Annotated in this window: 41 protein-coding genes and 3 pseudogenes (2 of these 44 cut by a window edge); 24 read left to right on the top strand and 20 right to left on the bottom strand. The window is 68.6% G+C overall.

Annotation, left to right across the window (positions count from 1 at the left end; all coding sequences use genetic code 11):
• The 3 genes from ABD208_RS18830 to ABD208_RS18820 all read right to left on the bottom strand — a co-directional run.
• On the bottom strand, nucleotides 1-1,131 hold the 5' portion of the coding sequence (locus tag ABD208_RS18830) for a ricin-type beta-trefoil lectin domain protein (RefSeq protein ID WP_344105989.1). Its footprint begins 180 nt before the window's first position; the window shows 1,131 of its 1,311 coding nt (coding positions 1-1,131); the start codon lies at nucleotides 1,129-1,131; its stop codon lies beyond the left edge, outside the window.
• A 331-nt stretch (nucleotides 1,132-1,462) separates the two neighbouring features.
• Complete coding sequence (locus ABD208_RS18825; protein WP_344105987.1) at nucleotides 1,463-1,801, bottom strand: YnfA family protein; 339 nt, start codon at nucleotides 1,799-1,801, stop codon at nucleotides 1,463-1,465.
• 168 nt (nucleotides 1,802-1,969) lie between these two features.
• Nucleotides 1,970-3,079: an RICIN domain-containing protein gene (locus ABD208_RS18820; protein ID WP_344105985.1), complete on the bottom strand. Its 1,110-nt coding sequence runs from the start codon at nucleotides 3,077-3,079 to the stop codon at nucleotides 1,970-1,972.
• 667 nt (nucleotides 3,080-3,746) lie between these two features.
• Between ABD208_RS18820 and ABD208_RS18815 the strand changes: the two genes are divergently transcribed.
• Both ABD208_RS18815 and ABD208_RS18810 read left to right on the top strand, forming a co-directional pair.
• Entirely contained in the window at nucleotides 3,747-4,262 is a 516-nt protein-coding gene (locus ABD208_RS18815) for a hypothetical protein (protein ID WP_344105983.1), read from the top strand.
• 280 nt (nucleotides 4,263-4,542) lie between these two features.
• Nucleotides 4,543-5,064 (top strand): annotated as a pseudogene (locus tag ABD208_RS18810) (transposase); the annotation flags it as partial.
• Nucleotides 5,065-5,076: 12 nt separating this feature from the next.
• Here ABD208_RS18810 and ABD208_RS18805 read toward each other — a convergent pair.
• Together ABD208_RS18805 and ABD208_RS18800 are read right to left on the bottom strand one after the other, a co-directional pair.
• Entirely contained in the window at nucleotides 5,077-5,694 is a 618-nt protein-coding gene (locus ABD208_RS18805; RefSeq protein ID WP_344106034.1) for an IS30 family transposase, read from the bottom strand.
• Nucleotides 5,695-5,739: 45 nt separating this feature from the next.
• Nucleotides 5,740-6,282, bottom strand: coding sequence for a helix-turn-helix domain-containing protein (locus tag ABD208_RS18800; protein WP_344105981.1), 543 nt, complete (start codon nucleotides 6,280-6,282; stop codon nucleotides 5,740-5,742).
• Nucleotides 6,283-6,330: 48 nt separating this feature from the next.
• Here ABD208_RS18800 and ABD208_RS18795 point away from each other — a divergent pair.
• Nucleotides 6,331-6,892: pseudogene (locus tag ABD208_RS18795) on the top strand (IS256 family transposase); the annotation flags it as partial.
• Here the strand turns inward: ABD208_RS18795 and ABD208_RS18790 are convergent.
• The 5 genes from ABD208_RS18790 to ABD208_RS18770 all read right to left on the bottom strand — a co-directional run bounded on the left by ABD208_RS18790 (nucleotide 6,805) and on the right by ABD208_RS18770 (nucleotide 16,964).
• The gene (locus tag ABD208_RS18790; RefSeq protein ID WP_344105979.1) at nucleotides 6,805-7,536 is read right to left on the bottom strand and encodes a hypothetical protein; all 732 of its coding nucleotides are present in this window, start codon (nucleotides 7,534-7,536) and stop codon (nucleotides 6,805-6,807) included. The pseudogene ABD208_RS18795 and the gene ABD208_RS18790 overlap by 88 nt on opposite strands.
• Nucleotides 7,537-8,177: 641 nt before the next feature.
• Nucleotides 8,178-11,015: a pPIWI_RE module domain-containing protein gene (locus ABD208_RS18785; protein WP_344105977.1), complete on the bottom strand. Its 2,838-nt coding sequence runs from the start codon at nucleotides 11,013-11,015 to the stop codon at nucleotides 8,178-8,180.
• 4 nt (nucleotides 11,016-11,019) lie between these two features.
• Nucleotides 11,020-14,427, bottom strand: coding sequence for a pPIWI_RE_Z domain-containing protein (locus ABD208_RS18780; RefSeq protein ID WP_344105975.1), 3,408 nt, complete (start codon nucleotides 14,425-14,427; stop codon nucleotides 11,020-11,022).
• Complete coding sequence (locus tag ABD208_RS18775; protein WP_344105973.1) at nucleotides 14,420-15,541, bottom strand: restriction endonuclease-related protein; 1,122 nt, start codon at nucleotides 15,539-15,541, stop codon at nucleotides 14,420-14,422. Before ABD208_RS18775 ends, ABD208_RS18780 begins: the two co-directional genes overlap by 8 nt.
• Entirely contained in the window at nucleotides 15,534-16,964 is a 1,431-nt protein-coding gene (locus tag ABD208_RS18770) for a PD-(D/E)XK nuclease family protein (RefSeq protein ID WP_344105971.1), read from the bottom strand. The genes ABD208_RS18775 and ABD208_RS18770 overlap by 8 nt, the downstream gene beginning before the upstream one ends.
• A gap of 592 nt (nucleotides 16,965-17,556) precedes the next feature.
• Between ABD208_RS18770 and ABD208_RS18765 the strand changes: the two genes are divergently transcribed.
• Nucleotides 17,557-19,413, top strand: a complete 1,857-nt coding sequence (locus tag ABD208_RS18765) for a DUF262 domain-containing protein (RefSeq protein ID WP_344105969.1) — start codon at nucleotides 17,557-17,559, stop codon at nucleotides 19,411-19,413.
• Here the strand turns inward: ABD208_RS18765 and ABD208_RS18760 are convergent.
• The 5 genes from ABD208_RS18760 to ABD208_RS18740 form a co-directional block, all read right to left on the bottom strand.
• Nucleotides 19,322-19,909, bottom strand: coding sequence for a hypothetical protein (locus ABD208_RS18760; protein WP_344105967.1), 588 nt, complete (start codon nucleotides 19,907-19,909; stop codon nucleotides 19,322-19,324). The two genes, ABD208_RS18765 and ABD208_RS18760, sit on opposite strands and share 92 nt — an antisense overlap.
• A 387-nt stretch (nucleotides 19,910-20,296) precedes the next feature.
• Entirely contained in the window at nucleotides 20,297-21,544 is a 1,248-nt protein-coding gene (locus ABD208_RS18755) for a restriction endonuclease subunit S (RefSeq protein WP_344105965.1), read from the bottom strand.
• Nucleotides 21,537-23,102 carry a class I SAM-dependent DNA methyltransferase gene (locus ABD208_RS18750; protein WP_344105963.1) on the bottom strand — a complete coding sequence of 522 codons (1,566 nt, stop codon included), beginning with the start codon at nucleotides 23,100-23,102 and terminating at the stop codon, nucleotides 21,537-21,539. The genes ABD208_RS18755 and ABD208_RS18750 overlap by 8 nt, the downstream gene beginning before the upstream one ends.
• A 65-nt stretch (nucleotides 23,103-23,167) precedes the next feature.
• Nucleotides 23,168-25,270 (bottom strand): DNA methyltransferase family protein, encoded by a 2,103-nt coding sequence (locus ABD208_RS18745; RefSeq protein WP_344105961.1) that lies wholly within the window; start codon nucleotides 25,268-25,270, stop codon nucleotides 23,168-23,170.
• Nucleotides 25,267-28,575, bottom strand: coding sequence for a type I restriction endonuclease subunit R (locus tag ABD208_RS18740; protein ID WP_344105958.1), 3,309 nt, complete (start codon nucleotides 28,573-28,575; stop codon nucleotides 25,267-25,269). The genes ABD208_RS18745 and ABD208_RS18740 overlap by 4 nt, the downstream gene beginning before the upstream one ends.
• Nucleotides 28,576-29,002: 427 nt before the next feature.
• Here ABD208_RS18740 and ABD208_RS18735 point away from each other — a divergent pair, with 427 nt between their 5' ends.
• From ABD208_RS18735 to ABD208_RS18720, 4 genes are read left to right on the top strand one after another with little or no spacing between them, the layout of a single operon-like run.
• A complete protein-coding gene (locus ABD208_RS18735) occupies nucleotides 29,003-31,417 on the top strand; it encodes an AAA family ATPase (RefSeq protein ID WP_344105955.1) in 2,415 nt (804 codons plus the stop codon).
• On the top strand, nucleotides 31,414-31,854 hold the full coding sequence (locus ABD208_RS18730) for a hypothetical protein (protein WP_344105953.1): 441 nt from the start codon (nucleotides 31,414-31,416) through the stop codon (nucleotides 31,852-31,854). Before ABD208_RS18735 ends, ABD208_RS18730 begins: the two co-directional genes overlap by 4 nt.
• The gene (locus ABD208_RS18725; protein ID WP_344105951.1) at nucleotides 31,854-32,654 is read left to right on the top strand and encodes a DUF5710 domain-containing protein; all 801 of its coding nucleotides are present in this window, start codon (nucleotides 31,854-31,856) and stop codon (nucleotides 32,652-32,654) included. Before ABD208_RS18730 ends, ABD208_RS18725 begins: the two co-directional genes overlap by 1 nt.
• A gap of 50 nt (nucleotides 32,655-32,704) precedes the next feature.
• Nucleotides 32,705-33,427, top strand: a complete 723-nt coding sequence (locus tag ABD208_RS18720) for an HAD family hydrolase (protein ID WP_344105949.1) — start codon at nucleotides 32,705-32,707, stop codon at nucleotides 33,425-33,427.
• A gap of 548 nt (nucleotides 33,428-33,975) precedes the next feature.
• Here the strand turns inward: ABD208_RS18720 and ABD208_RS18715 are convergent.
• Nucleotides 33,976-34,113: pseudogene (locus ABD208_RS18715) on the bottom strand (helix-turn-helix transcriptional regulator); the annotation flags it as partial.
• A 191-nt stretch (nucleotides 34,114-34,304) separates the two neighbouring features.
• On the opposite strand from ABD208_RS18715, the gene ABD208_RS18710 reads away from it, so the two are divergent.
• The 6 genes from ABD208_RS18710 to fxlM all read left to right on the top strand — a co-directional run bounded on the left by ABD208_RS18710 (nucleotide 34,305) and on the right by fxlM (nucleotide 39,351).
• Nucleotides 34,305-34,439 carry a lasso RiPP family leader peptide-containing protein gene (locus tag ABD208_RS18710; RefSeq protein ID WP_344105947.1) on the top strand — a complete coding sequence of 45 codons (135 nt, stop codon included), beginning with the start codon at nucleotides 34,305-34,307 and terminating at the stop codon, nucleotides 34,437-34,439.
• A gap of 44 nt (nucleotides 34,440-34,483) precedes the next feature.
• Nucleotides 34,484-36,334: an asparagine synthase-related protein gene (locus tag ABD208_RS18705; RefSeq protein ID WP_344105944.1), complete on the top strand. Its 1,851-nt coding sequence runs from the start codon at nucleotides 34,484-34,486 to the stop codon at nucleotides 36,332-36,334.
• Nucleotides 36,282-36,554: an actinodefensin-associated protein B gene (adfB, locus tag ABD208_RS18700; protein ID WP_344105942.1), complete on the top strand. Its 273-nt coding sequence runs from the start codon at nucleotides 36,282-36,284 to the stop codon at nucleotides 36,552-36,554. Before ABD208_RS18705 ends, adfB begins: the two co-directional genes overlap by 53 nt.
• The gene (locus tag ABD208_RS18695) at nucleotides 36,551-36,991 is read left to right on the top strand and encodes a lasso peptide biosynthesis B2 protein (RefSeq protein ID WP_344105940.1); all 441 of its coding nucleotides are present in this window, start codon (nucleotides 36,551-36,553) and stop codon (nucleotides 36,989-36,991) included. The genes adfB and ABD208_RS18695 overlap by 4 nt, the downstream gene beginning before the upstream one ends.
• Nucleotides 36,988-38,001 carry a protein-L-isoaspartate O-methyltransferase family protein gene (locus ABD208_RS18690; RefSeq protein WP_344105938.1) on the top strand — a complete coding sequence of 338 codons (1,014 nt, stop codon included), beginning with the start codon at nucleotides 36,988-36,990 and terminating at the stop codon, nucleotides 37,999-38,001. Before ABD208_RS18695 ends, ABD208_RS18690 begins: the two co-directional genes overlap by 4 nt.
• Before the next feature lie 96 nt (nucleotides 38,002-38,097).
• Entirely contained in the window at nucleotides 38,098-39,351 is a 1,254-nt protein-coding gene (gene fxlM / locus ABD208_RS18685; protein ID WP_344105935.1) for a methyltransferase, FxLD system, read from the top strand.
• 117 nt (nucleotides 39,352-39,468) lie between these two features.
• Here fxlM and mobF read toward each other — a convergent pair whose 3' ends face one another.
• From mobF to ABD208_RS18665, 4 genes are all read right to left on the bottom strand, one after another.
• Complete coding sequence (gene mobF, locus ABD208_RS18680) at nucleotides 39,469-42,807, bottom strand: MobF family relaxase (protein WP_344105933.1); 3,339 nt, start codon at nucleotides 42,805-42,807, stop codon at nucleotides 39,469-39,471.
• Between the two features lie 388 nt (nucleotides 42,808-43,195).
• A complete protein-coding gene (locus tag ABD208_RS18675; protein WP_344105931.1) occupies nucleotides 43,196-44,674 on the bottom strand; it encodes a ParB/RepB/Spo0J family partition protein in 1,479 nt (492 codons plus the stop codon).
• A gap of 113 nt (nucleotides 44,675-44,787) precedes the next feature.
• A complete protein-coding gene (locus ABD208_RS18670; RefSeq protein ID WP_344105929.1) occupies nucleotides 44,788-45,225 on the bottom strand; it encodes a helix-turn-helix domain-containing protein in 438 nt (145 codons plus the stop codon).
• Nucleotides 45,222-45,668 (bottom strand): hypothetical protein, encoded by a 447-nt coding sequence (locus ABD208_RS18665; protein ID WP_344105927.1) that lies wholly within the window; start codon nucleotides 45,666-45,668, stop codon nucleotides 45,222-45,224. The genes ABD208_RS18670 and ABD208_RS18665 overlap by 4 nt, the downstream gene beginning before the upstream one ends.
• 754 nt (nucleotides 45,669-46,422) lie before the next feature.
• On the opposite strand from ABD208_RS18665, the gene ABD208_RS18660 reads away from it, so the two are divergent.
• The 10 genes from ABD208_RS18660 to ABD208_RS18615 all read left to right on the top strand — a co-directional run.
• The gene (locus ABD208_RS18660; RefSeq protein WP_344105925.1) at nucleotides 46,423-47,358 is read left to right on the top strand and encodes a hypothetical protein; all 936 of its coding nucleotides are present in this window, start codon (nucleotides 46,423-46,425) and stop codon (nucleotides 47,356-47,358) included.
• A gap of 183 nt (nucleotides 47,359-47,541) precedes the next feature.
• Nucleotides 47,542-49,035 carry a cytochrome P450 family protein gene (locus tag ABD208_RS18655; RefSeq protein ID WP_344105923.1) on the top strand — a complete coding sequence of 498 codons (1,494 nt, stop codon included), beginning with the start codon at nucleotides 47,542-47,544 and terminating at the stop codon, nucleotides 49,033-49,035.
• Between the two features lie 76 nt (nucleotides 49,036-49,111).
• Entirely contained in the window at nucleotides 49,112-50,359 is a 1,248-nt protein-coding gene (locus ABD208_RS18650) for a cytochrome P450 (protein WP_344105921.1), read from the top strand.
• 53 nt (nucleotides 50,360-50,412) lie between these two features.
• On the top strand, nucleotides 50,413-51,216 hold the full coding sequence (locus ABD208_RS18645) for a hypothetical protein (RefSeq protein WP_344105919.1): 804 nt from the start codon (nucleotides 50,413-50,415) through the stop codon (nucleotides 51,214-51,216).
• Between the two features lie 793 nt (nucleotides 51,217-52,009).
• Nucleotides 52,010-52,609 carry a hypothetical protein gene (locus ABD208_RS18640; RefSeq protein ID WP_344105917.1) on the top strand — a complete coding sequence of 200 codons (600 nt, stop codon included), beginning with the start codon at nucleotides 52,010-52,012 and terminating at the stop codon, nucleotides 52,607-52,609.
• Nucleotides 52,606-53,634 (top strand): hypothetical protein, encoded by a 1,029-nt coding sequence (locus ABD208_RS18635; RefSeq protein ID WP_344105914.1) that lies wholly within the window; start codon nucleotides 52,606-52,608, stop codon nucleotides 53,632-53,634. The genes ABD208_RS18640 and ABD208_RS18635 overlap by 4 nt, the downstream gene beginning before the upstream one ends.
• A complete protein-coding gene (locus ABD208_RS18630) occupies nucleotides 53,634-54,338 on the top strand; it encodes an SAF domain-containing protein (protein WP_344105912.1) in 705 nt (234 codons plus the stop codon). The genes ABD208_RS18635 and ABD208_RS18630 overlap by 1 nt, the downstream gene beginning before the upstream one ends.
• A 1-nt stretch (nucleotide 54,339) precedes the next feature.
• Entirely contained in the window at nucleotides 54,340-55,107 is a 768-nt protein-coding gene (locus ABD208_RS18625; RefSeq protein ID WP_344105910.1) for a P-loop NTPase family protein, read from the top strand.
• On the top strand, nucleotides 55,104-56,756 hold the full coding sequence (locus ABD208_RS18620) for a TadA family conjugal transfer-associated ATPase (RefSeq protein ID WP_344105907.1): 1,653 nt from the start codon (nucleotides 55,104-55,106) through the stop codon (nucleotides 56,754-56,756). The genes ABD208_RS18625 and ABD208_RS18620 overlap by 4 nt, the downstream gene beginning before the upstream one ends.
• Nucleotide 56,757: 1 nt before the next feature.
• Nucleotides 56,758-57,671 carry the 5' portion of a type II secretion system F family protein gene (locus tag ABD208_RS18615; protein WP_344105905.1) on the top strand. The gene runs 16 nt beyond the window's last position, so only the first 914 of its 930 coding nucleotides appear in the window; the start codon lies at nucleotides 56,758-56,760; the stop codon falls past the right edge of the window.

Below are 57,671 nucleotides of genomic sequence, written 5' to 3'. Positions count from 1 at the left end.
GGCCCTGGTCCCCGGTGAGGTCCCGGCGCTCTCGGCGTCGAGGCACTTGCCGCCGTAGACGGAGAGCTGCTTCGAAGCGGTGACGGACCACTGCTGGTTCGCGCCGCCGTGGCAGTCCCAGAGTTGCACCACCGCACCGTTCGACTGCGACTGCGCCGCCACGTCCAGGCAGCGGTTGGCGCCGCCGTTGCGCACCTCGCCGCTGTCGGCGGGCGGGGTGGAGGAGAACTGGCTGATGAAGCGCCACATCTCGCCCTTCACCCAGCTGCGCGCGCCGCTCTCGCAACCGCGGCAACCGTCGACCGGCCCCTGCTGGTGGCCGCCGTCGAACGGCGCCCACACGACCGGGAACCCGGCGCGGCAGGAGTACGTGGTGAGGGTGTGCGTCAGGCTGCCCGCCGCCGGCTCCGGCGCGTTCTGCGGGGCGCAGCCGTTGTTGGAGAGGAACCGGTCGCGCATGCCGCGCCCGGCGCCGATGTTGTCCGAGACACCGTGGATGCCCATGTATGCCACGGCCCCCGCGCCCCCGCTGCAGCCGCTGATCCCGCCGGGCGCGGCGATCGCGATGACCCCGCGGAACGCGCTCGGGCGGGCGCATGCCAGCGCGTAGCTCATCGCGCCGCCGTAGCTGAATCCCAGGGAGAACCGCTGCGACTGGTCGACGCAGAGGTCGGCTTCGACGGTCCGGATCATGTCGTCGAAGAACACGACGTCCTGGCCGTTGGAGTTGCCCCATCCGTTGTTCAGGCCCTGCGGCGCGACGAAGATCGCAGAGCCGTTGGACAGGGCGTCGAGCCCGTAGTGCGCGTAGACGGCGCCGTCGGATCCGCCGCCGGCGACCTGCTCGGCGGTGCCGCCCAGCCAGTGGTTGCCGAAGATCAGCTTGTGCGGCTTGTTGCGGTCGTAGTTCGCGGGGACCTTGAGGATGTAGCTGCGGTTCTGGCCGCTGCTCTGGATGGTGTGCTTGCCGCTGTTGAGGGTCGGGGCCTTCCCGCAGCCGGAGCTGGCGGCCGCGGTGACGTCGGAGGCGCCGGCCCGGGACGTCTCGGCGGCCTGCGCCGTCACACCCCCGGCCGTCGCTACGACGATCGCGGCCGTGAGGCACACGAGAGCGGATCTGAATCTCGACATGGGACGAAACTCCTTGTGGTCAGCATCGTTGAGACCTGTGGGGCGGCATCGCACGAGGGGTCCGTTGCTGCGGAGAACGCGGCCAGGGATCGCCTGGAACCGCTTCCAGTTGCTGGGGACTCCTGTCACGCGATGCCTGAGAATCAACGACAGCCTAAATAGGTTGGACCTAACTGGTCCATCTTGGGAGAAGATCTAACCGATTAGGGCACAATGTCGCTGCGGTGGCATGTCAGACATCGGATCTCTCCGTGGGCAGCAGCCAATGGCCTGAGCCGACCCTGCGCCCCCCATTCGCAGGACAGGCAAGGGGCGGGCCCGTGGATCCTGCTCAGGCGGGGCGGGGCGCGTACATGATCACGGCGACGCCTGCCAGGCAGATCAGGGCACCGATGACATCCCACCGGTCGGGCCGGAAGCCGTCCACGAGCATGCCCCAGGCCAGGGACCCGGCGACGAACACACCGCCGTAGGCAGCCAGGATGCGGCCGAAGTTCGCGTCGGGCTGCAGGCTGGCGAAGACGCCGTAGATGCCCAGCGCGATGACCCCGGCACCGATCCAGAGCCAGCCCCTGTGCTCCCGGAGGCCCTGCCAGACGAGCCAGGCGCCACCGATCTCGAAGACGGCCGCGGCGGCGAACAGCAGAACGGAGCGGACCAGGTCGTTCATGGTTCACCGATCTTCATCTCGTCCATGCTCCGACGGTAGACCTTCGAGCCTGACTCAAGGCCGGCACCGCCACCGGCGTGCGCCCGGGGGACGGCCACCCTGGGCCGAGCCGTCGACTCGGCCCAGGGAAGCACAAGAACCCCGCGTCAGGCAGTCAGCATGCCGTCGTCACCGCCTGGTCCACTGCTGGTTGGCCTGGCCGTTGCCGCAGGTCCAGAGCTGAACCCTCGTGCCGTTGCTCGTGCCGTAGCCGGAGGCGTCCAGACACAGGCCGGACTGCACCCCGGTGATGGTGCCGTTGGCGTTCACGTTCCACTGCTGATTGGGTTGTCCGTTGCAGTCCCAGATGACCACCCGCGTGCCGTTGGCCGTCCCCTGACCCGAGGCGTCCAGGCACTTGTTGCCGTACACCACGAGCTGCCTGCCGGCCGTGTAGGTCCACTTCTGGTTGGTGCCACCCCAGCAGTCCCACAGCTGCACGTCGGCACCGTTGACGGTGCTGCCCCCCGCGACCTCGGCACAGCGACCGGACTGAACACCCACGATCTCGGTACCCTGACTGCCGCTCAGGGTGCCGATGACACCGGGTACGGATTGCAGTGCGCTGTGCCAGACCGCGGCCATCTTGTCGTATCCGGCGGCTGTCGGGTGGATCCCGTCGATCAGGTCGGCGGTGCTCAGGGCGTTGTACATGTTGACCAGGTGCACCCTCTTGCCGGCGTTGACCTTGCCCTGCACGATGCCGGGGATCGCCGCGTTGAAGGTTCGCACGGCCGCATCCCGGCCGCTGCCCGACAGCGGAGTGAGCTGCGCGACGAACACATCGGTGTTCGGTGACGCCGCGGTGATGCGGTCGATCAGCGCGGACAGCCGGTTCGGCGCGGTGGAGACGTTGTAGTTCTGCAGGATGTCGTTGGTGCCGATGTGCAGCAGCACGGTGCGCGGCTGGTAGGTGTTGAGCCAGCCGACGACGCTCGCGTCGATCTGGTCGATACGCCAGCCGGGGTGGCCCTCGTGATCGTGGTCGCCGAGACTCCCCGGCCCGTTGAACTGCGACCCGACGAAGTCCACGGTGTACCTGCCGTTGGCGAGGCGCTGCCACAGGTTGATCCGGTACCCGCCCGGGACCTGCGTGCCCTCGGTGATGGAGTCGCCCAGCGGCATGACGCGGACCCCGCCGTTGGACTCCGCGCTGGCGGGACCGATCGGCGTCATCGCCATGGCTACCACCACGCCGAGCGCCGCGATCGATCCGAGCCACCTTGCTCTTCTGCGCATCATTTCACTCCTCTAACCTTGTGTGAGCGCTAACATTCCTGGACGCAGAACCCCGTCGCCGATGACGACAGTTCTTCGGCCACCCACGCGGCGCCGATGGCACCCGGCATCGAGTGCGGTCGGCGATCGCGCGGCGCTGAACCACCCGGCGGACAGGCAACCCCACCGACGCCGTTGCCGAAGTGGGATGTGCTCATATCCGCCAAGTTACGCAAATTTTTAACGATCAACACCGACAAGTCAACCCCCGTCGGCGCCGTCGCAGACCGCTCCCGATGCCGGAACGACAACGGAGCGCAGGTCAGAAACCTGCTCTGACCTGCGCTCCGGCTGGCGGAGCGGATGACGGGAATCGAACCCGCGTAATCAGTTTGGAAGCCAGACTGTGCGTCTTCGGACGGAGACGGCTGACCAGCCCGCGTGGGCGGCTGACCTGCGTCTAGTGTAATGCTTGAACTGGTTGTCGTGGGTTCAAGTTGGGCGTCGGACGGTTCCGTGACGGGGGTCGTGGGTGGGCGGTAGGGCAAATAAGGGCACGGGCGGGAGCTCTCGGCCGTTGTCGGATACTCCCACCGCAGCCGTTGCTGCCGAGCAAGGCCCGTCTCATGCCGACCACCTCGTCGGCGAACCGCATTCGCCGTGTCGACGCTCGTGCCAAGGTTGGTCAATGCGGTTGGAGCGAGCAGTGGCGATAGCGGGGATCGAACCAGACCTCGCGCGCAGCATCGCGCGCGCGTGCTTGCACGACTGGGCCTTCACCGAGCGCGTCGCCCACGTTGTCAAGATCGACCTCGCACAGGCCAATGAACTCCTCCGCAGGCTGCAGACCGAAGGGTATGTCACCAACGAGCCCTGCGAGTACGAGGGCGAACCCGATCTCCTCTGGAGCGTCACGCTTCGCGGCAGCGCCTTGGCAGGGGCTTCCTTCCTCAAGCCGATCACCCGGGCGAAGGCGGAGGCGCTCCTCGTCGGCGTCCTCGAACGCGCCGCCGCCTACAACGCCGACCTAGACAAGATCGTCTGGATCGAAGAGATCTCACTGTTCGGATCACTGCTTGTGAGGCATCTACGGATTTCGGCGACGTCGACCTGCACGTGGCGCTCAACTATCGCCGCAACGCCGACGGCGGCGAGGCGGCACTGGCCTACGCCCGTGCCTCGGGCAGAACGTTCTCGAACTTGATCCAGAGGCTCAGCTGGGCCAGGACCGAAGCGCGGCAGCTTCTCAAGAACCGCAGTCCCTACCTCAACATTCACACCGAGGACCTCAGCGACGTCACGGACCGAATGCGAGTCATCTACCGACGAGTGGACTGATCGCACCTTGAAACACGGCACGGCTCTGACATCCCGATCTACGGAGCCGTGCAGCACCCCGGCCCGCCCGTAGGGAGTGTCCGATGACTGGTGGGTGGGGTCTGGCCTGACACGCCGAGCTGGGTGCTTGGCGGGAAGGCAGGAGCATGGCCGAGAAGTTCGAGTCCATGGAGCTCAACGAGGAGCAGACGCAGGAGTTCGCCCAGCGGCTGGTGGAGCAGTCCCGTGCGGAGGGGATCGACCTGGTCGGGCCGGGTGGGGTGCTGTCGGGGTTGACCAAGCAGGTCCTGGAGACGGCGCTGGAGGCCGAGATGGCCGACCACCTGGGCTACGAGCACTCCGACCGGGAGGGCAAGCCGGACAGCGGGACGAACGAACGCAACGGGCGGCGGTCAAAGACGGTGGTCACGGAGATCGGTCCGGTCGAGATCGAGGTGCCCCGGGACCGGGACGGGACGTTCGACCCGAAGATCGTGCGCAAGCGGCAGCGGCGTCTGTCGGGGATCGACGAGATCGTGCTGTCCCTGACGGCGCGGGGGCTGACGACCGGGGAGATCAGCGCGCACTTCGCCGAGGTGTACGGGGCCGACATGTCCAAGAACACGGTCTCGCGCATCACGGACAAGGTCGTGGCGGAGATGGACGAGTGGCGCAACCGTCCCCTGGACCCTGGGCGGTTTCTAGCGAACGAAGCGAATCGGTGGTGACGTTCGTCGTCGGGTCCATGTTTGCATGAGCTGGGCCGGAGTGCGGTCGCCGAGGCAGGCGCGGGGCCTGTCGTTCAGTTCGGTGGTGACCTGGTCGAGGTCGTCCTGGGAGTGAAGGCTCAGGTCGGTGCCCTTGGGCAGGTACTGGCGCAGGAGCCCGTTGGTGTTCTCGTTGCTGGGCCGCTGCCAGGGCGAGTGGGGATCGGCGAAGTAGACCCGCAGGCCGGTGGCCTGCTCGATCTTCTCGTGCTGGAACATCTCGTTGCCCTGGTCCCAGGTCAGGGTCCGTCGCATGCCGGCCGGCAGGGCCGTGAAGACCGGTATCAGCGTGCCGGCAACCGCGTCGGCCGAGTGTCCATCGGGAAGGGTGACCGCGATCGTGAACCGGGTCTTGCGCTCCACGAGGGTCGCGACGGCAGAGCGCTGGCCTGCACCGATGATCAGATCTCCTTCCCAGTGCCCGTGCTGACGCCGCTCGTTCGCCGCTGCGGGCCGGTCGTGGATCGGGCGCATCAGGGTGCACTGCCGCAGTGCGCCGTCGCGGGATCGTCCCCGGCCGCGCTTGCGCCGGTAGAAGCGTCCGGTTCGCAGCGGTGAGCAGGACTGGCTGAGCGGGTCGGCCAGGTCGATCCGGCGCTAATAGACCGCCTCGTAGATCGTCTCGGGACACACGTGCCAACCGGTCCGGCGCGGGTAACGGCGGCGCAGCCACCGGCTGATCTGCGCCGGTGACCACTTCGCATCCAGCTTGCAGGCCACGATCCGGGCCAGCTTCTCGTCCGCGGCCAGCACCCGCGGCTTCGGACGTCGCCGGCGCGTCCAGGCCTGGTTGTGGGCGAACCACGGCTGGTAGCGGCCGTCGGCCTTCTTGTTGCGCGCGATCTCCTTGTAGACCGACTGGTACGACTTGCCGATCCGCGCGGCGATCTGCTTGACCCGCTCGCCGGCGGCCAGGCCGTCGGCGATCTCGATCCGGTCGTCCTGGGACAGGTAGCGCGAGCTGATCGGCTTCTCATCGACCACGGTCATGGAGCCAGCTTCGATGTACCAGTTCGATCCAGCCGACGCCGACACGCCGACCACCGCGGCGGCCTTCTGCCCTGATATTCCTGAGCGGATCAGCTCGAAATAGCGGCGCTTCGTCGCCGATGACGCCTTGTTCCACGCCCAGCGAGGCATCGCGGATCCTTCCAGTCAGGATTCGCTTCGTTCGCTAGAAACCGCCGAGCCCGCTACTGGCTGAGCGTGCTGACCGAGATCAAGAACCGCGGCGTGGCCGACGTGTGCATCGTGGTCTGTGACGGGCTCAAGGGCCTGCCCGAGGCGATCAACACGACCTGGGAACTCGCGCACGTCCAGACGTGCGTGATCCACCTGATCAGGAACACCTTCCGGTACGCAGCCCGGCAGGACGCAGGACTTGATGGCCCGCGACCTCAAGCCGGTCTACCACGCCATCAACGCCGACGAAGCCGCCACGAAGCTGGAGGCGTTCGCCGAGGCGTGGGAGGGCAAGTACCCCGCCGCCGTGGCCCTGTGGCGGTCCGCGTGGAGCGAGTTCATCCCGTTCCTGGACTACGACGTAGAGATCCGCAAGGTCATCTGCACCACCAACGCCATCGAGTCGCTGAACGCACGCTACCGGCGCGCGGTGCGCGCCCGCGGGCACTTCCCCAACGACGCAGCCGCGCTCAAGTGCCTCTACCTCGTCACCAGGTCACTGGACCCGACCGGCAAGGGCCAGGCACGATGGGTGCCCTGCAGGATCTCGTCCCCGAAGGCCCGGTAGTCCTCGACCCTCTCGGGCGTACCGGACACAAACTGCCGCGGCCCCTGATAGCCCACACGAGGGTCGTCCGGCCTCGCCTCCCCCGCCGGCGCGTCGGCGGTGGTTCGGAAGCTGACCAGTGATGCATGCGCGGCTGGTACCACCGGCTCGCCGCCACCCGAGCCCTCGGGCGCCGCTTGGGCGTCATCCCCGTCCGTCCCGCCGGTATCCGAAGTTCCGGTGCCGGTCAGATCTCCGCCCAAGGTCCGGTAGGTCCGCGCATACGGGTCCAGCGTGTCGGCGCTGATCGCGGGATCACTCTTCGCGGCGGCGTAGTCGAGCACGCCATCGGCGTCCACATGTCTGTCGATCGCGTCCAGCTCGCCCATCACCGAGGCAGCCGTCAGATCGCCGGGAACCTGATCCGGGTACTTCTGCCGCACCTGCGCGATCGCCTGCTCCAGGAACCGCTCGACCTCGGGCAGTTTCTCCAGTTCAGAACTGGCGTCGACAACTGCCGCACCGCCATCCGTCGACGCGGCCGTCGGGGACGGCGGCTCGGCATCCGCCGGCCTCGTGCATCCAGTCATGACCACAGCGACCGCCGCGACCGTGACCATCACGACCCCGCGCACCGACCAGGCGCGAGCCTTGCGAACAAACATGACGACCTTCCGCAGGAGGGCGCAGGAGTGCAAGAACGCACCGGCGCTATTCCCCCTGCTCAGACAGGCATCACCGTAACCAGGGACGATAAATCGGTCAATACTCCTGAGTCGTGACGGTGATCGGTGCTGTCTCGAGCAACACGGCTGCCGTCGGGCGGGATGAGTTCAACAGGTCTCCACGATGAGCCAGTCGATCGGCGAGGCTACATGCAGCATCAAGGCACGAGCCCTCGTAGCGACGCCAGCATCCACGTCGACGACAACGAGTTCTGCGTCCTGCGCTCGGAGGCGGAACTCGGCTGAGCCGCTACCAGCGAAAACCTGGTTCTAGCTGGTCAGAGCCGCGAGGGAATTCCCGGGGCTCTCCGTATCCAGACGGCGCTGGACGTACCTCAGCGTACCAAAACGCGGCATAAGCGCGGCAGGATCGGAGGGTTGGAGGGCTGCCGAGGATTTCCGTAAGCCTGGGTGGCGCTGACCTGCGATGACGGATATCGGCGTGACGCGAATACGTCTGGCGCAGCAGGTTCGCGGCTCGATCGTGTGGACGATGGTCTACGCGCCGATGTCGCCCTCGTCGCACGGCGTGGGGCACAGCATGACGTTCGCTGGCCCCACGCCGTCACCCGGTGGCGCGATCACCACTCGTCGTCGAAGAGCGTGCCCTGGATGCCAGGCTCGGGTGGTGCCAGCTCGTCGGCGGCTTCGCCGCGTCCGTCGTCGGGTAGACCGTCGGGTGAGGCGTAGTCGCCCGCGCGTTCGCAGAGGGTCAGGATGTACGGGAGCGCGCGTCCTTCCATGAATTCGGGGGTGAAACGTTGCTGGTGGACGAACATCGCCCAGTGCACGGGGTCGGGGTCTCCCGGGCCGAGTCCGGCGACGGTCAGTTCGAGCATCTTCGGGATCGGTGTGGCCCGGTGCGGCGCGGGGGCGTTCGTGCCGTCGCGGGTGAACTTGCGCAGCCGTCCCGGGTTCTTGATGTGGGGATTCTTGTCGGCGAGGCTGTAGAAGACCCGGTTCTCCTCATCCGCGTCGGTGAGCTGCCACAGGCCCTTGGACATGCCCGCGATCGCGTCCTTGTCCTCGGGCGCCGCCCACCACATGGGGGTTTCCAGGCGTCCTGCGTCCGTCCGCACTCGGACGGTTCGCAGTCCCTTGAACATGGTCGTGAGCTTGTGCGACTTCGGTTCGCCGAAAGAGATCCGGTCGAGTTCCAGGCCGTCGTCCAGGAGCCAGGTCCAGCGGGAGCGCATGTTGGTGGCGCTGGTCAGAAGCAGGGTCGGGAGACCCTTGAACTGGGACACGACGGTGCGCGCGAACCGCATCAGCTCTTCACGCTGCTTCCCCTTGTCGGCCATCTCCTTGGGCCGCGGCTCCGCACCGGCGAGCTGGCACAGGAGCTCGTGATACGGGATCCAGCCGTCCGTTTCCGGGGTCTTGGCCTGCACTCCCGCCTGACCCGGCTGGATCTTGACGGCGATGGGCATGTAGATCGGCGCGCTCGCGACCTGCGTGGTGTTCCGGCGGATCAGCCAGATCGCCACCTGGACGAGATCGTCGGGAGTCGTGACGTTCTTGGAGTGCCGCGGGGTGGGGGCGATGCCGATGCTTCGGATGCCGTCCTCCCACGCGGACTTGGCGCGCATGGCCAGGTCGCCCTTGCCGTCGGTGGTGATGAACTGCGTGACCCTGCCGGCGCGGGCCGCGCCCTGCCTGATCGCGATGTACGGGTCCGCGCGACGGTACCGGTACTTGAAGTTCTTGTCCGGCGATCCGATCTCGACGAACGCGAGCTTGGCGGCGCGTCCCAGGTTGCCGAAGAACTCCTGGACCTGCTTCTTGCGCTCGTCGACCGCCGCCTTGTGGGCCTTGCCGACGTCGGGCGGTTCGACGCCGTCGCCGAGCGGGCTGGTCAGCGTACCCGTGTCGTGGTGGACCAGGCGGACGGTGAGACCGTCTCGCTGGAAGAGCGTCTGTCCCTCGGGTGTACCTTCGCTGGTCGGCTCGAGGCCGAGTGCGTCCTGCGCGGCAGCCACGAGCGCGTCACGTACCGCGTCGGTGTCCGTGACGACGTCGATGCGGAGTTCCTCGCCGTCGAGGCTCCGGCTGAGCAGGTTGCGGTATCGCTGGGCGTTCTCCTCGGACTGGATGCTCCGCTTGGTCTCGGCCACCACCTTCTCGGCCTCGTACTCCACCATGGAGGTCAGGAACTGTTCGTACTCGTCGATCTCGTCGAGGCTGGCACCCGACTCGGGCTCGTCGATGACGTCGGGTGCGGTCGGCATGGACCTCAGCTTCTGGTACTCGCGCGGCTGCCTTGGCCGTCCGAGCAAGGTGGGGGCGAGGCCCAGCCCGGGTTCGAAGGCGTCTTCGACGGCTTCGGCGGCCCAGGACAGGATGCGACGCCGTTCCTCGGGCATGACGCCGGTGGCCACGATATGCGGCCCCATCTGGGAGTGGTGGGTGACGGCCGCACGGATCGGTGACCCGGGGCTCAGGTAGGCGGCAGGGTCGGTGCCGAGGCGTCCGGCCTCGGGGAACTTCTCCCCGATGGTCAGGCGGTCGAGCACTCCCTGCGGCCCGCTGCGGTACCACACGGTGCGCTTGCCGCCGTTGTACGACTTGAGGCTGGGGGTGGCGAGCCGTGTCCCCTGGAAGCCGGTGTCGGGGTCAGGCAGCGGTTGGACGAACACCGACGCGCTCTTCCGGGGCGGGATGAAGAGCTTGCCCTCGGAGACCCAGCGTCGCGTGTGGATGCCCAGGTGCAGGCGTGGCGTGGAGTCGAAGGGGGTGATGCGCAGGGCGATCTTGAGCACGGCGGAGTAGTAGCCGATCCGTGGTTCTCCGCGCTTGGTGGTGTCGGGGTGCTCCAGCGGCGGCCAGGAGACCAGTTCGACGCCGTCGTACGCCGCAGCCTGGACGAAGTGGAGCTCGCCGTCGAACGGCCCCTTGGCCAGGATCCGCTCGGCGATGGCCTCGGGTATCAGCCGGAACAGCACGGGGTTCACCCTCGCCGTGCCGGAGTCGTTGATGCCCACCCACGCGGGATCGATCGCCGCGGGCTTCCAGTCGGCGGCGTGATTCTCGACGTCGAGCTCGCTGATCACGCGGCGCAGCTTCGGAAAATCGGCGGCGTCGCCGAGCCATTCCTGCAGGTATGCCTGCATGAGGCGCTTCAGCAGGCGGGTCTCGACGGGTTTGCGGGCGTACAGCCAGGTGTTCGGCGACTCGGGGTCCATCTCGTACCCGGTGTAGAACACGTCGGGGATGAGCGCGTTGATCGACTGGTTCAGCCGGCTGACCGGCAGGTGCTTCTTCGCGTCGACCGGCTTGTCGCTGTTGGCCTCCCAGACCTCGCGGATGAGGCCGGGCCAGTGTTCCGGGACGGCGAACTCGTGCAGTTCGCCGAGCAGGCTCGGCAGGTCTGCGGGCTGTCGTAGCCGGTAGGCGGCCAGGTCGATGTGTTCGTAAGCCATGGGGTCACTCCTTTTCGTTGATGTTGATCAGTGCGTCCCAGAACGGCCCGAACAACGCCTGGGCGACCGTCCGGTCGGCTGCGGACACGCTCGTGTGGTGCGGGTCGAAGTAGGGGCGCAGGATGTACTCGAAGCGGGCGAGCAACCCGGTGTGCTCGGTGTCGAAGGCGCCGTCGGCCTGCGCGTCCAGCGGAGCGAACGCGGCGTCGCAGAAGTGCACGCGTGCACGCACGCCGCCGCGTACGAGCCGTCCGATGACCTGCCACATCACGACCATCTGGTCCCAGGCGAACGCGCTCTTCTCGTCGTGGCTCAGGCTGCTCCACGAGATCCTGCGGATCAGGTACCGGTACCAGTTCTTCCGCGCCTCGTTGCGGAACGCTCCGGCTGCGTCGTCGAGCGTGTCGTGCGCGCCGGGCAGGTCTCCGAATCCGCCGCCGGGTGCCGTGTAGCGCATCGCCCAGTCGTTGATGGCGTAGATGGCGAGGTTGATGTTGTCGGGCCGGTCGTGCGGGCGCGCGAGGAAGTAGACCGACCCGAGTGCAGCGGTGCCGTCCTCGAGCACGATGTTGTGCCCGCGTTCCACGGCCAGGAGCGGCGCGACGAGGATCTCGCTGTCCAGGCTCGCGTAGCCTGCCACATCTCCGCGACGCAGGGAGTACCAGGCGTCGTCACGATCTGCGTCGTCGGCGATGAGGTGGGTAACCTTCCCGCTCCAGCGTGGCCGGTCGTTGAGGTAGTTGGCCACCATCCGCGCCTCGTCGTAGGAACCGGTCAGCAGCAGGATGCGACGGCGCTCGGTCGGCAGTTCGTCGAGCTCCAGTTCGAGCGCGCTCTTGGCCGCCGGGCCGAGCGCGGGATCGGTGGTGGCGAGCTGCTTGAGCATCTCTTTGACCGCCGCCTCGCGGTTCTTGCCCGTCCCTGAGATCCGGATGGCCTCGTCCTTGCTGAACTGGAAGGCCGTGTACGCGGCGCTCTCGTGGAGCGCCGCGACCTTCTCCGGCGACGGACGCAGGATCGCCTTGACCGGGACACCCAGGTGGTACCGCGTCGACGTGCCCGCCCAGCTCGTCCCCGACATCAGCACGACGTGCGGCCCGGGGACCTCCTCGGACAGTCCGAGTCGGGGCAGCTTGCGCAGGAGGTCACGCCCGACGCCGTTGCAGTGGAAGAACCGCAACGCTCCGCTGTGGGCCGGCGGGCCGGGCTCCTCCTCGGTGAACTGATACCCCAGCACGTTCCCCATCGGGGACTCGACCATGACCGCTTCGAAGTCGCGCGGCGGCCGGTGGGTGAGGGCGTTGGCTGCGGCCTCCAGGTTGAGCGCGGCCTCCACGCCGGGCCACATGCTGATCAGCACCGTCAGCTGGTTGTCGAGCGCGGCGACCAGCATCGCGAACGCGAACCGCCTGCGGTTACGGCCCTGCTCCCGCGACGTCCTGGACGCGCCGCCGGTCAGCCTGGCAAGACAGTCGTCGAGGCGGCCGGCCGCGTCGTCGTCGCCGGACGACAGGAGCAGGTTGGTCAGGTCGACCAGCTCCGCGACCAGTGCTCCCTTGTCCGTCGTACGGTCACGTACCGCCTGAACCGGCCGGTCGCGGAACGCGTTGAGTACGTCGTCGAAGAACTTTTTCGCGGCGCGCTTCTCATCGTCGTCCGCGTCCGGGTCGATCCAGTCCTGGTAGAGCTCCTGGTGCAGGGTCATGGCGCTGAAGTACTTGGTGCCGACCCAGTCGCGCAGCGGTTTGTCGTTGTTCAGCATCGTGTAGATGCGGTCCGCAGCGTTGTGCACGACGTTGAGCGATCCGGTCCAGCGCGCGATCTGGCTGTCGGTCAGGTGCTTGCGGCCCTCGGCGGTGGCCCGGGTGATGGTGTGCCGCTGCAGCCAGTCGATCCACGAGTCGTCACCGCTGCCGCACAGTGTGGCGGCCGGCGCGAACGCATCGTCGAGCTGGGTCTGGACGCGGTCGGCCTCGTCGATGATGATCAGGTCGCTCCGGTCGGCGGCGGCCTCCAGGTAACGCACCCGCTCACCGGTCTGGTGGCGTGGCAACCGGGCGTGCAGGAGGCCGGCCATCGTCGCCACCCACACCGGCGCGTCCACGAGGTCACGCGCCGCACGGTGCCGCGGGCAACGAGTCCACAGCGGACAACCATGAGCAGTCCGCGAAGCCTTCGACGCCGGGACCGAAGCCGCGGCGTTCTTGTCCGAGCCCACCGCCAGAGGATCCCGCTCGACGACGACACCTGCGGGGTACAGCCGCTCGCACGGTGCCTCGTGAATGCGCAGCAGGTCGGCGCCCTCGTAGCCCCGCAGCGCGTCGATCGGGCAGGCGCTGGACAGGTAGTCGAACGCGGGGCTCGAGTGCTCCAGCATCGACGCCTTGCCCGCCGAGTGCTGGCGGCGGTGCAGCCGCAGGATGTGCCGCTCTCGCGTGGACCGGCCCACGATCGGGGCCGCGGAGATTCGTTCACTGCCCAGGGCATTGAAGGTGGCGACGGTCTTGAGGCTCTCGGCGACGTCGCCGACGACGACAGTCACCTTCAGCCCGAGTTCCACCACGCAGTGGTAGGTGAGCAGGTGCATGATCGTGCTCTTACCGGCGCCGACCATCCCGACCAGGTGGAACAGGCCGTCAACGGTCAGTTCCCAGTCCTTGGCGTGGACGAATCCGTCCCCCGCGAAGCTGGGCGCCGCCGCCAGGGACATCTCCACGTCCTCCAGGTCACGCACCCAGTCGCGCGGCCGGGGGACGTCGTTGGCGCGCTCCGCGGCCATCATGGCGCGGGCCGCGTTGAGCAGGTCTCGGTGCGACACGGTGATCGGCTTGCCCTGGCCCGCCTTGCCCGCGCGCAGCGGCATCGGTACCGGGACCGCGTCGGTCACCAGAGGCTCCGGGATGTTCACCGACAGGTCCCGGCGCCCGGCACTGAACCGCTGCTGACCGGCTCCTGCCAGGGGCAGGTCCTCGCCCGGTGCTACTGCGAGGCCATCGAGTGCCTGGTCGTAGATGTCGAACCGCCCGGGGGCGATCGAAGGATCGCGGCGCGCTGCAGCGGCGTCCATCGCGTCCAGGTCGTAGCCGCGGTACTGCTGGTCCACGGCCATGTACCGCTCCAGGCGCTGAAGCCAGATGTGACGGCGCCGCAGCCCGGCCAGGTAGTAGCGCGCCGTCTGGACGCGGCGGTCCTGCTCGGGTGTCAGCCGCGGGTTGAACGCGCGGGCGTATGGGTAGCCGCCGAGCAGCGGCCACACGTCGATCGCCCGGGCGTCCTCCTTGACCTCGGCCAGCAGGAACAGCGCGAGTTCCACCTCGGCGAGCTCTGCTGCTCCGAGTGGTTCCGGGTGAGTGCTGGTCATCGTGCGCAGGGCGCGAGTGATCGACGCGCTCCAGTTCTTCGTGCTACGCATCGGGGCCCTCCTTCCTGATCTGCCCGTTCGCCGGGCCGGGGACGTGCTTCTTGTCCACTTCCTGCAGCAGTTCCTTCTCGAATGTGAGGGCCATGGAGCTCTTGCCGGCGTTCTTGCGTGCGTTGCCGAATCGGAGCCGGTAGCGCTTCTTGTTCCGGTAGTCCGGGACCACGAGGAACTTCTTGTCCGCCGGTGGGTTGGACCTGAATCCCGGGAACCGGGCTCCGAGGATGCCGGGGTGGGCGTAGTCCTTGACGTCGATCGCCCAGCGGGTGCCGTCCGGGAAGGTGATCAGCAGGTCGTAGGCGTCGTATGCGGGCCACATCAGCACCTTCAGCCCCCGCTTGCGCAGTTTCCGTTCCAGGCCGACCTCGAAGATGCCCGGCCCCGTGACGAACACCCGCAGCGGGAACTCCAGGTGGTGCACCCCGCCGGGGGTGTCGGCATCGAGGTATCGCCGCACGCGGGTCCGTGACCCGCGGCAGCGGTCCAGGTCGCACTGCCATTCGTCCCGCTCGGCCGGCCTCAGGAGGCAGCCGCATCCGTCGCACTGGGCGTACCGGCCGTCCCTGCACAGCGAGGCCGGGGCCGTCGTGTAGCAGGCCTCCAGGATCTCGGCGACCGGCTGCAGGTCGATCTCGGTGAACCAGGCGGTCATCTCTTTCTTCGTCAGCGTCGGCTCGCTGATCAGCAGGCGCCGGAACGCCACGTACGACTCGGGCGACTCGGCGGCCTGACACGCCTGGAACACCCGCTTCATGATCGCGTTCTCGAACTTCTCACCCATGACGTCGCGGTTCGTGTTCACGATCCGTTCCATGCACTCCTGGGTGGGGCGCCGCGCATCCGACAGCAGGACCGCGTCCTCGTCATCGCCGAGGTCGCCGGGCAGCAGCTTGCACAGCGGCTGGCCGGCCATCATGTCGAGCATGCCCGGTACGCTCCCGGGCGTCTCGTACCCGTCCGCGATCAGCGTCCTGAGCACCACATGGTTGTAGACGCGCTGTACGTCGTCGTCGTACGCTGCCGGTCCCTCGGGCACCTCCTGCTTGGACAACTCGTAGATCGCCGTCGCCAGCGCGGCCACGACGCTTTGCGTGGAGACCTCATGCATCAGGAGTCCTTTCCGGTGCCGCATCCGGGCACCACCGAGTGAAGGAACACGAACCACACGCCGCACCCGGCGTGGCAGGGAAAGCGCCGTCTGCGCGCCAGCGCGCGGCTATGGGTTCGATGACGGCGCGGGCCGCCGCGACAGTCTCCGGGTCGGAGACATCAAGGAAGCGCAGGTCAGCACCCCGATCCGTGAGGTACTCCATCTCGACGCGGGCCACAGGCTCGCCCAGGGCGCCCGCATGGCACAGCAGCACCGCCAGGGCGAGCTGGATGCCCTTGCGCGTCTCGAACAAGTGCCTGCGGCTCGACGGTGGCGCCCAACTCGCCGTCGTCTCCCGCCACACCAGCTCGCCGTTCTCCCGGTACAGCAGATCGGGGTCGGCGTAGATCACCACGGAAGCGTTCGGATCGAACGCGGTGATCCGCGCCTGCGGCTGCTCATCGGTGATCTCACAACCGCCGTGCCGCGAGCATGTGTCCACGTGCCGCCGAAGCCGCCCCACCACCAGTTCCGCATCGCTCTCGTCGAGTCCTGCGACGTGATCGGTGAGCACGGAGTCCAGTTGCTCACGCGTGCACGGCTGCTCGTGCACCTGCCCGTGCAGCGTGTTCAGCGCCGCGTCGACGGCACGTCCGATACGGATGGGCTGCGGCTCGGTGTCTCCTGCCGGCATGTTGAGGCCACGCAGCCGCGCTTGTTGCGGACACGCGTCGTGATAGCGCAGCGTGGTGGCCGACACCGACCGCACCGGTGCCTCGGGGTCGGCGACGCCGAGAAGCCCAGGAACCCTCGGCACCACTATGCAGTCGTCGATCAGCTTGCACCCTGAGCAGCTGTTGCCCGGTGCAGGCTGACCGCCTGCCACTGCGCGCTTGACCGCGGCCCGGCCTTGCTGCTCATACCGTGCCATCGCCTCTTCGGGCGTTCCATCGAACAACTCGACGACTGAGCCGTCCAGCAACCCGACCTGTCGCACCGACACCAGGGTGGGAAGATCTGCGTCCGATCCGCGGATCGCGAACGGCTCGGACCACTTGCTCGGTTTCGGCCATGGCGCGGGCCTTCCCCACGCCGTAGTACACGCGGACACTGCGGTCTTCACGTCGCCCGCCGGCCGCCGTGTTGCCGTCGACATCGACGGAAGCACCAGGACCCGGGTCCGCCCGTCGGCGCTCTCGTAGCGGCGTCCCCACGCGTACAGCTCGCGGATGTCGGTCGCCGTCTCCGTCTGGATCACCCAGTGGTCCTGGACCGGACGCAACCCTTCGGCCAGCATGTCCGGGTACACGTGGACAGCGTTGGCAATCCAGTTCCGCTCCGGGCCACCCACGCCGTCAGGGAGAACTTCCAGCGCGGTGGTCACCGACTTTCCGTCCGCCTCGACTGCGTCCAGCACATCGAAGAACAGACCCAGAAGCATCTCGGGCCGGACCTCACGACGACGACCCGGCCTGCGGTGTGCAGGATCGGACTGAGCCCGCTTCGCGGCCGGACATCCGTCGGTATCGGAGGCCAACGTCGCGTTCGCCCGGACGATCGGCAGAGAACGCCGCCCCGGGCCCGCCCACCGCGTCGAGCCAGAACCGGGGCCAGCCGTCACGACCGGAGACACTACGGTGCTACCGCGGTGCGCATCATTGCAGGTGAGCATTGACACGGACGTCGGATACTCGCTCCCGGCGCCGGTGCCCGACGAGACGTTCCCACGGCCGCTACCGCGGCCGACTACTGGTGGTGCGTGGTGCGGTTCCATCGAACCCTCCCGACTGCGACGACACGACATCGCCCACCGCAGCCAGCAGCCACGACTACCGGCCTGCGCGAGGACACCACCAGCATCCCCGCAGGCCACAGCCCTGCCACATCGTCACGTGAGAACCCGGGTTATCAACCCTGGCCAGCCTCGCACCCGCCATAGTCACGACGGGTCCGCGAACACCAGTTCGGAACTCGCCTCCGTGACGTGATGGCTATCGTAGTACCAGGTCAGGCCCAGATGACGGGAGCATGCGGTGAAGGCAGACACGCTCACTCCGAGCGAGTTGTTCGGCAGCAAGGTCCACTACGAAGTCCCGCCGTACCAGCGACCGTACGTCTGGAACGAGGAAGATCAGTGGGCGCCGCTGTGGGACGACGTCGTGCGGGTCGCGACGAACGAGATCCTCGACCCGCCGTCGGACAAGGACGCGACATCCCTCGAACACGGACACTTCCTCGGCGCGGTCGTGTACGAATCCGTCCCGCCGATCGCCGGTGACGTCACACGGCACAAGGTCATCGACGGCCAGCAACGCACGACCACCCTGCAGCTGCTGCTCGATGCGATCCAGCAGGTCTTCGTCGAACGCGGCCACACGGATCTGGCTGAGGATCTCGAGGCCCTGGTCCTGAACTCGGGGAGCAAGTTCAAGGGGCGCCGCGAGCGGTTCAAGTTGTGGCCATCACGTACCGACCGAGAAGCATTCGCCCACGCGATGGATCCTCAACCCGTTGGGCCCGACGAACATCGCATCGTCGCGGCGCACAGGTTCTTCCGGCAGGAGGCCGCTACCTGGCTGGAGGGGAAGCCCGACCCTGATGGCAACGTCCCGCCGGGCGACGAACCGGAGCGAGCCCAGGCATTGTCGACCGTACTGCAGCTTCGGCTCGTTCTCGTCGCGATCAACCTCGCCTCAAGCGAGGAGTCCCAACTCATCTTCGAGACCCTGAACGACCGCGGCACACCGCTCCTCAAGGCCGACCTGATCAAGAACTGGGTGTTCCAGCAAGGCGACGCCGTCGGCGCGGACGTGGAAGCCTGGCCCGAGACACACTGGGCAGACTTCGACGACGAGTGGTGGCGCACGGAGATCGCTCAGGGTCGCCTGCTCCGCTCGCGCATCGACATCTTCCTGCAGTACTGGCTGACGATGCGCACCCGGGCCGAGGTCCCGACCGACGGCATCTTCCACAGGTTCACCGCCCATGCCCGGCCCCAAATGAAGTCAGCCGACGACGCCGAGGCGCTGCTCGCGGCGCTGCGCAAGGACGCCGACACCTTCCGTAGCTTCGCGCAGCTGACGGACGGCAGACCCGCAGCGAGCTTCTACCACCGGGTCATCGAGACCATGGAACTCGCGGCGGCAAGTCCGCTGTTGCTGTGGATGCTGTCGACCAACCACGTGATCCCCGCCGACCAGATCCGCATCGGCCTGGAAGCCTTCGAGAGCTGGGTCGTACGGCGGACGCTGTTGCGCTACACGATGAAGGACGTCAACAAGATGGTCGTCGCGATCCTCAAGGAGCTCGGCGCAGCGCCGGTTGAACAGGCTGGTGACACGGTTCGTCACTACCTCGCCCGGCAGACCGCGGACGCGCGCCTGTGGCCCACCGACGCCGAAGTCGTGAAAGTGTTGCCGACCGTGAAGCTCTACGGGAACGTTCGCCAGTCCAGGATCCGTGTCGTTCTCGAAGCCGTGGAACGATCGCTGTGGACGGGCAAGCACGACCTGCAATCGATCCCCGCAGGGCTCGAGATCGAGCACGTGATGCCTCGTGGATGGCGTACCCACTGGCAGCCGACGCCATTGTCGCCGGAGGCGGCCGCAGACCGCGACCAGCGCGTCAACCAGATCGGGAACCTCACACTGCTCGCCAAGAGCCTGAACGCGTCCCTCTCCAACCGCCCATGGACCGACGCCGAAGCGCAGGACGCCGGCACAGGAGCGACCGAGGCGGGTCTCGGCAAGCGCAGCCTGATCGAGAAGTATTCCCAGTTGGTGCTGTCCAAAAACCTGGTCACCGACCACGTCGACGTATGGACGGACGGCGACATCGAGGCTCGGTCCGTCTTCCTCGCGGAGACGATCTGCAAGGTCTGGCCCCGCTGACGGTCGACGGGACCAGAGGCGGTGCGGGACGCAGCCCGAGGTCGGCTGCGTCCCGCACCGTCGGAACCATGCCCGACGGCGTCACGGCAGCTCCCAGATAAACCCCGTTCCGGACGACCGCGCCGTCCGCGATGACCGCAGCAGCCACTCGGGAGAGCCGGGCGCGGGCCTTGGCCGCGAGCCGGAAGTAGCCGAACTCGCGCGCGACCTCGCGCAACGCGTCGTCTTCCGGGATGCCGTGCGCGGTGCTCACGATCCTGAGCAGGGCGTTGCGCAGTTCGTGGTACGGCACCTCGTCCAGGTCGCGCTGTCCGCCCGGTTCCGGAACGCGGTAGCCCTGGTAGGCGCCAGAGGCGGAGCCTTCCGGCCAGGCGATCGAGTCGCCGTTGGGCGCGGCCTGGGCAATGCCGCGCGGGATCATCCGCTGCCACGCCCGCTGCGACGTGTCGATCTCCGAGAACACGCCCCGCGCATGTCGCAGGATCCGCAACAGCACCCGCGGATCCGCCGTCTAGCGCTGCACCGCCGCTGCGACTCTTTCGCCTCATACAACGGCACCCATGGCTTACCACGGGCAGCAGCTGATATCCGCTCATCCACCAGCGGCGCCAGAGCCACACCCAAGGCATCCAAGCCCCCGGACCTGGCGCTCCTTGTCGGTCAACTGCTCTGTCGTCACTTCGCAATCCTGTGGGACGTCATGCGCGCGGACTTGGTTACCGTCGTGGATGCTCGTCGAGGACCGTCGACCCACCGGCCCAGGACATGCCGCACTCGGGACAGCGGATGTTCCAGTCATCCGAACCAGGGATCTCGACCATGCGGCCGACGTTCTGCCCGCTCGCCGGGCACACCTCACCAGGCTGTCGAAAGTTCTCCGTCATTACACAAGTTCCTTGCTGCTGCCTGCGTTGATCTGAGTGGGCCGGAGATCTCCGATGGCAGCCTCAGCATCTCGAACGGTGAGACGGCCAGACATGAGCGCCGGAAGCAAGGCGTCACGAGTCGCGGCCAGTTGCTCATTTTCGCGCAGTCTGGCCTGCACCAAATCGCGGAGAGAAGCGACGCGAGAGCTGAACTCCCGAGCAGGCGCATCGCCAGGCCATGAGATCTCTGCCGCTGCGAGGTCCTTCCAGCTTGCTCGGGGCATACGCGTCCCCTCACTCGAGGCCGTAACCATCGCCACAACCTCATCGCTCGACAAGGCGGCGAGTGCGAACCCTGCCAGTTCTGGTTCTTTTGCCCGCAGGACGAGAATATCGGTCGAGCAGATGCCAGACGAAGGCGCTACGGACACCTTGTGAAAGTACGGTCGGAGCTTACCGAAGAGAATATCTCCTCGGCCAAAGCGCAACTTCGCACTTGTTACGTCGGCTGCGGAGCCGGAATCCGTGAGCCACATCAAATGGCGTGGTACGTGCTCCAGGCCAACGTAGACTCCGCCGGAACCATCTGGCGCGACCTGGTCACGCACAGTTGAGACGAGCGAGTCAATCCGCACGTGGTCCCGAGCTGATCCGCACGCTCGTTGAAACAGCGCTCGAATCAACTCGTCTGCAACGGTGGCGAGCTTGGCGTTGGCTGCGATCTTGTCGTCGAGGGCGCCCAGGGCGGCAGCGATGGCGCGCTGCTCGGGAAGTTCTGGAACTCGTACGATAAGGGATTTCAACTGGCCAAGATTAAATCCCGGCACCGAGCTCCCAATCGCTTCTGATTTGACATAGTCAATCATTCGGCGGTCCGATAGTGCGTAATAGAGAAACCTGGAGTCCACCCGTGACGGATCTGGAGTCATCCTCATCTGTTTGTTCGACACGAGGTATTTCTCAAACTTTGAGGATTTGTCAATAAAGCCGACCTGGCCGATAGTTCCCCAGCAGGTAAATACCAGGTCGCCGCGTTTTGCTATGCTCCGACCGAAGCGTTGAACAATATGATCAGGCAGGAAAACGTATTCCGTCTCGACGAGCCGCTTGGAAACATCTTCACTGAGATTGGATCCCCTGATCATCGGAGTGCCACTCGCAGCAAAGGTCTTAGAAGAAACCGCTGAGCCAAATGGACCGGTCGCAAAACCCGCCGATCCCGGTAGTCCGATTTCACCGAGGGGGACTTCGTTCCAGTCAGACATCGATGCTTCCCAGCTGCTCGCGAACCGCAGCCTCAAGGCGGTTCGATTCGTCAAAGGCCTCGTAGAGTTCTTTGGTGAGGCGTGCGATCTTGTCGTTGAGGGGCTCGCCGTCATCCTCGACGTCGGCGGCGCCAACGTAGCGACCGGGGGTGAGGGCGTAGCCAGAGTCCTTGATCTCGGCCAGAGTCGCGGTCCTGCAGAATCCGAGGGTGTCCTCGTAGGTGAGGTCCTTCTCGGTGGCGGATGGGGTGCCGAGCCAGGCATGGTAGATGTCGGCGACCTTCGCGATCTCTTCGTCGGTTAGCGCCCGCTCAGCGCGGTCCACCATGACGCCAGGCATGTTTCGCGCATCGATGAACAGAACCTCGCCGGCCCGTGCGCCCTTGTCCTTGGCGAAGAACCAGACGCAGACGGGGATGCCGGTGGAGCGGAAGAGTTGGGTGGGTAGGGCGACCATGCAGCTGACGAGGTCGGCTTCGATGATTTGGGCTCGGATGTCGCCTTCTCCGCCGGAGTTGGTGGACATGGAGCCGTTGGCCATGACCACGCCTGCGGAGCCGCCCGGGGCGAGCTTCGACAGGATGTGTTGGATCCAGGCGTAGTTGGCGTTGTTCGCCGGGGGGACGCCGTACTTCCAGCGGGCGTCGTCGGTGGAGCGGGCCCAGTCCTTGATGTTGAAGGGTGGGTTGGCCATGACGTAGTCCATCTTCGTGTCGGGGTGGATGTCCCGGACGAAGGTGTCTTCCCATTTGCTGCCGAGGTTGCCGGTGAGGCCGTGGACGGCGAGGTTCATCTTGGCCATGCGCCAGGTGCGTTCGTTGAGTTCCTGGCCGTAGACGTGGATGTCCTGCGGGTTGGCGCCGTGGCGTTCGAGGAACTTCTCGGCCTGGACGAACATGCCGCCCGAGCCGCACGCAGGGTCGTAGACGCGGCCCTTGTACGGTTCGAGGACCTCGACCAGGACGCGGACGACGCCGGGCGGCGTGTAGAACTCCCCGCCGCGTTTGCCTTCGGCGGCGGCGAACTTCCCGAGGAAGTATTCGTACACCTCGCCGAGTACGTCGCGGGCTTTGCGGGCGCCGTCGCCGCGGAAGCGGGTGGAGTTGAACAGGTCGACGAGCTGGCCGAGGCGGCGCTGGTCGACGCTGGGTTGGTTGAAGATGGTCGGCAGGGTGCCCTTGAGGGAGGGGTTGGAGCCCATGATGTGCTCCATGGCGTCGTCAACAAGTTCGCCGATGTCGGCCTGGCCGAGGCCGGCGTGGTCGGCGGGGCGCCCCTTGGCGTAACGGACGAGGTACTCCCAGCGGGAGTCCTCGGGCACCCAGAACACGCCCTTGGCGCGGTACTCGTGCTGGTCGTTGACGAGTTCCTCGATGGTGTCGGGGTCGTGGCCGTCGGCTTCGAGTTCCGCGCGGATCTGGCCGCGGCGCTCGTGGAACGCGTCGGACAGGTACTTGAGGAAGACCAGGCCGAGGACGACGTCCTTGTACTGGCTGGCGTCCATGGAGCCGCGCAGCTTGTCGGCTGCTTTCCAGAACGTGTCCTTGAGTTCCTTCATGGTGGACGCCTGGGTGGGCGTCGTCTGCTTCGTGCTCGGCGGCAACGTGCCTTCCTCTCTCACCCTCATCGTTCGCGCTCATTCTGGCTCGGGTCACTGACATCGATCCTTACGACGCCGTCGGCGACCCCGTCGAGCAGGCATTTGCGCAGATCGGCAATACTATCCAAGCGGTCCCGGAGCGACATCTCCTGCGCGCGCAGCGCCGCTGCGGCGTCCGTCAGTGCCGCGCCCTGCCCGGCGGGTGTTATACGTACGGCCCAGGCGTTCGGGTCCTTGGCGAGGTCGCCGGCGTCGTTGATGTCCGCGGCGACCATATCCGGGACGAGCCGGTCGCGCGCTCGGTCGGTGATCCGCAGGATCCTTGCCGGGGACTGGACGACGCAGAACCCGTCCGGGTCGACGACGGCGGTGGGTCGCGGACTGGTCACGTACACGATGTCGCCCGGTTCGGTGAACTTCCCGGTCCGGTACCGGTCGGTGAACGTCAGCCGGTCGATCCGGCGCTCGCCCCAAGGGGCCTCGCCCCTGATCTCGGCAGGTCCGATCACGAGTACGGTCCCGCTGACGGAGCCGTCGTGATTCTGGATGTCTTGGGGATCCAGGCGGTGTCCGGAGAGCCGCCACAGGTCGCCTCGGCCGTGGAGGCTTTGCACCGTGGCTCGCTCGGCCGACGATTCACCGTGCGGAGAAATCCGGACCGTCGGGAAGTCGCTCACGACCGGGGGGTCGGTCAGGTAGGCCATGAGTTCGTGGATGTGCTGCTCGACGGCGACGGGATCGGACGTCGCGCCCTCCCAATCGGGGGGCCTAGCAGACGCGAGCAGGCTGTGTCCGCCGGCGACGATCCCACTCATCCGGATGAACCGAGCGAACCGGAAGGCATGCGCCCGGGCATCGTTCTCGGTCCCCTGCGCCGCGATGACGTCCGTGAGCAGGTCGTGCAAGACGTCTCCGGCGAATCCGGCTGGCCCTGGCGCGTGGTCGCGCAGGTCCGCCACGGCGATGTGCTGTTCTCCGAATTTCGCGCCCTCCGCGGTGTCGCCGAGGATCCAGACGGCCGTCTTCTGACGCGGGCGCTTGGCGACCATTCCGGCCGGGAGCGCGATCACCGTGCGTACCCGTCCGGAGCGCATCAGGTCGTCGCGGATGCGCTCGGCGGCGCGGTCACGAAGGCGGTCGATGAGCGCGGAGGCGGGCCCGATGACGATCCCCACCCTCCCTGACGGGAGATTGAGGGCGACGTCGTCGACCCTGCGCAGCACTTCCGTGGGGTCGAGGTCGGGTTCGTCGACGGCGGGGATCTGGGTGACCAGGTGCACGTCGTTGTCGCGGGCTCCGGTGTGGTCCTCACCGACGTCGACGATGTCGTCGCCCGCTACCGTGACGGCGGGCCATCCGTGGGCGGACAGGCGCCGTAGCGCCATTCTCGCGGTTGCCTGCGAGGTGATGGCGACGCGTGCGGTGGCCGGTTCGACGCGCTCGGTGCGGCCCAGGACCGCGGTGAGCAGGTCGCCGCAGCCCGGGTACGGGTCGGCGACCACGAGTGGTTCGGTGTCGGGCGCGAGGGTGTTGAGGATGTCGGCGGCCAGGTGCAGGACGGCCGGGTGCAGGACGGTCTCGGTCAGGTGCCCGGCCGCGGCGAGCTTGTTGCGCGCGGCGAGCAGGCGCTCGAAGGCCGCGGCCGGGTGGTATCCCGCGGCTGCCACGGCGGCGACGTGTCGCGCGGCGGCCTCGGTGCGAGCGCCGAGGGCCGCGATCTCGCGGTAGGCGAACTCGTCGTCCGGGTCGAGGTCGTCGGACTCATCGACGAGGTCGTCCGCGTCGATTGCGTCCAGCGGGGTCGACAGGTGCGGGGCGAGGGCCAGCAGGGCCGTGACCGTGTCGAGCGAGTGGGCGGTGTCGCCGTCGTCGGACACGGCGGCGACGGCGGCCAGGTCGGTGCGGAACTCACGGTTGTTGCCGGCGTTGCGGTGCTCGATCCAGTCGGCGACTCCGGCGGCAGGGAACCGCAGGGTTTTCGCGGACGGGTCGACCGGTTCGGGGAAGGGTGCGTCGGTTCCCTCGTTCCGGCTGCGCCACCCGCTGACGACGGGGCGCTGCACGTCGGCGAGCACGGCGATCTCGGGCATGGTGAGGGTGAGGCCGTCGAGGATGCCGGGGGTCATGAAGCCTTGGCCTCCCGCGCTGCGACCTCGGCCTGCTTCAGGACCAGGACGACGGCGTCATGCCGCTGGGCGGGCGGGTAGCGGTGCTTGGCCAGCAGGCGGTTGACCGAGGTGAAGAGCTTCGCCTTGACGTCCTCGCGGACGGTCCAGTCGGTGCTGGCGTCCCGGTTGACGATGGCGGTGAGCTCTTCCGCGATCTCCCGGAGCGCCTTGTCATCGAGGACCTCGCGGACGCTGTCTGCCTGGAGCAGGACGTCGTAGAACGCGACGGCCGGGGCGGACAGGTTCAGTTCGGTAGCCCGGTGGGGCTCCTTGGCGAGTTCTTCGGCCACCTCGAACAGCGCCACGATGACCTCGGCCGAGGTCAGGTTGGAGTTGGTGTAACGGAGCATGACGTCGCGGAGCCGTTCAGAGAACAGCTTGCGGCGCACGATGTTGTCCTGGGTCAGCTTTCGCGTCTCGGAGGCGATGAGGTCACGCAGCGCGTCGATGGCGAGCTGCTGGTGCTCGGAGTCCTGGACGCGTTCGAGGTAGGAGCGGTCCAGCTGGTCCAGGCGCGGCGGCTCGACACCCGCGGCCTCGTACACGTTGACCACGGAGTCCGATTCCACGGAGGTGGCCACGAGCTGGTTGAGGGTGCGCTGCACGTCCTCGGGGATGGGTTCGCCCCGGGCCCACCGGTCCTGGGCGTCGAGCTTGGCCATGACGACGCGAACCTGCTCGTAGAAGCGGACGTCCTCGGCGAGCTCCTGCAGCTTCTCGCTGCGCCCTGCCAGGGACCAGGCCCGGTTCAGCCCGCCGGCCCTGCGCCGGAACTCGTCCTGCCGGGACTCGGTGACGACGCCCTCTTGTGCGGCGGGCTGGTTGCCGGGTGTCTCGGGGCGGCGCAGCCAGTCGACGGTGTGGATCACCGTGTCGATCCAGGCGCCCTGCCGCTTGCGCGCCCGTCCGGCCGCGAGGTGCTTGCGCCAGCCGGACGGCTCGACCAGCTTCGCGATCTGCCCGATCAGGTCGCGCGCCAGGTCCGCGACGTCGTCGAGAGTACGGCCGACGGGCTTGTTCTCCTGGTCGTCCTTGGTGTACTCGGCGATGGCGGCCCGGAGGTTCTCGGCGATAGGCGCGTACCCGACCAGCAAGCCCGCGTTCTTGCCCCGGAAGCTGCGGTTCACGCGCGCGAGGGTCTGCATGAGGAGCGCGCCGCGCATCGGGCGGTCGAGGTACAGGGTGTGCAGGGACGGCGAGTCGTAGCCGGTGAGCATCATGTCCTTGACGATGACGATCTCCAGCGGGTCGGCCGGGTCCTTGAGGCGCTTGCGGATCACGGAGTTCTCCGAGTCGCGTCGCACGTGGGCGCTGATCGGGAGCGTGTCCTTCGAGTCGCCCGAGTACACGACCTTGATCCGGCCGCCGGTGAGGTCCTCGGAGTGCCAGTCCGGGCGCAGCGCGACGATCTGTTCGTACAGGTTCGCGCAGATCTCCCGGGTGGAGCACACGATCAGCGCCTTGCCGGGCGCCGCCTCGGCTGGTGCCCCGGTCTCGTCCGCCTCGCCCGCGCGGATCATCTCGGCGACGGCGTCGCGACGCGGCTCCCAGTGACCGACGACGTCGGTCGCGAGTTCTGCCAGGCGCGCGGGCGTGCCGTACACCCTGTTGATGGCGGCGACGGCCTGCTCCAGACGCTCGCGTTCGGCGTCATCCAGTCCCGCGGTGGCCTCGTCCGCGGTCGCGTCGATCGTGTCGGGGTCGACGTCGCCGGTCAGCGCCACCCGGATGAGCCGCGGCTCGAAGTACACCGGGACGGTCGCGCCGTCGCGGACCGCGCGGGTCAGGTCGTAGACGTCGATCACGTCGCCGAACACGTCGCGGGTGTCGCGGTCGCGCTCGGAGATCGGGGTTCCGGTGAACGCGATGAGGGTGGCGTTCGGCAGGGCGTTCTTCAGGTGCCGGGCGTATCCGTCGAGGTCGTCGTAGTGGCTGCGGTGAGCCTCGTCGACGATCAGGATGATGTTGTTCCGCATCGACAGCACGGGGTGTCCCTTGCCGGCGTCCCGTTCGGTCTTGGACAGGCCGAACTTCTGCAGGGTGGTGAAGTAGATCCCGCCCGACGCGCGGCTGCTGAGCTCGTCCCGCAGCTCCGCCCTTCGTACCACCCGCCGCGGTTCCTCGGACAGCAGCTGCGAGGCCGCGAAGGTCTCGTACAGCTGCCCGTCGAGCTCGGTCCGGTCGGTGACGACGACGATCGTCGGGTTCCGCAGGTCGGGGTGCCGGGCGATCCGGTTCGCGTACAGCTCCATCTCGAACGACTTGCCCGAGCCCTGCGTGTGCCACACCACGCCGGCCCGCCCGTCACCGGCGACGGCCTGCACCGTGGTGCCGACCGCCTTGTTCACCGCGAAGTACTGGTGCGGCTTGGCCACGTACTTGACCAGCCCGCGTTCTCCCGCGGAGAACGCGACGAACTCCCGCAGGATCTGCCCGAAACGGTGCGGCTGGAACAGGCCGTCCAGCGCCACCTCGAGCGGGGAACGGATCTCGCCGTCCTCCACGATTCCCAGGGGCCCGGCTGCCGGCCGCACCCGGGCCCCGAACGGGACCTCGGCGCCGTCGTCGTCCACGTTCCACGGCGAGAAGTGGTTCAGCGGCGTGAACGGCGTGCCGTACCGCGTGTGGATGCCGTCCGAGACCAGCGCGATCGCGCAGAAACGGAACGCCATGGGCACGTCGTTGACGTACCCGGTCAGCTGCGCGTGTGCGGTGGCGACCGTGGCGCGCTTGTCGCCGGCGTTCTTCAGTTCCAGGATCGCCAACGGCATGCCGTTCACGTACAGCACCACGTCGAACCGGCGCTCCACGTCCCCGTCACGGACGATCACCTGGTTCACCGCCAGGTACTCGTTCATGTCGGTGTTGTCGCCGATCACGCGGATCGACGGGGTCCGCTCGCGGCCGTCCTCGACATAGGTCAGCCGGTAACCGCTCAGGAGGATGTCGTGGATGCGCTTGTTCTCGGCCAGCACGTCCTGCGAGTGCTGGCGCAGGATGTCGGAAACCGCCTGATCCAAGATGCTCGCGGGCACATCAGGGTTCAGGCGCCGCATCGCCGCACGCATCCGGGACGGGATCGCGAGCTCTTCCCACGATGTGCGCTGCGCAAGCGGTTCGCCGGACTCCGCGTACCCCGCATGGCCAACCGTCGAGGTGGCGCCAGGAGCGATCTGGCGTCCGCCCATCGGATGCCACAGCAGGGGTTCGGCGAGATAATCCAGTGCGCGCTGCTCCCACTCGGACTCGGTGCCGTCAATCATTGCCGTCTCCCTGTATCGGTGCTGGTCGTGAGCGTTTCGATGGTGGTGCGGTGTGACGTGCCCGAGCTTCGCCCGGCAACCTGGTCACCGGGAAGCCGCAACGCGATAACCCGGGTTATCACGCTGTGCGACGCTCCCATTATGGGTCGCCTGGCCTGCGTAGACGCGGGCAGCGCGACTCGACGGCCGCAAATCACCCGGGTGGTTGCTCGCGGTGCGGGCAGCGCCAAGAATTTCCGTGGTGCCAGGCGGGTCCTCGCTGGGCGCTCCTGCGCACTATGGGAGACCACACGCGGGCGGCATGCGGAGCCGGCGCCTGATAACCCCTGTTCCCGGTGCATGGGGTGACGGCTCGCCACCGGATCGATGGACTGGATATCCGACGGCGGCGTGATCGGCACGCTGCCACGACATCCGGAGGAATCCCATGTCCGAACTCACCGATCTGGTCGCGCTGCGGCTGGACGAGGACGACTCCCTCGACGAGGGCGTCGTGAGCGCCGTCCATGACGCCCTCACGCAGGTCGCCCCCTCGTCTGACGGCGACCACGCATCGCAGTCCGGCACGTCGCCGGCCGCCGAGCCTGGTCAGGCGCCGGACCGCGTCTACCTCTCGGCGCTGCGAGTGCGCGCGTTCCGCGGGATCGGCAACGAGGCCGAGCTGCCGCTGACGCCCGGCCCGGGACTGACCGTCGTCTCCGGCCGCAACGGATCGGGCAAGTCGAGCTTCGCCGAGGGCCTGGAGGTGGCGCTGACCGGGACGACCTACCGCTGGCTGCAGCGCGCGGCGCAGTGGCAGAAGCAGTGGCGCAACCTGCATTGCGAAGCATCGCCGCGGATCGCCGTCGATGTCGTGGCAGAAGGCGGGCAGGCGGCCGGGATCCTGGCCGAATGGAACGATCCGGACGACGTGAAGACTCTGCGCACGTCGCTGTCCGGGGCGGTGCCGGTGGACTCGACCCCTTGGACCAACGCGCTGGAGACCTACCGGCCGCTGCTGAGCTATGAAGAGCTCGGGCAGGTCCTGGCCGCGAGCCCGACACAGCTGTTCGACAAGCTGTCGGCCGTCCTGGGCCTGGAGCGGATCGACGACGCCGTCAAGGTCCTGGCCACCCGACGCAAGGAACTCCAGGACCACGCCAAGCGCGTCAAGGAGAACCGGGCGGAACTTGCCGGACAGCTACGCCGGGCGGCCGGCGCGTCTGATCCCCGGATCGCTCAGGCACGTGACCTGCTGGACGTGCGCACGATCGACGTCGCGTCCCTGCGTTCGCTGGCGACCGGCACGGCCGACTCCGCGACCGGCACGGCCGACACGCTGCGTCGCCTGGCGAGCCTGGACTTCGACCGCAACGCGGCCGAGCGCGCCGCAGGCGACCTGCACAACACGATCCGCGCGTCGCTCGCTGTCACCGACAGTGCGACCGACTCTCTGCAGCACAGGATTGCCGTGATCCAGGCAGCTCTCGCCGTACACGAGCACGACGGTGACATGACCTGCCCCGTGTGCGCGACGGGAACACTCGACGCCGGCCGCGCACGCGTGCTACGCAGCGAGGTCGACAGCGCCACTACCGCGCTGCAGGAGGTCAGGGCTGCCGCAGTGCGGCTCGAACGAGCTCGTGCGGCAGCCCGCAGCATGGTGACATCCGCCCCGCGAGCCCTGACGGACCCCGGCGAGCCCGCGGTCGAGGCCGAGCGGCAGGCCGCGTTCGACATCTGGCTGGAGTGGGCGAGTACTCCGGACGACGACGTGACGCTCGCTCGGCACCTCGAGTCGGTCGCGCCGCGGCTCGACGATGCCCTTTCCCGCCTGCGTGACCGGGCCGCCGGCGCGCTGGCTGCCCGTGACGACTCATGGGCTCCGCTGGCCGCCCAGCTGGCCGTGTTCGCCGACCTGGCTGACGTGGCCCAGCGGGCCAAGCCCGAACTGGATCGGGTCACCGCAGCCCATGCATGGCTGAAAGCGAACGCCGAGGAGCTCAAGAACGAACGCCTCACTCCTATCCGGGAGCAGGCCGCCCGCATCTGGGAACAGCTGCGGCAGGAAAGCAACGTCGAGATCGCCGGACTGCGCCTGACCGGCAGCGCGAGCCAGCGCCGAGTAGTCATCGAATCTGCGGTCGACGGCGCGCCCTCGAACAGCGGACTCGCTGTCCTGAGCCAGGGTGAACTGCACGCCCTGTCCCTCGCGATGTTCCTTCCCCGCGCCACCATGGACGCCAGCCCGTTCCGGTTCGTCGTGCTCGACGATCCCGTGCAGGCCATGGACCCAGCCAAGGTCGACGGGCTCGTCGACGTACTCGCCGACATCGCACGCACCCGCCAGGTCATCGTGTTCTCCCACGACGACCGGCTCGCGGCCGCGGTGCGCCGCTCGTCCGTGCAGGCCACCGTGCTGGAGGTCACCCGCGGCCCGTCCTCGTCGGTCATGGTTGTCCGCAACCACACCCCGGCGCGCCGGTACATGCAGGACGCGGTTGCCTTCACCAAGGACCGGCGCCTTCCCGAGACCACGCTGCGCACGCTGCTGCCGGCGATGCTGCGCATGGCACTCGAGGCCGCCGCGCGCGAGGTCTACTTCCACCGCGAGCTGAACGCGGGCGTGCGACACACCGATATCGAAGACCGCTGGGACAGCATGCGCGAGACCCGCCGGCGCGTCGGACTCGCCATAGGAGCCGACGCCACGGACTGGGCAGGGCAGCCCGGCCGGGGATATCGCCGCAAGGCCCTGGCGATCTCCGGAAGAGCCGTCCATCAGGGACTCGAGGGCGATGCGCGCGACGCCATCGACGCGGTGAACAGGACCGCTGCTGACATCCTCGGAGGAACCCAATGAGCACCAGCGGAACCTTCACCGTAATTGCGCAGGCCGAGGGGCTGATCCAGTACACCGCCGGGGCGGTCGCGCACCAGTCGCTCCGGGCCGCGTGCTGGATGCTGCGCACTGCATTCGAAAGCGCAGTCCGCGAACTGCTCACAAACCGGGGCATCGCCGTTGGCGCCGCCAGTGCACGCACCGTCCACCTGTGCCTGCAGGCGCTCTACCTGGAGACCGCTCCGGACCTGGTCCGCGACGTCGAGTCCGCCTGGGACCGCCTCTCACGCGCCGTTCACCACCACGCCTACGAACTCTCTCCGGTCTACAGCGAAGTGCGAGACCTTGCCGACACCGTCAGCCGGATCGTCGAGTTCGCCCAGCACCCCGTCGATCCGCCCACCCGAACTCACCATTCAGAGCAGGACCACCACGACGTCGCACTGGAGGTGCACTGATGGAAAGAATCTGGCTCGACGTACCGTTCTCCGAGAAGGACGAGGCCAAGGCCGCCGGCGCGCGCTGGGCACCGGAGGTGAAGCGCTGGTACGCACCGCGGGCCGGCATGACCGGTCTGCAACGCTGGGCAGCACGGCCCGACATCCCAGACCTGCTGCCCGGCGAAGACCGCAACCTCGGGTCGGGACTGTTCGTGGACCTGGTCCCGGCGAGCTGCTGGTTCACGAACGTGCGCTCGTGCGTCTCGGAGAAGGACTGGGAACGGCTGCGGCGGATGATCACCCGCCGCGCGCAGTTCCGGTGCGAGGTGTGCGGCGCGGGCGAGGACCGCGAGACGAGGCGGTGGCTCGAGGCGCACGAGCGCTGGACCTACGACGACGCAGCCCGGACACAGCGCCTGGCTCGGCTCATCTGTCTGTGCACTGACTGCCACACCGCGACCCACTTCGGACGAGCACAGGTCGTCGGAGTCGCCGACGCCGCTCTTGTCCACCTGCGTGCCGTCACCGGCATGAACCAGGCCGAAGCCGACGCGCACATCGCCGAGGCCTTCCACGTCTGGGAGGAGCGATCACGGTGGACATGGGACCTGGACCTGAGCATCCTCACCGATGCCGGTGTTGCAATCCGCAGGCCGCCGTCGCCGGAACGACGCTCGACGACGGCCCGCCAGACTCTGGAATGGGTGGACCACGACACGCGCTCTGACGTCGCGGAACGCGCGAAGTCGACCGGTATTCAGCAGCGCGCCGCCACCAAGCGTGCGGGATCGGGCACCGGCCCAGCACCAGCTGGGTGACGAGCGCCCGGTAGCCCCTGCATCCGGGCGCCCCTGTACTGTCTGGGTCCATGGACGTGCTCGTGCTCTGGGACGTGGACCACACGCTGATCGAGAACGGTGGGGTGAGTAAGGAGACGTACGCAGGTGCGTTCGAGGTCCTCACCGGACGGCCCGCCGAGCATCGCGCCAAGACCGGCGGCCGCACCGATCCGGAGATCCTGGGCGATCTCATCGCGGATCACGGTCTGGACCCGGCAGTTTTCGACGCCGCCGCGCAGCGGGGAGCGTTGACGCGTGCTCTTGCCGAGCGCCAGGAGCGGCTGGCCGATCGCGGCCGTGCCTTGCCGGGCGCGCGTGCCGCGATCGACAAGCTGGCGACCGAACCGGGGCTCGTGCAGTCCGCGCTGACGGGGAATCTTCGGGCGAATGCGCTGGTGAAGCTGGGTACGTTCGGTCTGGATGTCGGTCTCGACTGGGATTGCGGCGGCTTCGGTTTCGACGCCGCACACCGTCCCGACCTCGTGGCGGTCGCCCAGGCCCGGGCAACCGCGAAGTACGGCGTCGCGTTCACCGCGTCGAACACCGTGCTGATCGGGGACACGGTGAACGATGTCACGGCCGGGGTCCGCGGTGGCGCTCAGGTGGTCGCGGTTCTCACGGGCGGCGTCGATGAGGTGTCCCTGACGGAAGCCGGCGCGACCAAGGTGCTGCCCGATCTCTCGGACGCTGACGCCGTGCTCGCGGCGGTGAGGGACGCGGTGCGACCACCGGTTTCCGCGGACGGCGCGTAGCCGGCGTCCCACACTCGTTCGAAGCTGCGCGCGTAGGTGTCGAACATGTCGTTGCCGGGTTTGCGCTGCAGGTGGAGGATGGGCGCGATGTAGCCGTAGGTGCCGTAGATGTGCTGGTTGATGAGCATCTGGTCGTCGAAGACGAAGATCGAGTTGTACAGCGTCGTGCGGTGCAGTCGGAACTCGATTCCCGCCTGGTCGAACAGGGGCCGGTAGTAGGCGATCGCCATCGCGATGCGGGCCGGGATCGCTTCATACAGCTGCTCTTCCTCGCCTCGGAGCCTGGCCTCGGGCGAGTCCGGATCGCCGAGCGCGATCCTGACGCGGACGCCGTCGCGCGCCTTGGCGCGCAGCAGCCCGATGGCTTCGGGGTTCTCCTCGGGCAGGAACAGGCTGGCGTACGCCATGAGTCCGATCTCACGTTCGGCCTGTTCCAGGACGTCGAACCACAACGTCTTCGGGACGGCAGACCGGTGTGGGTAGAGCGCGACCAACTCGTCGGGAACCTGGCCGGTGCTCTGGTCCGTCGGCCACAGTGCCTCGACGTCGACGCCGAGTGCGCGGGCGGCCTGGATCGCCGTGCGGCGGTGTGGGAGGCGTTCCTGGGTCACCCACCGCTGCACGGTCTTGGGGTCGACGCCGACCCGGTCGGCGAGTTCTTGCTCGCTCAAGCCTGCGGTGACCATGGCGGTGCGCAGTCGTTCGTTCGACATCCTCGGCTCCCTGCTGCGAACGGGCCAGAGGGACGTTACCGGACGTCCAGGACGTCCCCGAGGTGACTCGCGGATGTGGTTCCGATGTCCCGGCCTGCGGCGAAGACTGGATCCTGCCGCCCGGCGCAGATCGGGCGGTCCCACCTGAGGAAAGGACGAGGGACATGGAGAACGTGACGACACGTGAGGCGCACGAGCCGGTCGAGTCGCCGGTCGTGACCGAGCTCGGCTCGCTGACGGAGCTGACGCTGGGCAGCGGCGCGAACGACACGGCCGACATGAAGCAGTACTACTACTGACCCGTCCGGGCCCCGGGCGAACAAGGGATGGGAGGCACGCGCTGATGCGCATCTTCGGAGGAACGAAACGAGACATGGGCGCGGGCCTCCCGCCCCGTCCGGAAGGCTCCCGGCTGCTGGAGTCGCCGTACGCCACGCTCTGGCTGCTCGGAGACTGGCCGAGACACCAGGTCCATGTCGTCGACGGCCCCGGCTGGTGGTGCGCGACGCTCGGTGAGATCGCGGTCGACGACGCCGAACTGGCCCGGCAGGCGCGACGCTTCGCCGCCGGGCTCGACCCGGAGCCGCTGCCGGACCGCGGAGGTAACGCGCACGTCGTGTGGGCCGACGACGCCAAGCTCCTGATGTGCGGTGACCGCGCCGGGACGGGACTGGACTTCCACACGGTGCACGACGGCCTGGCGCACTTCGCCTCCAGCCCATCAATCCTCGCCGATCTACGCGGCACCGGGATCGACGACCTCTGGCTCGCGCTACGCCTCATCAGCCCTGACGCCATCCCCGGGGCGACACGATCGGCGTTCGACGACGTAGCCGCCGTACCGGCAGGGTCGATGCTGCTCATCGATGACCGACAGATCGGCACGGCGGCGCCCCGGCCCGTGGTGGAACCCGATGCGGGCCTTGCCGAGGGCGCGACTGCCCTCCGGGGCGCCCTGGAAGGCGAGATACGTGCGCGGCTGTCGGGAACGGCCACGGCGGATCTGTCCGGTGGCCTGGACTCCAGCTCGGTCGCGGCACTCGCGGCCCGGACCGCCACGCTGACCGGGCTCACGCTCGATGCCGGCCAGGTCGACAACGACGACGTCGCGCACGCTGCCCGGATCGCGTCCCAGCTGCCGTCGCTGCGCCACGAGACCCGCCTGATTCCCGGCGAGGCCCTCCCGTACTCCGGCCTCGAAGACGTCGTCGTGACGGACGAGCCGTGGCCGGATGCCGTGCTGTCCGCGCGCACGCGGTGGTGGCACGACCAGCTGCGCGCGCTGGGCTCGACGGTGCATCTCAACGGCGACGGCGGCGATGTCGTCCTAGCCGGGTCACTCGCCTACCTCGCCGACCTCCCGATCGGCCGCCTCTTCGACGAGGCACGCGGATGGGGGCAACTGCGCGCCGTGGCCCCCCTACCGATCGCGCTCGCCGCGCAACGGCTCGCCGGCCAGTCACCTGCCCGAGCACGTCGAAAACTCGCCCGAGAAATGCGCCAAGCCGTTCCGGGACGCCGCGGTCCGGCCGGACAAATGCGCTGGTACCGGCAGCCCCTCACACAATGGTTCACCGCCGGCGCACGCGCCGACGCCGCCTACGCCCTGCTGTCCGAAGCAGGCTCCGACCATCACGACGGGCTCCGCGCCGGGGATGCCATCGCCAGGGCGAACGTCTGGGCATTCGGCCGTCACCAGCGCCTCGACCAGCAGATCGCCGAGCAGCACGGCCTCAGCATCGCTGCCCCGTTCCTGACCGACACGGTCGTACGCGCCTGCCTCTCTGTACCGGTCGCCGCCCGCACGAGCGTCCACGCCGCCAAGCCCCTGCTGCAGCAGGCCCTGGCCGGGCAAGTGCCCGACGACGTGCTCGTTCGCTCCACCAAGGGCAACTACACCGCCCTGCACTACCGCGGAATCCAGCACAACCGCCGGGCGCTACGAGACCTGCTGCACCGCCCACGCGTGGCCGAACACGACCTGCTGGACGTCGCCCCCGTGACAGGCGTCCTCGAGCGCGCCGCGGGCGGCATCGAGATCCCGCTGGCTGCGTTCGGCGACGTGCTCGCGACCGAGGTCTGGCTGCGGGGGCAGGAACACCGGCGTCGTACCCGATGGATCCGACAGGAGGAACACCGTGATGTCCACCCGCTACCGGCTGGCCGACGGCGTGACGTGCACGCCCACTCCTGAAGGCGGCAGCATCCTGATCGACGTCACCCGCGATCGAGTCTTCGCGCTCAACAAGACGGCCACGGCCGTGCTGACCACACTCGTGGCGCGACAACACGAACCGCTCCCGGAGATCCTTGACCGCGCCGTCCGCGACGACCCCGACCAGGCCCCACGATGGACCGAACGCCTCGCGCAGGACCTGGTCTCGCGTCGTCTGCTCACGGAGGAACGAACATGAGCGTCACCATGGCCGCACCCCGCATGTCCCGCGGCTCCCGGCTGTTGAACGTACAGGCCGGCCTCACCCTGCTCGTGACGATCGCCGCGCTGCGGGCCGCGCCGCTGCGGATCGTCCTCGCGGTGACGCGCCGGCTCACCGAGCACGCCCCGCACGCCGCCACCCGTGACGAAGCCCGCGCCATCGTCCACGCCGCACGGCGCGCCGCCTCCCGCTGGCCCGGCCGCGCGGCCTGCCTGGAGACGTCCTTGACCGCCGCCTGGCTCGCCGCGTTCACCGGCCGGTCGGTGACCTGGTGTCACGGCCTGCGCACCCAGCCGTACGAGTTCCACGCCTGGATCCAGGTCGACGACGAGCCGGTCGCCGAACCTGCCACCACCAGCACGCTCATCACGACCATGACGATCCCCGCCCGCTCACGAATGGAGACCCGATGACTTCTGTCGCCGCTGCCACAGCCGCCGTCGACTACGACCACTTCGTCACCGAGCCGGACGGGTCGAAGCTCCCGCAATCGTCCGCCGTCGCCTCCATCCAGCGGATGCTCACCGACCTCGACGTCGCTCCCGGGCAGCGGGTCCTGGAGATCGGGACCGGGTCGGGCTACACCACCGCGCTGCTGTCGCGCCTGGTCGGCGCTGCCGGATCGGTGCACTCGGTCGAGGTGTTCGCCGACCTCGTACCCCGCGCACAAGAGCGCCTCACCCGGGCAGGTGTGGCCAACGCGACCGTGACCTGCGGTGACGGCTACGCCGGCTACGCGGTAGGCGGACCATACGACCGGGTCATCGCCTGGGCCACACCCCACCTCATCCCCGCGCCGTGGACCGAGCAGATCGGCGACGACGCCGTCGTCGTTGCCCCGGTCAAGATCGCGCCGCTGGCCACCGCCAACGCGATCGCCACGATCACCGTCACGGGAAGGACACCTGCCGTCACCTCGATCCGGCCGGGTAGCTACATCGAGATGCATCCCGAGCCCGTCACGAACTTCGCCCTGCCGATCCGGTACGTCGACGCCTCCTACGCACCCGGCGTCGACGAACCCTGGTGGATCAGCAGCACCGACCTGCATGACTCACCGGCCGACGCGCGCAAGCGCCTCGACCAGCTGCGCAGCTCGGCCACCACTGAACCCACAATGCTGCACCCCGACGAACCCTTCCAGGACCTGGCCGCGTGGCTGTACGCGACCAGACCACCACAGCTCGCCACCGCCGGGCTGTCGGACCGGTACCGGGCCATCGGCGCCACGACTCCCGGCAGTTCGGCCTTCCTCACCCCTGACGAGCTCGTCACCTGCTCCGGCGACGGTGAGGCTCCTGCGGTCCTGTCGGCGTGGGTGAACGCATGGCGCGCCGCCGGACGCCCCGACTGGAACGACGTGACCGGGTCCCTCGAAACCGGCGACGACGGATGGACCATCCGCGCCCGCCTCACACGCTGATCCGGAAACGCCGAACCGCCACCAGGACGCCAGAGCATGCCAGGTGGAAGGCTCGGGTGCGGCCCCGAACACCAGAGACACGACACAGGGGACTTGATGACACAGACGCAGAGCGACAGCACGGCGGCCACGACTGCAGTACCCGACGTCACTGTGCTGCGGGAGCAGATGGTCGCCGAGCTGATCGAGTCGGGCGTCCTCACCGACCCGCGGATCGAGGCGGCTTTCCGCGCGGTACCGCGGGAGGTGTTCGCGCCCGAGGGAACGTCAGCGCAGCTGCCGTACACGATCCATGACATCGTGCGTACCCGGTTCGCCGCCGACGGGTCGACCGTGTCGTCGCTGTCGGCGCCGTACATGCAGGCCGGGAACCTGGCACAAGCGTGTGTCGAGCCAGGGCAGCGGGTCCTGGAGATCGGCAGTGGCGGTCCGCTGGCAGCGATGCTCGCCCACCTCGTTGGCCCTGACGGGCAGGTCGTGACCGTCGACATCGACGCCGACGTCACCGCCCGCACTCAGGCCGGCCTGGAACAGCTCGGGCTCACCGATCGGGTCGAGGTCGTCACCGCCGACGCCGCCGATCGGCTCGGTCGCGGAATGTTCGACAGGATCATCGTGGCTGTGGCGGCCTGGACCATCCCCGAGGTGTGGCTCGAGCAGCTGCGCCCCGACGGCGTGATCGTGGTCCCGCTGCAGATCGCCCCGGGCTCCCAGCGCATCCTCGGGTTCCGGCGCGACGGCGAGAAGCTGGTCGCCGAGTCGGTCGTGCTCGGCGGGTTCGTCCCCATGCAAGGCACCCACCAGCACCCTCGCCCCCGGGCCGTGCTGACCGGGCCGTCGGGAGGTGATGTCGCGTTCGAGTTCGCTGACGCCGTCCCCGACCAGTTCGCAGTGTCCGACGACGTGCTTGCTTCCGAACCGGTCGAGGCATGGTCCGAGGTCACCTACCGCAATGGGCAGGTCTGGGTCGACATCCTGACCTGGATCGGGACCCGACCCGGCGGCTGCTCGATCACGGCCGAGTCGAAGTCTGACATCGGGCGCGAGCGATCGTTCTACCCGTGCCTGACCGACGGCACCTCCTATGCCGCGATCGCCATGCGCCCCCGCCCCGACGACGATGACCACGTCCAGGTCGGCGCCGTCGGCAAAGGACCCAACGCCAGACAACTGACCGTCCGTTTCGTGGGCGAGGTCACCGTGTACGACCAGCGGCACCGCCGTTTCGACCCGAAGTACACCTGGTGGCCCAGCAACCTGACGCCCCCGGAGGCCGGGCCGACCCGGACCGTCATCCACCGGCCGCACGGGACCCTGGTGATCGACTGGCTCGACATCGACACATACTGACTCGTGCCGTCGCCTCGCAGTACCGGACGGACGCCGGCCTTCGTAGCTCCGGCCAGATGCGAGACGCGTCCCTGCAGCCTGCAGCCGGTACAGGGGTACCGTCGCGCCGGTGAGCGATCAGCCAAGCAGTCTGGATCGCTGGTTGAGCGCCGCGCCGAAATCTGTCGGGACGGGCTCGGCTACACCCGGGGTGTTCTCGGCGACGAGCTGTGGGGTACGGCCACGCGCCGGCATCTTCGTGGCGCGCCGCAGTCGTGCGTGCAGGGCGGCACACGGGTTGTCGGCGTCCAGCAGGGTCCGGCGAGCGGCGAGTCGGGGAAGCAGTCGTTCGGCGTCGTGGCCGAAGGCTTCGGCCCGCCGTAGCTCGCGGCGCAGGGCGTCGAACGCCGTCGCGCGGCCCGTGTCCGCCCCGGCGCCGCCTCCGGCTGCTCCGCCGTCGGCCCGCAAGAGATCACGGGCTTCGTCGGGTGTGAATCCGCCGGCCACGAGCGCGGCGTGCACAACGCCGGTCCAGCGGGGTCGTTGTGCGACGTCGGCGATGTGGTTGTACTCGGCGATGATCCGCGCCCGGCCGGTCCACTTCTCGCGTTCCTCTTCGGCGACCTGGTGGGCGGCCAGTTCGGCGCCGCGGTGGTGCAGCACGCCGCACAGGACCGACTGATAGGTGATCTCCTCGTCGGGTTCCAGGTGTGCGGCGTCAGGCCGGTCGGTGGTGATGTAGGCGCGGTTCGCGTCCCGGCCGCGGGTCATGGCCACGTACAGGTTCTCCCGGGTGGTCTTCGCGGTGACCAGGACGTGGGTGGTGTCGACGGTCATGCCCTGGGCGCGGTGGGCGGTGACGGCGTATCCGAGGTCGACGTGCTCGGCCACGTATCCGGCCGGGAGCGTGACGGTGTCGCCGAGCCGGCTGCTGCCGTCGACGTCGATACGGCGCGCCTCGAGGGTGCCGTCGCGGCGCACGTCGGTGATCTGCCACCGGTCGCCGTTGCGCACGAACCCTCCGACGACGAGGTCCCGCGCGGTGGCGAGCCGGCGGCGGTTGCGGCGGGTGATGATCAGATCCCCGGCAGACGCCTCCAGCCCGTCGATAAGCCGCACGGCGCGGCCGGGTTGGGTCTGTCCGATCAGGATTCGGTCGGCCCGGGCGCGTTCGTTGAGCTCACGGACGGTCTCGGAGGCCTCGGCAACCAGCAGCGTCGCCTTCCCGTCGGCGAGGTCGGTCTGCCAGGCGGCGTAGGCGGCATCGATCATGTCTTCGGTCTCGCCACCGGTGAGGCGGTCGTGCTGGTCGTAGACGTCGATCACCTCGGGTTTGCCGTCGCGCAGGTGCAGGCTCGCGGTCTTCTCCCACGCGCTGGTGAAGCGCCGCACCTCGCTCAGTTCCGCCACCACCGCATCCCTGTCGCCTGTCGCAGCAGCGCGACGACGGTGCTCGACCAGGAGCCCGAACGCTCCGCCCGCGTCGACCGATTGCAGCTGTGCCGGGTCACCGACCAGCACCACCTTCGCGCCCGCTGCGACGGCCAGCCTCGTGATGCGGTCGATCGTGTTGGTGTCGGCGAGGGTGGCCTCGTCGATGATCACGAGCTGGTTCCGCCTGAACGCAGCTCGGCCGCGGTCGTGCTCGTGGAGCCACTTGGCGGTGTTGTCCGCCCGCAGTCCCAGTTCCCGGGACAGCACCGACGCGGCAGCCGCCGACGGCGCCAGTGCCACCACCGACCCGGGACCAAACCGTGCCGACCACGTCCGTCGCAGCGCCCGCAGCGTGGTGGTCTTACCGGCACCTGCCGGGCCGACGAGCAGGTCCAAGCGCCGACCCGAGGCCACGATCCGCTGTACCGCGCCGTGCTGCTGCCCGCTGAGTACCCGGTGCCCGCCGACCTTCGCGGGAACGGCGCGAGCATCGATGCGCGTCCCCGCCATGTCGCCGCTGAGGTTCAGGAGCCGCGCCTCGGCCTCCAGGATCGCCGGGCTCGAGTACACGACGTGGTGACGCGGGCGCAGCCGCGAGCTGCCGTCCGGACGCTGCAGCGCAACCGGGGTGACGGCGATCTCCGGCGGCGTGAGCGCGACCGCGTGTTCCTCGGCTCGTGCGACGATCGCCGCGATGGCCTGTTCCCGGTCGGCGGCGGTGGCGAGGCGCCAGCCCATGGTCTGCCGCTGGGCTTCGGCCCAGAGGTTCCAGTGCCCGAACGTCGTCTTCGCCTCGGCGACGGTGTGGAACGTCGCCGCAGCGGCACGTTCGACGGCGTCGGCCGGCACCTCGCCGGCGGTGAACGACTGACTGGGCGTCTGGCTGGTCAGACGGCGGGTCAGTGCGACCGGATCGCTGCCGGCCCCCTTGACGTCGGCGAGGACTTGGGCGGCGCGGGCCCGCCATGCGGTGGTGAGGTCCGCCAGGGACCGGATCTGCTTCTCGGGCCGGGTCGCAAGCGTGGCCTGCGCACGGAGCTTGACGACCGTCCTCTTCGAGGGGCGCCGGCCGTGCTCAGCGATGTACTTCTCGATGAGACGGTCGGTGGCCTGGTTGATCGCGTGCGACCGGGTCGAGAACTCCCCGATCAGGTCCTCGGTGATCCCAGCGATCTCCCACTGCGGATTCCGGTCCCCGCCCCGCTGCCGCAGCTCCCACTCCACCCCGAACGAGCGGGCAAGGTGATCCATCAGGACGGCGTCGTACTGCTCGGAGATCGCCACCACGGCGTGGTGCAGCGCGCGGGAGTCCAGGGTGCGCCACACGCCGTCGGACACCGTGCGCACCTTGTTCGACACGACGGCGTGGGTGTGCAGCTGTGGGTCGTTGGAGCGGGAGTCGTAGTGGTCGTAGACGGTCACGATCAGCCCGGTCACATCCTCCTGACAGATCCCGCCCGACCCCGTACGCGTCGCAGCCGCCTCCCGCTCCAAGAACTCAATGACGTTGGCCACCGCGGCATGATGCGCGGCCACGATCAGCGCCTGCGTGTGCGCGTCGGCAAGGCCCCACAGCACGCTCACGGACTTCGGCACCGAGAACGTCAGGTCGAAGCCCGCCACCGCCGACTTCGGACCCGCCTGACGCTCCTCGGCCTCGATCCGCGCCACCGCCACCGCCCGCTCGGTCTCGTCCTGGTCCGACGGGAGCACCTCGATGCGCGACGCGATGCGTTCGGGGACCGTCGCGAAGACCTGATACGGACGCCCCAGCGGCTCACCGGTGACCGGATCACGGCCGGCACCAAGGAGACGGGCCAACTGCTCCTCGGTGACCTGGTCACCGGCCGCGATCCGCTCGCCGTCGTCCCCGAGGTCCGCCACGCCCGTCCCGAGCCAGCGACCCGGCGGCGTGCCGGGGCCCGCGTAGTAACGGGTCAGAGCATCCGCGGTAATGCCGTCACCATCGCCGCGCACCACCGACCGCAGCAAGTACTTGTAACCGTGCCCTGCCGACATGACACGCAGCGAGACCGTCACCACGAACACCTCCTCGACGAGAAGGTGCGCAGTGCCCGTTACCTCTATAGGGGAAGCTCGTAGCGTGCCAGATGTGTGGGCGCGGTCGAAGAAAGCGGCGGTGTGGCGAGACGGACGGTGGGTGAGCGTGGGGCGGCGGAAGGATTGTGAGGCCGCCGAGGGGAAGGTGGAACTGGGGCAGGTGGTGGAGAGCGGACGGGGTGGTTGCTGGGAAGGGCTGAGTGGCGGTGAGGGGTGAGCGGCAGGGCTGGGTGGAGGGATGGGCGCGGCGGCGGGTGGAGGATGGCATGGCGGTGCGGCGACCCGGATTCGAGGTGGTCGCGCGGCCGGGTGCGGGCGCGGGAGAGCCCGGGACGCTGTGGGGCGTCCCGGGCTCGATGGCGGATGGCGATCAGGCGGCAGCGGTCTGCTTCGTGACCGACTTGGTGGTTGTCTTCGGTGCGGGCTTCGTGTTCCCTGCCTTCGCCGTCGTGGCGCTGTTCGTCTTCGCGGTGGCCGTCTTCGGGGTGGGCTTCGGTCCGCGTGCGATCTGCTCGACGGGTGCCAGGTCGTAGCCCCACGCCTCCAGCGCGCTGAGGTAGTTGGCCTCGGTCCCGGCCCTGCGCCAGGTGTGCACGCCGGTGCGGTCCTCGATCGCGGCCAGGACGACGACGAGCGCGATGTGCTGGGCGCGGGCCGGGGACGCCTTGGCGATCAGCGCACGGATCTTGTCCCTGCCGCCGTAGGTCCCGCCGACGCCCAGCCACTCGGCTGCCAGGCTGTGCCCTGAGTTCGCAGCCTTCTCGATGATGCCCGCGTCGGCCACGAGCGCGGTGGCGACGAACGCGACAGCGTCCTTGGGCGCGGTCTTGCGCTGGGCGAACTCCGCCAAGAACTGGCGCCGCACCGTCTGGCTGGAACGCCAGGCGGAATTGTTGGCGATGACCTCGGCCCGCTCGGCCTTCGCCCTGGCGACAGCGTCGGCGTCCATCGGGTCGCCCGACGACGACGTGCGCAGCGTCTTGTGCTTGTTCTGCTTCCACGCGTCGCACACGAACGCTGCGACGTACGGCTCGCTCCCGTACGACGTGCGCACGCACGCGGCGTGGCCCGGGCAGCCCTTGTGGTTCTCGGCGGTCAGGACGGTCCCGTTCGCGTCGGTCAGGTCCCCCAGGACCTTCACGGACTTGTCGTCGTGCGCGGGGACCGGGATCACCCGGACACCGGCGTCGGTCAGCGAGGTGACGATGGCGGCCTTCTTCGCCGCCCGCTCCCGCTCGTCCCGCAGCCGCTGGGCCGTGTGGGCGAACTGGCCCGGGTCCTTGACCGCCGTCACGGTGAGCTCCTTGACGGCCTCCCGGTCTCCGAGGGCGTCGAACTCCGCGATGGTCGCAGCCTGGTCGAGCGTCAGGTCGTACTTGCCCTGCGCGGCCACGGCGACCCTCGACTTCCCGACCGCCAGGGCAGTGTTCACGGTCTCCTTCGTGTGGCCGGTCTTCTTCGCGATGCTCGCGGCCGGAACTCCCAGCAGCGCGAGCTGCTGGAATCCCGTCGCCCGGTCGGCCTCGATGAGCTTGGACCGCTGGTCGTTCTCCACGACCTGCTCGATGATGCGGCGGGCCTCGTCGTCGCCGCCGTTCACGATCCGCGCCGGGATCGTGGCGCGTCCGGCCTCGATGGCCGCCAGGGTGCGACGCTGGCCCGCGCGGACGAGCAGCTGCCCGGTGTCGCTGCGCTGGACCAGGATCGGGACGAGTACGCCGTGCTCACGGATCGACGCGATGAACGCGGGCGTCAGCCCGGCGTCCTTGCGCACGTTCACCTCCAGGGCGAGCGTCTTCGGGTCGAGGTTAGCGAATTCGGTCGCCTTCTCGGTGGTGGGGTGGGACATGATCGGCTCCTTACCGAATAGCCCTGGGGATTTTCCCCTGGTGCTGGTCCCATTCTATTTCACCAAAGCCAGAAAATTCAAGCGGCCACGGAGTATTTCCGGGCGATTATTGCTCAATGTTCTGCGGTGTCGATACGTTGAAATTCGGCCTTGGTGCCGATGCGAGTTCCGGGAACCTGGCGTGCGGCCCGGCCGACGACGGCCCGCCACCACCCCGGGCCGTAAACCGCATGGCCAGGCCAATCCCTGCGCTGCCGCTCGTGCTCTTCGTCGAGCACCACGCGCGGTGCCGACATTCCCTGCAATGCCGCCACAAGCTTCTCTACCGCTTCGTCGGCTGCATTTTCTGCAGCGGTTAGAGTGTCGCGAACGCGAAAGGAAACAGGGTCTTTCCCTATTTCCCACCGGCGTACGGTGTCCTCGCGGCACGAAAGCACCCGCGCGAGATCTGGGCGCGACATTCCTAGGTAGAGCCGGGCGAGTTGTAACTCGCTGCCGGTCATCCGTTGGCTTTCGGTCGGTCGTCCGTCCTGGGAGATGTCGCCGGTCATTGCGCGGGCGAAGAGTTGGACGCTCGCTGTGTCGAGGCCGTCGATCGACGGGCCGTGCGGAGCGCGATGCTGCCGAGGCTGGTGAGGGTGACGAGCAGCAGCCAGATGCTAACCAGGGCGAACTTCGCCGCGTTCCACGCGAACAGCGCCAGCAGTCCCCACGCCGCAACGTGGTGGACGCTGTACAGGAAGTCGGCCAAGAGGCCGTATGCCAGCGCCGCCAGCACGGCAAGAGGCAGTCCCACAGCGCGGTTCCCGCGCCGGCACATCCAGCGCGCGGCCTGGCTCGTGGGACTCATCTCCAAGATCCGGCCGCGCTGGCTCCCTGTCGCAGATCCAGGCAGCGGCCGTTGGCGAAGGTACGCCGGAATGCTCGACAGCGGCAACGCGCCCGACCCGGTGTTGTGCGTCGACTCGTAGGCCACCCACGTCGGTGCCGTCATCGTGCCGAACCTCCTTCCAACGAGTCCCATCATCGAACATACGTGCTTCTACGGTACGCGGCAGATCTGCGCGAGTCGAGCGCCGCGGTCGTCGCTGGTTCAGGCGATTAGCGGCCTTCATGCGTGGCTCGCGCACTCGGTCGATCCACCTCGCCATGGCCTCGAAGTCAAACTCCAGCCCGATCGGATTGGTCAGGTTCTCGGGCGGTATGAACACTGTGTCGGTGTGCGGGCCTCCGACGGTGCCCCGAGGGCCGGGCGGCACGAGGACCCCGTGACCGGGCCGGTTCAGCAGCTCGTTCATGGTGACCACCACGTTGTCGACGCCGCGTGAAAACTAACCCCTATGCCACGTCGAAAAGGGGTCAGTTTTAGCCCGGCGTTGACACACGTCGATCACGTTCCCCGTGGAGAACCGCGCAGGTGGAGCGATTCGTTCATCCGAAGCCTGCCGTCATTCGAACTCGGGACGACGAAGTAATCGCGTCACCCAGCATCCGAAGCCGACGTCGCATGCAGCCACCATCAGCAAAATGCGCACCCCGGCAAGCGAACCAACGGGCGGTGTCAAGGTGGTGGGGTGACACAGATCTGTGTCACACAGAATCGGCATCTCACGGCATCGTTGAACTCGCACACCCAAGTGGGACGAATACGGCAACCCGGCGCGCGGCTCAGTGTGCTCTGCCGTCACCGAGAGGCCCAGGCTTAGGCCGCCGTGCGTGCGTGGGCCGAGGAAAATGAGGAGGCAGCGATGCCGTCAGAGATCAGCAAGGACGTTGGGGTGCAGGTCACCGGACCCACAGGCACTGAGCGTGGCGCTGTCGGTGTCGCAAAGGAAATCCGGCCCGGCCAGACGGGTCCGGAGGCGGTCATCGAGGTCTCCGGCCCCCGGCATGGCTGGCCTGCCGCGTGCTCCGTCGTCTCCGCTGGTGATGCCGCCGTCCGGGCGATGGTCGACGGGCAAATCGCCGGTGTCGTGGAGGGTCTCCGTCGTCGGTCGCGGGCCGGTGTTTCGGTCGTGGACGTGCACGAGCAGTTCAGTGTCCCGATCTCGATCGCCGCGACTGGTGCGCTGGTGGGGTTGGATGGTGGTGCGCTGGTGGGGGTGGATGGCGACTTGTTGGACGCCGTGCAGTCCGCCGATGGCACGAGCGCCTGGTCCGGGGCGTGGGCTGCGGGTCTGGCGTGGGCAGTGGCCGAACTGGTTGACCGCAGTGTGCACCGTCCACGGGGCCATGATCTGACCGATGCACTGCTGCAGGCTGGCGAGGACCGCGGTCCTGGGGGACGTGCGCGCTTGATCGCCACGATCGGGTGCGTCGCGGTGGCAGCCTGCGCGACGGCTGTCGACGTGACGGACCAGACTGTCGCCGCCGTTCTCGACGGCTCGGTGCGACTCGATGCGCTCGGGGACGATCAAGTGCGCTGGACCGACGTACGAGAGCAGGCCGCGGGGCCGGTAGGCGCCTGCGTGCCCGCCCATGGCGCGTCGCATGCGTGTGGCACACATTCTCTGCTGGCCGCGACCTGCGCGGTCCTGGTCGCGCAGCGTGCCCCGCTCCTGCTGCTGGAAGCGTTCCCCGACATGGTTCCGGTCAGCGCCGCCGGGGCGGCGCTCTTGGCGCGACCGGCCGGGGACGGCGGCGGCCATCTGATCGTGCACCTGACCGGTCACCCCGCCCCCTGAAGCCCCGTCCGACCCTGCTTACTGTCCCTGGGGCAGGGTCGGACGGTTCCACGAAAGAGGCCCCCGTCGTGTTTCCTACCCAGACCCCCGAACCCCCATCCCCCTGCCTCGCTTGTGCTGGTGCCCGCCACCGGACGCCCGCCGTCGCGGTCGGGCGCGGCCGACTGACGGGAGGGGGCCGTGATGCTCACCGATGAGCGCCCGCTGATCGAACTGGCCACGGTCACCGATCTGCCGCTGCTGTCGGAGTCGACCACCGCCCCGGACCCGCAAACGGTGTACGGGGCGTGGTGGGCCCGGTGGGGGCCGATCGCGCCGGTGCTGATCGAGCATGGCGTCCCGGCCTGGCTGGTCATGGGATATCAGGAGTGCTGCGCGATCATGCGCAGCGAGTACTCGTTCTCGAGGGATCCGCGTAACTGGCGGTGGAACCAGGAGAACCTCCTGCCCGAAGGAGCTGGTATCCGGGCGTTCAGCCCACCAGAGCCGCGTGCCGGGTCCTACCACCACGACGGGGAGACGCGGCGCCGGCTACGGCAGGCGCTGGATGACGCGATCGCTGACCTGCCCGACGCGCAGATCAAGGCGGCCACCCGGCTGGTGTGCACCGAGGCGATCGCCCGGTTCGACGCGCCCGGACCGGTCGACCTGATCGCCGACTACGCCACCCCGGTCTCCTTCCTGGCGACCGCGGCGATGCTGGGGATCGAAGGCGATGCGGCCATGCAGTTGATGCGGGACTCGGAGATCATCGCCCGGCACCAGCCCGGCGGGCTGGAGGCTCGTGCCCGGATCGGGGCCACCCTGATGGGACACGTGCGCGCCTCGCGCGAACGGTTCGGCCGCGACCTGACCTCCAGCCTGGTCCGGCACCCGAACATGCGCTCCGACGCCGAAGTCGTCGACAGCGCGGCCGTGCCGTTGCACGCCGCCAGCATGTTCCTCGGGGCGTGGATCGGGCGTGCCCTGCACCTGGAGCTCGCCGATGCCGCGTTCCGGGCCCGGTGGTCCGGGGGGCGCCTGGGTCTGGACGACGCCCTGGACCAGGTGCTGTGGCGGGACACGCCCGTCGCGAACTCATGTGCACCTCGTTACGCGATGCACGACACCGTCCTGGACGGGAACAAGGCTGTCCGTCGTGGTGACGCGCTGGTGCTGGCGTTGTCCGCGGCGAACCACGACCCGGCCGTCCACTCTTCCGATCCGTGGGACGAGGTCGGAAACCGCTCCCATCTGGCGTGGGGTACCGGCCCGCACACCTGCCCCGCCCCGGCCCAGGCACGCCTGGTCACCCGCACCGCGATCGACGTCCTGCTGCAGCAGGTCGACCTGACATTGATGGTCCCTGCCGACCAGGTCGAATGGGCACCCACCCCGTGGGTACGCCAGCCACGGCGCCTGCCGGCCGAAGCGAGCCTGCCCGTCCTGCACGGCCATCAGGTCCCGATCCTCGGAGACAACCGGGACACCTGGACGACGCGCCCGGCACCCTCCTCACAGGCCCGGCCCGGACCCGCCGGGCACCCCGGGAACCTCGACGGCACGGGCGACCAGGTGCCGTGGCTCGAGGACACGCCACCGCCGACCCCCACGACCCCAGCGCGCGGATCGACGGCGCCAGAAGCGGAAACGCCGGGCGTTCCTTCCTGGTCGGACCTGCTGCACCGCAGCACCTGACCGCCCCAGGGGCCGTATCCGGTCACCACCCAACACCCCAGCGCCCCAGTCCCTACGACACATGGAGTAGATCCTCGTGACCTCGAATCCGTACGTGATCGATCCGGCCGGCACCGACATCCAGGGCGAGAGCGCACGGCTACGGCAGCGCGGCCCGATCACCCGGGTCCTGCTTCCTGGCGGTGTCGCCGCGTGGGCGGTGACCGACCTGCACCTAGCCAGGAAGCTCATGACCGACCCGCGCGTGTCCAAGTCGTCGTTGCACTGGGACCCCGACCAGATTCCCGAGAACTGGTCGCTCGCGCCGTGGGCGAACCTCGTGCACGGCCAGCCCGCCCAACCCGACAACCCGTTCCACGCCTACGGCACCGAGCACAAGCGGCTACGGGCCCCTGCCCGGGGCGCGTTCGCGCCTCGCCGGATCACCGCCATGCGGCCCGACATCGAAGCCATCACCACCCGCGTCCTGGACCAGATCGCCGACGTCGGCCGCGACGGACAACCGGTCGACCTGCGCGCCGAGTTCGCGTTCCCGATACCGATCGCGGTGATCCAGGGGCTGCTGGGGATGCGTGAGGACGGCCTGGCCGCGCAGATCCAGGTGTGTGCGGGACGGGTGTTCGACACCACCATCTCCCGCGAAGACGCCCAGGCCAACCAGCGCGAGCTCCACGGCCTGCTGCAGGAGTTCCTGGCCCGTAAAGCCCACGAATCGGCGCGGGACCTGACCTGCGACCTGCTGGCGTCCGACGTCCTGAGCCCGCAGGAGGTGCTGGGCGTCGTCCGGCTGATGATCACCGCCGGGTTCGAGACCACGGTGAACCTCATCGGGCAGGTCCTGTTCGCGCTGCTGGCCAACCCCGGCCTGATCGAGGCCGTGCGGTGCGGGCAGGTCGCGTGTGCGGACGTGATCCAGGAGACCCTGCGTCACCAGGCCCCAGTCGCCCACGCCCTGAGCAGGTTCGCCGTCGAAGAGATCCGGACCGGTGACGTGGTGATCGGCAAGGGCGACTTCATCGTGATCGGCCTGGCAGCGACCGGACGCGACCCGAACACCCACACCGACCCCGACCGGTTCGACCCCACCCGCCCCGACGCGGACCACATCGCGTTCGGATGGGGCGTGCACCGCTGCCTCGGAGAACCCCTGGCCCGCCTGGAAACCGAGATCGCGATCGCGATGCTCATCGACCGGTTCGACCTCCAACCCGCCGAAGACCTCAACAGCATTCCCCCCGACACGGGATTCATTCCCAACGGGCACGCACGCCTGCCCGTCCTGCTCCGCGCCCGGCACCACACCCCGCCCAGGACCAGCCGATGACGAGGCATCTGGGCCCATCCCGAACCCGGCCCCGCATCACGACGAACACCCTGGTGCCAGCCAACCCGACGCCCCCTCAGGGCTCCACCGCCCTGGCACGCGCCGACCGGCGCGAGCTCATGGCGATCACGCTGGCGGCCGTGTTGTGGCTGATCACGACCACCAGCATGTTCGCGCTGCTCGCCTCCCCGGTCACCCACATCCTGCACGGGGCCGCGGCACTTGCGAACCCGATCCTGGCGATCGTCTGCCTGGCACCGATCGCCGTGGCGGGACTCGGCCTGATACCGGCCCGCAACGGACAGCCGACCTGGCGGTGCGCGGCGGTAATGTGGCTCGAGGTCACCACGCTGGGCCTCCTGGCCGTGGTGACGGTCTTCGCCGCCGGGGAAGCCGTCCCAGCCGTCGTCGTGGCCGAAGGTGGGATCCTCCTGGCGGCCGTGACCTGGCAGGTACTCCTGGGTGACGTCCGCGACCGCCACGCCGTCCAGCTGGACGGGGAATGCTTCCACCGCTGGTGCCAGGCGACCACGGCCTGGTGGGAAGCCGCCTACGCACTGGACGGCACGACGTCCTCATGGGCGCGCCTGTCCGAGACCCGGCGCGCGAAGCACGCCGCCACGAGCCGCCTGGGTGCCCGGGAGATCCCGGTCGACGAACTCATCGAAGCGACGCGCGCCTGGGTGTGGCACCACAACCTCGCACCCGAACTCGGCATGGTCCTGGTCGCCGGCGCGGTCAACCTCAACTCCGACCCACCCCACCCACCGGCCGGAACCCGCCGGTCGCTCACCCGGCGGCGCGGACCGCGCTGGCCGGACGGTCCCCGCGCACGCGGCCAGGCCAGACGGTGGTGACCAGCGCCTATAGCAGGATCGGGGTCTACGTCAGCAGGGGTAGCGTCACCTGTGTGACAACTCAGGGAGAACCTGACGGCGACGCCATCGGATCGGCGGGATATACGCAACGCGCTTGCCGCTCACGCGGCTACCGGCCGCAAGGTGACCGACCGAACGCTGGAGGAAATCCGAGCGTTCGACCGACTTCGCGCCGCCGTTACACGTCGGCAGGAGTCTGGCCAGCGGATCCACTCGTTCTGGGACACTTAACCCCCCAATACGCGCGGTGCGTTGCGCGGATATTCCGGATTCGATCAACCAGCCGGGTGCAATTCGCAGTGAACTGGCCGAATGTTGTAATAGGCAGCCTGCCACTCCGACCGTAGCTAGCGTTCGGGCAGCGGATCGATTTGCCGCGCATCGCAGATGCGATCCGAACGGGACCTCCATCGTGCGGCCCTGCGACGCGGGCCTCGCAGAGGAACCGATCTGCAGTGGCTGGTTCGCGGCAGGCAACGGCCGGAGGTGACGTCGGTGGCGCGGTTCTGAAGTGCGCGGATGTCGCGATGCGGTTTCTGTGACCGGCCAACCGTATGCGATTTATCAGCCCATTCGATGGCAGGATGGATGTGTCCGGCGCTGTCGCTGATCGCTTGGGGCCCCTGCATGCTTGAAAACTGCGGCTATGCAGGTGAGTTGCCTTCAGAAACCGATTCAGTGCATTCTTGGGGACCTGTTGCTCGTTTCACATGGCTCGGGCAAGGTTCTTTCGCGGGCTGGTACTGCCGCGTCAGGGGTGAAGGAGGTCGCAATGCGCATTGGCCCACGTATTGCATTATTGGCTGGGTTGGCGCTGCTCTGTGCGGCCGGTTGTACCGGCGGCGTGGACCCGGCTCCCAGGTCGACGACGAACGGCGTCACGGAATCGTCGGCGTCGTCATCTTCGAGCTCCACGAGTCCCGCCGGCAGCGCGAGCATGCACGTCGAATCTCTCGCGCTCAAGTACTACCGGGTGGCCGACGCGGTCTCCCAAGCGCCCCAGGATCGCGGCGCTCTGGACACGGTGGCGAGCGGCACCGAGCTGGCGTCGTTTCAGGCTGAGTTGAAGGACTGGGCGCGTCATGGCTGGCGCCAGACCGGTGAGACCGAGGTCGTCGAGGTCGTCGTCCAGAGGCTGGATCTTGAGCTGGCGGACGACGAAGTTCCGACCGCTGAGGTTGATGTCTGTTACGACGTCGCGGCTACCGATGTCGTGGACACGGATGGAGCTACCCAGGTGGCCGCCGGCCGGGCTGATCGCGGCTGGGAACGACTGACGATCACCAATGCGATGTTCGACGAGAACCCGGTCGATGGCTGGCGGGTCGCCGACCGGGAGACGCTGGAGCAGGAACCGTGCACCGGGCAATGAAGCGCGCGCTCGGCGCGACCGTGGCGTTGGTGGGATCGCTTGTCGTGTCCTCGACAGCGTTCGCGCTCGTGCCGGCATCCGACACACCAGGGCCCACCGCGGGCGCCGATTGCGACGTCTTCAGCCGGGCGCTGGGCCGATGCAGCGTCCGCGTTACCGTTCCAGGATCCGATGAATTGAGGACCGAAACAGGATCCGAGGAGACAGGTTCTCGTGGTTCGTCCGGCGCCGATGACTCGTCGGACGCGAGCGCGGGAAAGGCTCCGGCCCACGACGAGGAGGGAACGCCCGTCTGCACCAAGGATGACAAACCGGTTCCGTGCGCCAGCGATCACGGTTTCTGGCGCCAGGATGTGCAGTGCTATATCTCGCCGGTGCCGTTGGACCCGCAGCCTGAGGAGGGCTCGGCAGTTTGGGAGGTCTTCGCGGAGAACTTCAGCCGCGGACCTGACACGGGTGCGGTCTATCCGTGTTTTGACGCCGAGGGCAATCGGACCTCGATCGTGTACTCGGACGAAACCCCGCAGGCAGAGCCTCTTCCGCCGAGTCCGGGCGAGGTGGCGCGGCAGGTCGCGGCCGGGATGAATCTGAAGGCGATCCGGATCGGTATCGCGCCGCCGGAGGGCGGTGTTTCCGTTGTCGGTACGCCGGTGTGGTTGTGGGTGGATGATCCGGATGCGACGACGTTCGGTCCGACGTCGGCCACGGCGACGGTGCGTGGCGTCACGGTCACGGCGACGGCGCGGGTGGAGTCGGTCCGCTGGGATCTGGGTGACGGCACCACGATCACGTGCGGCAAGGGCACCCCGTATGAGCCGAGGTTTGGTGCCGAGCCGTCGCCGGACTGCGGACACGTGTACACGCGGGAGTCGGGCTCCGAGCCGCAGCACTCGTACACCGTCACGGCCGCGACGAGGTTCGTCGTGGAGTGGTCGGGAGTAGGTCAGACCGGAACGATCACGATGGATCCGCTGGTCGCACAGACGCAGCTGGTCGTCGCTGAAGGGCAGGTGCTCGTGCGCTGATGCACGGGCACGACGCGGAAGGCAGAACCATGACAGCAGTTACCCAGAAGCAGACGGGTCCCGCACAGCGACCGGGACCCGCCGAACAGGCGCCGGCGCCGCCGCCGAAGCTGCGCCGCCGACCGTGGGTCGCCGCAGCGGCGGTGATCGCGCTGTTCGTCGGCGCGGTCGGTGGGCTCATGACCTGGCTGGCGCTCTCGCCGTCGCAGGAGGTCGTGATCGCCGCACGCGACCTGGACAAGTACCACGTCCTGGATGACGGTGACCTGCGCACCGTGTCGGTGGCGCTTGACCCGGCCGTGGCAGCGATCCCAGGCCGTGACGCGGCGTCCTTGATCGGCAGGCGCCTCACCGACGGCGTCTCGGCCGGGTCAGTCCTGGCCCCCGCGGGTGTGTCCGACAGCGGGTTTCCTGCGCCGGGACTGTCGGTCGTGCGGGTCACCCTGACCTCCCAGCTGGCGCAGGGTCTCACTCTGGCTCCGGGTGATCAGGTGCGGGTCGTCGTTTCGCCGCCTTCGGTCTCGGCCGATGAGGAGGCGACGTTCACCCCGGGCGAGATCTCCGCCGTGCATGAAGGGGACGCGGGCGCGGTCGTGGAAGTCCTCGTCGCCCACGACCAGGCAGTCGCCTTGTCCGACGCCGTCGTCGGCGGGCGTGCCTCCATCGTCCAAGACCTTGCCCCGTCCACCGGGGAGGACGAGTGAGATGGCAGTCTTCGCGCTCACCGGGGTGAACGGCGGCCCCGGCGTTTCCACCACCTGCCTGGGACTGGCGATGTCATGGCCGCGCCCGGTCCTGCTGCTGGAGGCCGACCCTCGCGGGCTGTCGTCCCTCCTGACCGGCTGGTTCCAGGGATCCCGGCCCTACCGCAGCGGTCTGGTCGAGCTCGCCTTGTCATCCCTGTCACCAGCCGACGCACTGCGTGACGTGGCCCAGACGATCGAGGGCACGCACGTCAGCTATGTCGCCGGACCGCGCTCACACGCCCAGGCACCCGTGCTGCGCGGCGTGTGGAGCCCGCTGGCAGACGCCCTGGCCGAGCTGGAAACCACAGGCACCGACGTGATCGTCGACGCCGGCACGCTCGGCGCCCCCGGGTCGCCCGAACCGATCCTCGCGCGGGCCGACGCCACGCTGGTGACGGTGCGGTCCTCGCTGCCTGCGCTGGCGGGAGCGCGGCCATGGGCCGACGCGGTCACGCGGGAACACCCGTGGCAGTGGCCCGGTCTCCTGGTGATCGGTGACGGACGCCCGTACACGGCTCGCGAAGCCGGTCAGGCGCTCGGACTGCCCGTCATCGCGCAGATCGCCTGGGACCCCGACGGCGCCAACGTGTACTACCAGGGTGCCCGCCCGCCCCGCCGGTTCGAGACAAGCACGTACGTGCGCTCGCTGCGCGCGGCGGTCTCGGCGCTCACCTCCATGGCCGCCCGCGCCCGTGTGGACGCCACGACGGCGGTGTCGGCGTCATGACGTCCCTTCGCGAGAACTCCTCCGCATCGCACGACGCGACGTCGACCGGTATCGCGCCGTCCGACGTGCCGTTCTTCGCCGAGCCCGTCCCGGGCCCGGCCGCGCCCTCTTCGCCTTCTCCGGCCCGCACGCCGTGGGTCGCCTCGAAGCCGGCGGCGGCAAGTAACGCTCCCGGCGGCAGGCGATCGTCGGCGGTCGCAGGCGGGCGGAACTCCTTCCAGAGTGCACTCGCCGCGGCCGACGTCCGCCATCAGGACGGGCTGGTCGACTGGACGCTCGTGGGGCGCCTGCAGCGTCAGGTCTCGGGGCAGCTGTCACAGATGGTTGCCAGCGATCCCGACCTCGATCTGATGGCGCGGCAGGAGATCGCGCGAGGGCTCGTCCTGGAGGCGATCGAAGACCTCACCGTCGAGCGGGCCAACACCTCGCAGCCGCCGCTGTCGGCCGAGGAGCGCGACGCGCTGGCGCATGCCGTCTCCGCGGCGTTGTTCGGGTTCGGACGGTTGCAGCCGCTGATGGACGACCCTCGGGTGGAGAACATCGAGGTCGAGCGCGGCGGACGGGTGTGGGTCCAGTTGCGCAACGGCCGGCGCGTGCTGGGTCCACGGATCGCGGACTCGGACCAGGAGCTCATCGAATCGCTGCAGTTCCTCGCCTCGCAGTCCGATGGCAGCCCGCGGACCTTCTCCCAGGCCCAGCCCGTGCTCCTGCTGCGCCTGGACGACGGGTCGCGCCTGACCGCGTCGTCGTGGCTGACGCCCTTCCCGCAGGTCGCGATCCGGCGGCACCGGCTGGTCGAGGTGACTCTGGACGATCTCGTCGTCGGCGGGCTGCTGCCACCGGTGGCGGCATCGTTCCTGCGTGCGGCGATCTACGACCGCCGCTCGATCATCGTCTCCGGCGCGCCGGGATCGGGGAAGACCACCCTGGTGCGGGCGCTGATCGCGTGCATCCCGGCCACCGAGCGGCTGATCACCCTGGAGACGGAGTTCGAGCTGCATGTCCACGAGTACCGGCCGCTGACGTGGGCGTTCGAGGAACGTACCGGGACCGGAGAGGTGGGGCCGGACGGGCAGCCCGCCGGCCTCTACAGTCTGGCGCAGCTGACCGACGCCGTCGTGCGGCACAACGCCGAGCGGGTCGTGGTCGGCGAGGTCCGCGGTCCGGAGATCATCCCGCTGGTCAAGAACGCCGAGAACGGCTCCGGGATCATCTCCACCACCCACTCGCGCGACGCGGTCACCGCGATCGACAAGCTCGTCACCTGCGGTATGGAGGCCGGCGGGCAGTGGGGTGACGCGCTCATGACCCGCAAGCTTGCCGGGACGATCGATCTGGTCGTCCACGTCGAGCGCGACCCTGCCGACCCGGCTGAGGACCTGAGCTGGGACCCGAACGCCTACTGGAACCTCACCGACACCGACCTCGACGACGACCCCGGGCGGCGGCGCCAGGTCACGGAGATCGTCGCGGTCTCACCCGGGGACGCGCCCGGGACGTTCGCGACCACGCACGTGTTCCGCACGGACGACGACGGCGAGCTCGTCCCCGGGGTGCTGCCCGATGCGTACCGCCGGCTCGCCGGTCTCGGGTTCGACCTGGAGGAGTACACCGCCTCGCAGCCGTCCGTCGCACGCGAGGAGGCCTGACATGTGGGGCTTCCTCTTCTCCGGTGCCGCGGCCGGGCTGGGACTGTTCCTGATCCTGTCCTGGTGGCTGCGCTGGGAACTGTTCACGTCACAGAACACGCCGTGGCTGCGTCGAGGAGTGGCCCGGATCCGCCGCGTCTCCCGGCGCACCTGGAGCCTGGCGGCGATCGGCGTCGTAGCGGGCCTGGTCGTGTGGGCGGTCTGGCGGTGGCCGATTGCTGTCGTCGCCGTTCCGGTCGCCGTCGTGGGACTTCCCGCGCTGCTGTCGAACCGGGGCGAGGCGGACCGGATCGCCCGGCTCGAGGCCCTTGAGGAATGGACACGGAACCTCGCTTCCGTGCTCACTCTCGGGTCCGGGTTGGAACAGGCGCTGGTGACTTCGCTCCGGTCGACACCGCCTGCCATCTCAGGCGCCGTCGGCCGTCTCGTGGCCCGGATCGGGTCGCGCTGGGACACCGTCAGCGCGGTCCGGGCGTTCGCCGACGACCTCGACGACCAGGTCGGTGACCGGGTCTCGATGTACCTGGTCCAGGCCGCCTCGAGCCGCGGCACCGGGCTGTCCACGGTGCTGCACGCGCTGGCGCAGACCGTCGCCGACGAAGTCCGTGCCCGGCGCCAGATCGAGGCCGACCGGGCCGGCCCGCGGGCGACGGCACGCTGGGTCACGATCATCTCCGCCGGAGTGCTCGGCACGCTCGCCGTCCTGGGCGGTGACTACCTGGCTCCCTACCGCTCGCCAGGCGGGCAGATCCTCCTGGTCCTGCTCGTGGGCGGCTATCTGGCGGGGCTCGTCTGGCTGAAGAGAATCGCCGCGGGCACCCCGCCGACCCGCAGCCTCGGCGAGCGGGTCCGCCGCGACGCCGCCCAGGCAGGCGCCGCACTCCTCATCGACGACGACGCCGTCGCCGCGACACG

Source organism: Myceligenerans crystallogenes (genome assembly GCF_039529775.1).
Lineage (GTDB): Bacteria > Actinomycetota > Actinomycetes > Actinomycetales > Cellulomonadaceae > Myceligenerans > Myceligenerans crystallogenes.
This window is presented reverse-complemented; position numbering and strand designations above follow the sequence as displayed.

Coding starts and splice junctions, on each gene's coding strand:
- ABD208_RS18800 (WP_344105981.1), bottom strand. CDS start 6,282: ATGCCTCGCTGGGCGTGGAACAAGGCGTCATCGGCGACGAAGCGCCGC.
- ABD208_RS18780 (WP_344105975.1), bottom strand. CDS start 14,427: ATGCGTAGCACGAAGAACTGGAGCGCGTCGATCACTCGCGCCCTGCGC.
- ABD208_RS18655 (WP_344105923.1), top strand. CDS start 47,542: ATGCTCACCGATGAGCGCCCGCTGATCGAACTGGCCACGGTCACCGAT.
- ABD208_RS18785 (WP_344105977.1), bottom strand. CDS start 11,015: ATGGCTTACGAACACATCGACCTGGCCGCCTACCGGCTACGACAGCCC.
- ABD208_RS18735 (WP_344105955.1), top strand. CDS start 29,003: ATGTCCGAACTCACCGATCTGGTCGCGCTGCGGCTGGACGAGGACGAC.
- ABD208_RS18625 (WP_344105910.1), top strand. CDS start 54,340: ATGGCAGTCTTCGCGCTCACCGGGGTGAACGGCGGCCCCGGCGTTTCC.
- ABD208_RS18665 (WP_344105927.1), bottom strand. CDS start 45,668: ATGACGGCACCGACGTGGGTGGCCTACGAGTCGACGCACAACACCGGG.
- ABD208_RS18710 (WP_344105947.1), top strand. CDS start 34,305: ATGGAGAACGTGACGACACGTGAGGCGCACGAGCCGGTCGAGTCGCCG.
- ABD208_RS18825 (WP_344105987.1), bottom strand. CDS start 1,801: ATGAACGACCTGGTCCGCTCCGTTCTGCTGTTCGCCGCCGCGGCCGTC.
- fxlM (WP_344105935.1), top strand. CDS start 38,098: ATGACACAGACGCAGAGCGACAGCACGGCGGCCACGACTGCAGTACCC.
- ABD208_RS18620 (WP_344105907.1), top strand. CDS start 55,104: ATGACGTCCCTTCGCGAGAACTCCTCCGCATCGCACGACGCGACGTCG.
- ABD208_RS18730 (WP_344105953.1), top strand. CDS start 31,414: ATGAGCACCAGCGGAACCTTCACCGTAATTGCGCAGGCCGAGGGGCTG.
- ABD208_RS18725 (WP_344105951.1), top strand. CDS start 31,854: ATGGAAAGAATCTGGCTCGACGTACCGTTCTCCGAGAAGGACGAGGCC.
- ABD208_RS18745 (WP_344105961.1), bottom strand. CDS start 25,270: ATGACCCCCGGCATCCTCGACGGCCTCACCCTCACCATGCCCGAGATC.
- ABD208_RS18755 (WP_344105965.1), bottom strand. CDS start 21,544: ATGTCTGACTGGAACGAAGTCCCCCTCGGTGAAATCGGACTACCGGGA.
- ABD208_RS18720 (WP_344105949.1), top strand. CDS start 32,705: ATGGACGTGCTCGTGCTCTGGGACGTGGACCACACGCTGATCGAGAAC.
- ABD208_RS18815 (WP_344105983.1), top strand. CDS start 3,747: ATGCGGTTGGAGCGAGCAGTGGCGATAGCGGGGATCGAACCAGACCTC.
- ABD208_RS18770 (WP_344105971.1), bottom strand. CDS start 16,964: ATGCTTCTGGGTCTGTTCTTCGATGTGCTGGACGCAGTCGAGGCGGAC.
- ABD208_RS18705 (WP_344105944.1), top strand. CDS start 34,484: ATGCGCATCTTCGGAGGAACGAAACGAGACATGGGCGCGGGCCTCCCG.
- ABD208_RS18690 (WP_344105938.1), top strand. CDS start 36,988: ATGACTTCTGTCGCCGCTGCCACAGCCGCCGTCGACTACGACCACTTC.
- adfB (WP_344105942.1), top strand. CDS start 36,282: ATGTCCACCCGCTACCGGCTGGCCGACGGCGTGACGTGCACGCCCACT.
- ABD208_RS18660 (WP_344105925.1), top strand. CDS start 46,423: ATGCCGTCAGAGATCAGCAAGGACGTTGGGGTGCAGGTCACCGGACCC.
- ABD208_RS18675 (WP_344105931.1), bottom strand. CDS start 44,674: ATGTCCCACCCCACCACCGAGAAGGCGACCGAATTCGCTAACCTCGAC.
- ABD208_RS18820 (WP_344105985.1), bottom strand. CDS start 3,079: ATGCGCAGAAGAGCAAGGTGGCTCGGATCGATCGCGGCGCTCGGCGTG.
- ABD208_RS18750 (WP_344105963.1), bottom strand. CDS start 23,102: ATGAAGGAACTCAAGGACACGTTCTGGAAAGCAGCCGACAAGCTGCGC.
- ABD208_RS18695 (WP_344105940.1), top strand. CDS start 36,551: ATGAGCGTCACCATGGCCGCACCCCGCATGTCCCGCGGCTCCCGGCTG.
- ABD208_RS18740 (WP_344105958.1), bottom strand. CDS start 28,575: ATGATTGACGGCACCGAGTCCGAGTGGGAGCAGCGCGCACTGGATTAT.
- ABD208_RS18635 (WP_344105914.1), top strand. CDS start 52,606: ATGAAGCGCGCGCTCGGCGCGACCGTGGCGTTGGTGGGATCGCTTGTC.
- ABD208_RS18670 (WP_344105929.1), bottom strand. CDS start 45,225: ATGACCGGCGACATCTCCCAGGACGGACGACCGACCGAAAGCCAACGG.
- ABD208_RS18790 (WP_344105979.1), bottom strand. CDS start 7,536: ATGTTTGTTCGCAAGGCTCGCGCCTGGTCGGTGCGCGGGGTCGTGATG.
- ABD208_RS18640 (WP_344105917.1), top strand. CDS start 52,010: ATGCGCATTGGCCCACGTATTGCATTATTGGCTGGGTTGGCGCTGCTC.
- ABD208_RS18775 (WP_344105973.1), bottom strand. CDS start 15,541: ATGCATGAGGTCTCCACGCAAAGCGTCGTGGCCGCGCTGGCGACGGCG.
- ABD208_RS18630 (WP_344105912.1), top strand. CDS start 53,634: ATGCACGGGCACGACGCGGAAGGCAGAACCATGACAGCAGTTACCCAG.